The sequence below is a fragment of the Bartonella sp. CL100XZDX genome (genome assembly GCF_042195375.1).
In the GTDB taxonomy this organism is placed as follows: domain Bacteria; phylum Pseudomonadota; class Alphaproteobacteria; order Rhizobiales; family Rhizobiaceae; genus Bartonella.
Genome location: NZ_JBHIOH010000045.1, coordinates 1 through 57671, shown reverse-complemented (window position 1 = coordinate 57671; position 57671 = coordinate 1). Strand labels below are relative to the sequence as shown.

General features: G+C 36.9%; 29 protein-coding genes, 3 tRNA genes and 2 pseudogenes (1 of these 34 running past the window's edge). 17 read left to right on the top strand and 17 right to left on the bottom strand.

Translation table 11 applies throughout. The features are described 5' to 3' along the window. The 3 genes in view from fabI to fabA are tightly spaced (at most 57 nt apart) and all read right to left on the bottom strand, a layout consistent with a single transcriptional unit that may run on beyond the window. Window positions 1-349 carry the beginning of an enoyl-ACP reductase FabI gene (gene fabI / locus ACFILU_RS04295; RefSeq protein ID WP_273790282.1) on the bottom strand. 470 nt of this gene lie to the left of the window's left edge, so 349 of the gene's 819 nt are visible here — the first part of the coding sequence; the start codon lies at window positions 347-349; the stop codon falls past the left edge of the window. A gap of 48 nt (window positions 350-397) precedes the next feature. Further along, window positions 398-1618, bottom strand: a complete 1221-nt coding sequence (fabB, locus tag ACFILU_RS04290) for a beta-ketoacyl-ACP synthase I (protein ID WP_273790283.1) — start codon at window positions 1616-1618, stop codon at window positions 398-400. Window positions 1619-1675: 57 nt separating this feature from the next. Then, a complete protein-coding gene (gene fabA / locus ACFILU_RS04285; protein WP_273722474.1) occupies window positions 1676-2185 on the bottom strand; it encodes a 3-hydroxyacyl-[acyl-carrier-protein] dehydratase FabA in 510 nt (169 codons plus the stop codon). Between the two features lie 231 nt (window positions 2186-2416). Between fabA and irrA the strand changes: the two genes are divergently transcribed. Continuing rightward, a complete protein-coding gene (irrA, locus tag ACFILU_RS04280; RefSeq protein ID WP_375621953.1) occupies window positions 2417-2929 on the top strand; it encodes an iron response transcriptional regulator IrrA in 513 nt (170 codons plus the stop codon). 45 nt (window positions 2930-2974) lie between these two features. Here the strand turns inward: irrA and ACFILU_RS04275 are convergent, their stop codons facing one another. From ACFILU_RS04275 to ACFILU_RS04260, 4 genes are all read right to left on the bottom strand, one after another. Then, window positions 2975-3535, bottom strand: coding sequence for an SH3 domain-containing protein (locus tag ACFILU_RS04275; protein WP_026500127.1), 561 nt, complete (start codon window positions 3533-3535; stop codon window positions 2975-2977). A 1620-nt stretch (window positions 3536-5155) separates the two neighbouring features. After that, a complete protein-coding gene (rpsU, locus tag ACFILU_RS04270) occupies window positions 5156-5389 on the bottom strand; it encodes a 30S ribosomal protein S21 (RefSeq protein WP_012754552.1) in 234 nt (77 codons plus the stop codon). 187 nt (window positions 5390-5576) lie between these two features. Then, the gene (locus ACFILU_RS04265) at window positions 5577-7250 is read right to left on the bottom strand and encodes a formate--tetrahydrofolate ligase (protein ID WP_375674892.1); all 1674 of its coding nucleotides are present in this window, start codon (window positions 7248-7250) and stop codon (window positions 5577-5579) included. A gap of 755 nt (window positions 7251-8005) precedes the next feature. Continuing rightward, window positions 8006-8082: transfer RNA gene (locus ACFILU_RS04260), tRNA-Arg, on the bottom strand. Between the two features lie 355 nt (window positions 8083-8437). On the opposite strand from ACFILU_RS04260, the gene ACFILU_RS04255 reads away from it, so the two are divergent. The 3 genes from ACFILU_RS04255 (at window position 8438) to pgi (ending at window position 14566) form a co-directional block, all read left to right on the top strand. Continuing rightward, window positions 8438-9577: an efflux RND transporter periplasmic adaptor subunit gene (locus ACFILU_RS04255; RefSeq protein ID WP_375674890.1), complete on the top strand. Its 1140-nt coding sequence runs from the start codon at window positions 8438-8440 to the stop codon at window positions 9575-9577. Beyond that, a complete protein-coding gene (locus ACFILU_RS04250; RefSeq protein WP_375674888.1) occupies window positions 9574-12711 on the top strand; it encodes an efflux RND transporter permease subunit in 3138 nt (1045 codons plus the stop codon). Before ACFILU_RS04255 ends, ACFILU_RS04250 begins: the two co-directional genes overlap by 4 nt. 190 nt (window positions 12712-12901) lie before the next feature. Next, the gene (gene pgi / locus ACFILU_RS04245; RefSeq protein WP_273790288.1) at window positions 12902-14566 is read left to right on the top strand and encodes a glucose-6-phosphate isomerase; all 1665 of its coding nucleotides are present in this window, start codon (window positions 12902-12904) and stop codon (window positions 14564-14566) included. A gap of 318 nt (window positions 14567-14884) precedes the next feature. On the opposite strand, the gene ACFILU_RS04240 is transcribed toward pgi, so the two are convergent. Further along, a tRNA-Ser gene (locus ACFILU_RS04240) sits at window positions 14885-14974 on the bottom strand. 286 nt (window positions 14975-15260) lie between these two features. Between ACFILU_RS04240 and rplU the strand changes: the two genes are divergently transcribed. From rplU to ACFILU_RS04220, 4 genes are all read left to right on the top strand, one after another. Beyond that, window positions 15261-15740 (top strand): 50S ribosomal protein L21, encoded by a 480-nt coding sequence (gene rplU, locus ACFILU_RS04235; RefSeq protein ID WP_375659774.1) that lies wholly within the window; start codon window positions 15261-15263, stop codon window positions 15738-15740. A 12-nt stretch (window positions 15741-15752) separates the two neighbouring features. Continuing rightward, a complete protein-coding gene (gene rpmA, locus ACFILU_RS04230; protein ID WP_100130483.1) occupies window positions 15753-16022 on the top strand; it encodes a 50S ribosomal protein L27 in 270 nt (89 codons plus the stop codon). 1433 nt (window positions 16023-17455) lie between these two features. Beyond that, window positions 17456-19960 carry a phosphoenolpyruvate--protein phosphotransferase gene (gene ptsP, locus ACFILU_RS04225; RefSeq protein WP_375674886.1) on the top strand — a complete coding sequence of 835 codons (2505 nt, stop codon included), beginning with the start codon at window positions 17456-17458 and terminating at the stop codon, window positions 19958-19960. Window positions 19961-21504: 1544 nt separating this feature from the next. Next, window positions 21505-21594 (top strand) — tRNA-Ser (locus tag ACFILU_RS04220). 462 nt (window positions 21595-22056) lie between these two features. Here the strand turns inward: ACFILU_RS04220 and ACFILU_RS04215 are convergent. The 7 genes from ACFILU_RS04215 to ACFILU_RS04185 form a co-directional block, all read right to left on the bottom strand. Beyond that, a complete protein-coding gene (locus ACFILU_RS04215) occupies window positions 22057-22965 on the bottom strand; it encodes an MFS transporter (RefSeq protein ID WP_375674884.1) in 909 nt (302 codons plus the stop codon). Further along, a complete protein-coding gene (locus ACFILU_RS04210; RefSeq protein ID WP_375674882.1) occupies window positions 22955-23278 on the bottom strand; it encodes a hypothetical protein in 324 nt (107 codons plus the stop codon). The genes ACFILU_RS04215 and ACFILU_RS04210 overlap by 11 nt, the downstream gene beginning before the upstream one ends. 365 nt (window positions 23279-23643) lie before the next feature. Further along, entirely contained in the window at window positions 23644-23814 is a 171-nt protein-coding gene (locus ACFILU_RS04205; protein ID WP_375632536.1) for a hypothetical protein, read from the bottom strand. A gap of 1495 nt (window positions 23815-25309) precedes the next feature. Beyond that, a complete protein-coding gene (locus tag ACFILU_RS04200; protein ID WP_375654701.1) occupies window positions 25310-25633 on the bottom strand; it encodes a cupin domain-containing protein in 324 nt (107 codons plus the stop codon). After that, window positions 25626-26342 (bottom strand): YqcI/YcgG family protein, encoded by a 717-nt coding sequence (locus tag ACFILU_RS04195; RefSeq protein WP_375660922.1) that lies wholly within the window; start codon window positions 26340-26342, stop codon window positions 25626-25628. Before ACFILU_RS04195 ends, ACFILU_RS04200 begins: the two co-directional genes overlap by 8 nt. A gap of 23 nt (window positions 26343-26365) precedes the next feature. After that, the gene (locus ACFILU_RS04190; protein WP_375674880.1) at window positions 26366-27571 is read right to left on the bottom strand and encodes an ATP-grasp domain-containing protein; all 1206 of its coding nucleotides are present in this window, start codon (window positions 27569-27571) and stop codon (window positions 26366-26368) included. Further along, a complete protein-coding gene (locus ACFILU_RS04185) occupies window positions 27568-28788 on the bottom strand; it encodes a hypothetical protein (RefSeq protein WP_375674878.1) in 1221 nt (406 codons plus the stop codon). The genes ACFILU_RS04190 and ACFILU_RS04185 overlap by 4 nt, the downstream gene beginning before the upstream one ends. A gap of 1050 nt (window positions 28789-29838) precedes the next feature. On the opposite strand from ACFILU_RS04185, the gene tmk reads away from it, so the two are divergent. Together tmk and ACFILU_RS04175 are read left to right on the top strand one after the other, a co-directional pair. After that, entirely contained in the window at window positions 29839-30489 is a 651-nt protein-coding gene (gene tmk / locus ACFILU_RS04180) for a dTMP kinase (RefSeq protein WP_375674876.1), read from the top strand. A gap of 600 nt (window positions 30490-31089) precedes the next feature. Next, window positions 31090-32301 carry an MFS transporter gene (locus ACFILU_RS04175; protein ID WP_273790295.1) on the top strand — a complete coding sequence of 404 codons (1212 nt, stop codon included), beginning with the start codon at window positions 31090-31092 and terminating at the stop codon, window positions 32299-32301. 318 nt (window positions 32302-32619) lie between these two features. Here ACFILU_RS04175 and ACFILU_RS04170 read toward each other — a convergent pair whose 3' ends face one another. Both ACFILU_RS04170 and ACFILU_RS04165 read right to left on the bottom strand, forming a co-directional pair. Then, window positions 32620-32889: a hypothetical protein gene (locus ACFILU_RS04170; RefSeq protein ID WP_375674874.1), complete on the bottom strand. Its 270-nt coding sequence runs from the start codon at window positions 32887-32889 to the stop codon at window positions 32620-32622. Window positions 32890-33442: 553 nt separating this feature from the next. Further along, window positions 33443-33685, bottom strand: coding sequence for a hypothetical protein (locus tag ACFILU_RS04165; protein ID WP_273790297.1), 243 nt, complete (start codon window positions 33683-33685; stop codon window positions 33443-33445). A 147-nt stretch (window positions 33686-33832) separates the two neighbouring features. Here ACFILU_RS04165 and ACFILU_RS04160 point away from each other — a divergent pair, with 147 nt between their 5' ends. From ACFILU_RS04160 to ACFILU_RS04130, 7 genes and pseudogenes are all read left to right on the top strand, one after another. Further along, the gene (locus tag ACFILU_RS04160; protein ID WP_273790298.1) at window positions 33833-34339 is read left to right on the top strand and encodes a helix-turn-helix domain-containing protein; all 507 of its coding nucleotides are present in this window, start codon (window positions 33833-33835) and stop codon (window positions 34337-34339) included. Between the two features lie 965 nt (window positions 34340-35304). Continuing rightward, complete coding sequence (locus ACFILU_RS04155; RefSeq protein WP_375674872.1) at window positions 35305-41808, top strand: Vomp family autotransporter; 6504 nt, start codon at window positions 35305-35307, stop codon at window positions 41806-41808. A 637-nt stretch (window positions 41809-42445) separates the two neighbouring features. Beyond that, window positions 42446-48367 carry a YadA-like family protein gene (locus tag ACFILU_RS04150; protein ID WP_375674870.1) on the top strand — a complete coding sequence of 1974 codons (5922 nt, stop codon included), beginning with the start codon at window positions 42446-42448 and terminating at the stop codon, window positions 48365-48367. A 400-nt stretch (window positions 48368-48767) separates the two neighbouring features. Further along, a pseudogene (locus tag ACFILU_RS04145) lies at window positions 48768-49025 on the top strand (hypothetical protein); the annotation flags it as partial. Window positions 49026-49181: 156 nt separating this feature from the next. Continuing rightward, a complete protein-coding gene (locus ACFILU_RS04140; RefSeq protein ID WP_375675036.1) occupies window positions 49182-49475 on the top strand; it encodes a hypothetical protein in 294 nt (97 codons plus the stop codon). A 386-nt stretch (window positions 49476-49861) separates the two neighbouring features. After that, complete coding sequence (locus ACFILU_RS04135) at window positions 49862-54241, top strand: Vomp family autotransporter (RefSeq protein WP_375674869.1); 4380 nt, start codon at window positions 49862-49864, stop codon at window positions 54239-54241. An 819-nt stretch (window positions 54242-55060) separates the two neighbouring features. Continuing rightward, window positions 55061-57671: pseudogene (locus tag ACFILU_RS04130) on the top strand (hypothetical protein); the annotation flags it as partial.

Sequence of the window (57671 nt, the reverse complement as noted above, 5' to 3'; positions counted from 1 at the left end):
TGCGTTGAAAGTTTTCACGTGTTGTAACATCAACGTAACGCCCTTTTAGCTGAGTTTTATCTGAAAAACCAATGGCATGGACAATAAAATCAATTGTTTTCCATTCTTTTTCAAGTTGCTCAAAGACGTAATCAATATTTTCACTTTTTTCAACGTCACACTCTAGCACTAATTTGCACCCAAGTTTATCTGCTAGGGGATGAACACGTTTTCCAAAAGCATTTCCTTGATAAGTCAACGCTAATTCCGCTCCTGCTTGTGCGAGCTGACAGGCAATGCCCCAAGCAATTGAATGGTCATTCGCAATTCCCATAATAAGGCCGCGTTTGCCCTCCATCAAACCTTTCATATTATTCTCCGTAAGACCGTACTTTTTTCAATTACTAAGAGCTTTTGTTTATACATAACGTTGGAAAACAAGCGTTGCATTGGTACCGCCAAAGCCAAAAGTATTCGACAATACGGTATTCAGTTGTTGATGATCACGTCGTTCACGAACGATTGGCATATCAGCAAAAGCTGGATCAAGTTCTTCAATATGGGCACTTTCACAAATAAAATTATGATTCATCATTAACAATGTATAGATTGCTTCGTGAACACCTGCTGCTCCCAAGGAATGTCCTGTTAGAGACTTGGTAGCAGAAATGGGGGGACATTGATCACCTGCTCCAAAGACACGACGGATAGCTTCTATCTCAGGAGGATCACCAACAGGAGTTGCTGTCGCATGGGGATTGATATAATCAATTTTATTATTGACTGTTGCAAGAGCCATGCGCATGCACCGCTCCGCTCCCTCTCCTGATGGGGCAACCATATCATGTCCATCGGATGTCGCACCGTATCCAACGATTTCTCCGTAGATTTTTGCACCACGTGCTTTAGCAAGTTCTAAATCTTCAAGGACTAAAACGCCAGCCCCTCCAGCAATGACAAAACCATCACGATTAACATCATAAGCACGTGAAGCTTTGTGAGGAATGTCATTATATCTGCTGGACATAGCGCCCATGGCATCGAATAAAACAGATAGTGTCCAATCCAAATCTTCGCAGCCACCGGCAAAGATGCGCTTTTGTTTACCATATTGAATCATTTCGTAAGCATTACCAATACAATGATTGGAGGTAGCACAAGCTGAAGAGATTGAATAATTGATTCCCTTTATTTTAAAGAAAGTTGCTAATGTTGCAGATGCTGTAGAACTCATCGCTTTAGGGACAACAAAAGGTCCAACACGTTTTGGACCTTTTTGGCGTGTAATGTCAGCAGCTTCTACGATTGAATGTGTTGAAGCACCTCCAGAACCCATAATAATACCCGTGTGCTCGTTCGATACTTCATGCGGTTCTAGACCCGCATCAGCAATCGCCTGATCCATGGCGATGTGATTCCATGCTGTTCCACGCCCATGAAAACGTAGAGCACGTCGATCTACGAGTTCTTCTATATTAATATCGGGTTTGCCATAAACTCTGCTACGAAAGCCTAATTCGGCATATTGAGGTGCGTAAGAAATTCCGGATTTTGCTTCACGTAAACTGGTTAAAACAGCTCTAGGGTTATTTCCAATCGCGGAGACAATTCCCATTCCGGTTACAACAACTCGACGCATTCATACCTCCTCGTTCCATACAGAATAGTGAAAAGTTCTTTCTGACGGAAATAACGTTCAATCTTCTTTGAATAAAGCAACGCGTAAATCATTCGCCTTATAAATAGTCTCTCCATCTGCTTTTAGCCAACCATCAGCTATTCCTAAGACTAAATTTCCACGTCGAATACGCTTAAAATCTATTTCATATTCAAGAATTTTGGTTTGTGGAGTTACCATCCCTGATAACTTTACTTCACCTGTTGATATTGCTCTTCCTTTTCCTGGTTCGCCTAGCCAACCAAGAAAAAAACCTGTTAATTGCCACATACCATCCAGTCCGAGACATCCTGGCATGACGGGATCGCCTATAAAGTGACAATTAAAGAACCACATGTCTGGTGTAATGTCAAATTCGGCGCGAACCATTCCTTTATCGTATTTACCATCAGTTTCACTAATTTGAGTGATTCGATGAATCATCAACATTGGCGGTGCTGGCAATTGCGCATTACCTCTACCAAACATTTCGCCGCGAGCGCAGCTTAGAAGCTCTTCATATGTGTAGCGAGACTTTTGTTCAGCCATTGTTACTCCATTTATTTGCATATATCTTTAATTTCTGCGCTTTTCCCAACCTACTTTTAGAGCAAATTTTAAAGAGAGGGAAATGATTTTATATCATTTTTAATGACAAAAGCCTTTTTTTATGTATTCTACATAGGTAATTATTTAAAAATGGAATACAAGATTACACCATACTATTCCCATTTTTTGTATTTTGATCTTATTTAGCAGGAATGTATTTGGGTTTGTAATATGTCAGTGAGTGCAGACAATTTAGATATGAATGAAGAGCAACAGTGCACAAAAGAGTGTGGAAAAATTGTGCAATATTATTCCATTTCTATGTTAGAAAAACGTTTGCGTCAAAATGGTCTGCGTCCAACACGTCAGCGGTTGGAACTTGCACATATGATTTTTTCTCAAGGAAATCGCCATATTACTGCTGAAGAGCTCTATGAGGAAGCGGTGAGGGCAGGTGTACCTGTATCTTTAGCAACGGTTTATAATACGCTTCATCAATTTACGGAAGCGGGATTATTACGGATTATTGCCGTAGAAGGCTCAAAAACTTGGTTTGATACCAATACCTCTGATCACTACCATTTTTATATAGAAGGTGAAAATCGTATTCTTGATATTCCTTACAATTTGGAAGAATCTCCCATTATTAGAAATTTGCCTAAGCCACCAGAAGGTATGGAAATTTCACATGTTGATTTAATCGTGCGATTGAAACCAAAAAATCGATCTTGTGATAGGCAGTGAGGATATTCAATAAGGAATAAAATTAAACTTATTGAGTTTGAGTATTCACCAGCCTTTTACTTTTTCATCAGGATAGATTCCCCATAACTGTGGTTGTTGAAGCCATCCGCGCGTATTATTAATATTTAGTTCGCACCATTGTCCATCACATTGGCGGATATTACCAATGACATTAGGTTCTACTTCTGCCACAAGTTCTGCGTTGTCGGTGGGGTTTTTTCGTAGCATCAGTCTTTTAGTTTTATCTTTTTGCCATGGAATAGTTATAGCAGTTCGCTTTCCCGATAAAAGCGATTGATACACCCACCCCTCATCGCCTTCGGCATCACGAATTTTGCGCCATTGATCATATTCTTGAATGATTTCAATAGGTAAGCCCTTCTTTTTGTAAGTAAAAATGATAGAATAGTTGCTTCCTGGTCCGACGCGTACATTAACGCTGGTGGGTTTAATCGAAGCAAATCGCGGAAGTGGTAAACCACTGGGCCCTAAATTTTGATTAAATGTTTGTGCATGCAACAAATGAGGTGAACCTAATACAATGACTGTTGCTATTAAGATACATGATGCGAGTATTGAAACGCGAAACCAACGAGAATTTTGCACACCGAACTCCTTTATTTCATCATATATTGGAAATTTAAAATCTGAAAGATAAGACTGGAAACTGATAAAAAGTATGACACACTGCTCGTTAAAGAGATCTAAACGATGAGAAAATTGCTACAAAAATATCAAAATAAGGAAAACAAAAGCTTATATTTCTTAGTGCGTATCTTTTTTATGAGGGGATAGATATAAATAAACATTGGATTTTTATGTAGCTGTACGCGTGATAAAACAGTAAAGTATTACTGGAGCCTTAGCAGTTTTTGTACAGGAAATTAGGGCTAAAGTATTGCATCTCTTTTCTGAGTTTGTTTCTCGAAGTAAAAGTGCATGTATGCATACTATGAACAAAGAGCTGTTCAGAAAGGGATTTATTGTGTGGCTTGAAAAGAAGTTTTGAATGAACAAAATAATACGATAAATAAAACATTTAAGCGTAAAAATATGAGCGACATTATAGAGTAGATTGATATATGAAGGGCTAATTTAAACAGGACACTTTTTCGTGATAATTCATTTATAAAATTTGCTACACTCTAATCTTATGCCATGATAATGCTTATCCGTATGGTAGATAAGCGGGCTTCATCGTTCTATTTACCAGCTTTCAATGTTATGCAGTTCCTATTATTTATGGTGTTCATAAGAAGCATTTTTGTTTTTTCTTAAATAGCTTTTATTCTATTTGCATACGAATCCCGCTTATGATGTACAAGAAGATAATCTTGATTGGTTCAATATGAGAAGGCATTGAGAAACTTTACGTTATTCAGAATTATTAATTAATATGAAAAACAATTACTTATAATAACAAATCACTGCGTTAAAAACTTTAACTCGTTATTTAAATTGTAAAAATATTTCCATCAACAATGGTAATAAAAGGCACATTCATCCACATTAAAATACAGTGTTTTCTCTGTTTATTGTCAAATTTCTTTTTCTCTAACTCAGTATAGAAGAAAGTTGAAAGAAATAGAAGGGCTTATTCGATACAATTATGAGGGTAATTACATAAGTGATGAATAGAAGAAATTTATCAAGAAAAAAGAATCTGTAGTGCAGTGGTTGAAATTCGTCATCCTTTAGAGAGACAGAATCAAGAGATATAAAAAGTTATGGAATTATATCGTTTCGTTACATAACTGAAGGGAAAGAGGATTATGAATTTGATATTATATTTTACACACAATCGCATATTGCGATAGTTATTTTTGTTTTGTAATCAGACCTAGGATGATCGAAAGATGTAGAATATTTAATGACAAAAAAGAAGTTCATCATGAAATTTGTACATAAGAAGCAGTGATGTAAGAGATATCCAGAAGGAGAAAATTATAGTGAAAAGTGATAATAAAACACCTCACACTCAATTCACATAGGAAAAAGTCGCTTAAATATCTAAAGTGTAGTTTGTTATCTATTTTTAAAATATAAGAGTGAAATAAAAACCACCTTTATGATAGAAATCTTATTATTTTCAAATAACTAACATATTAGATAACATTGTACACAAAAACCTACACACAAGCAATTTATTGCAATCGCCTATGAAGAAAAATTTTCTAGTAGCTTATTACCTATTGGTTATGCAGCTATATAATATCATAAAGTATATTACTTTACCGCAACAGTTCGTCCGTTACTAACAAAACCTTCTCTTTGTGCACGCTTACGAGCAAGCTTACGTGTACGACGAATAGCTTCAGCTTTTTCACGAGCACGCTTCTCAGATGGCTTCTCATAATAACTACGCATTTTCATTTCACGGAAGATACCTTCACGCTGCATCTTTTTTTTCAACGCACGGAGCGCTTGGTCAACATTATTATCACGAACGAGTACTTGCACTATCTATCCTGCTTTTTTCAGTGTCATAAATGATAGGAAAAAACCTACGTCCTTTTAAAGGCATATCCAAAAGGACAAGCACTTATATCATATAAATAAGACATTTGTCTATATCGCTTTTTAAAATTCTATTTTTTTTACAATAAAACGCTTTTTATAATGAATGATAGAATTTACGGTTATAAATTTATGAAAGTCCTTGTATTTGATCATTTTCGTCAAGATGAATTTTTTCAGCCGCGGGATAATGGGGTAGTCCCGGCATGGTCATAACATCTCCACAAATGACAACAATAAAACCGGCTCCCGCACAGAGACGAACTTCTCGTATGGGAATCTCAAAATCAACAGGAGCGCCGTATTGCTTGGGATCAGAAGAAAAAGAATAAGGTGTTTTTGCCATACAAATAGGGTAGACGCCAAACCCCTCTTTTTCCCAAGATTCAAGTTGTTTGAGAATAGGGGCTGAGATGATGGCGCCACGTCCACCGTATAGCTTTGTTATAATACAATTAATTTTTTGAACGAGTGGAATATCATCTTGATAGAGAACTTTAAAATCAGAATCGTGCTTTTCAATCAAGGTAACGAGTTCTTGTGCAAGTTCTATAGCGCCTTTTCCACCTTGTTCCCAATGCTTACAGATAATAGCTTTGTGTCCAGTTGTTGCAACTATTTTTTGTAATGTTTTTATTTCAGCATCGCTATCGCTGTCAAAATGATTGATAGCCACAACACAAGGAATACCGTAGTGCTTCATATTTTTTATGTGTCGTAAAAGATTGGCAGCTCCTTTTTCTAAAGCGGTAATATTTTCTTCTGTCAGGTTATTTTTATCCAGACCACCGTTCATTTTTAATGCACGAATAGTTGCGACGATCACTGTAGCATTTGGTACAATACCTGCTTGCCTACATTTGATATTGAAGAACTTTTCTGCTCCAAGATCTGCTCCAAACCCTGCTTCTGTGACAACATAATCCGCAAGTTTTAAAGCAGTTTTTGTTGCTATAACTGAATTGCAACCATGAGCAATGTTGGCAAAAGGTCCTCCATGAATGAGAACAGGATTATTTTCAATTGTCTGTACGAGATTGGGTTGTATAGCATCTTTGAGAAGAACTGCCATTGCACCTTCCGCATTGAGGTCAGCAACGGTGATGGGCGTTTTATCATAACGATAAGCAACAATAATTTTTTTGAGTCTTTGTGTAAGGTTTTCTAAATTTTCAGAGAGACAAAGAAGCGCCATAATTTCTGATGCAACAGTAATATCAAAACCTGCTTGACGTGGAAAACCATTTGTTATGTCCCCCAATGAAATGACAATATCGCGCAATGCACGGTCATTCATATCAAGAACGCGTTTCCAAACAATGCGACGTGGATCAATGTTTAGAGTATTTCCCCAATAAAGATGATTATCTATCATTGCGGCAAGAAGATTATGAGCAGCTGTAATAGCATGAAAATCACCGGTAAAATGTAAATTAAGGTCATCCATTGGAATGACTTGCGCATAACCACCACCAGCAGCACCACCTTTTACACCAAAACAGGGACCTAAAGACGGTTCTCTCAAGGTAGCTATTGTTTTTTTACCAATAAGATTAAGAGCATCACTTAGTCCAACTGTTGTTGTTGTTTTGCCTTCTCCGGCAGGTGTGGGATTGATAGCTGTGACAAGGATAAGTTTACCGTCTGGATTTTTATTAAGCGATTTTATGTATTCAGAAGAAATTTTAGCTTTATCATGGCCATAGGGAATGAGATTTTCATGTGAGATACCAATTTTTTGTGCAATTTCAACAATATGTTGCTTTTTAGCAGTGCGAGCAATTTCAATATCAGTTTTAGGCATGGAAAAATTCTTTAAACTTATCTTTTATTAATATTCGAGATCTGTACCCCATAGGTTAATTAGAAAAATTCATAGAGAACAGAAAATATTAAGATATCATAGAAGTCGATGATATGCCATGCAAGAGATAATGCTAAAGAAGCACAAGAAGAGTTTTATTGTTTTTTAGGAAAAAGAATCACTTTGCTTTTAAGCAGTAAAAATACGTTTAATTCAATTAAAAATATTGTAAAAAGAAGCTGTGGTTTGCAACAAAATGCTGATGATATTAATAGATACCATAAGTGTTTTATAGTGGTACGTTTGAGAAGTAGTTTATTTATTCTTTCCAATAACACACTGAAAAAGTTTTACATGGTGGTAACCCGGAATTTATGGCGGCACATTTGAAGTCCCTCTTAAGATGGGACTGCTAGGAATAAAATATCCAGCAACATCCAGTTATGGAACAGTTAGAAATAAGCACGTAAAAAATTACCTAACTGATTAGAGAGTATAATCCGGAAGAGACCAAAAACAAGCGCATAGATTGAAAAAAGAAAATAACAACACACGCTACTCATGCAATCGCTACGATTATTAGCTAATAAAAACGCCTTAGGGCTGAATTGAAGGACTCATAACATCTTATTCTAGCAAAATGGCTAAAGAAAAGACTCACAACAGAATGAAATAACAAAATACAAAGATAGATAAAAACAAATCACAAAATAAAGAATTTAAAAAGTCTGCTTTATAAGTAAGATATTGATAGATGGCGCACCCGAAGAGATTCGAACTCCTGACCCCCAGATTCGTAGTCTGGTGCTCTATCCAGCTGAGCTACGGGTGCATATATTTCAATTTTTTACATTGTCTAAGACAAAGGGTTCCTAATCGTTTCATTAAAGAAATGCAAGTGAAACTTGGATAGTAATAAAAAAATCTCTCTTTTTTATGAGATATTTTAAAAATATTATGGCTTCAGTTGGTTTTGATATGAACATTTTTTTGTTGTGACCATACAAAGCAATATGAACGATAGTTAACTTGACGTTTTTATAGATGAAAGATAATCAAGCAGAGATGAGATCTGTTTTTTGCGGTGGGGGTAAGACACACACACCCGCTGTTGGGTTTTTGTGTAAAACGCCGATATTACTGTTGAAAACTATTTCAGATAAACATGACACAGCAAGGGCGGATGTATGGCGTTATTAAAAAAGAGCTTTCCATTAGTGTTTTTAATCGTTGTTTTAACGGTTACTTATTGGGCTGGAAAAAAGAGTGCAGAACAACCCATTTCTATGGTGGATAAAACAAAAGTATCAGATAAAACTTCAAATGGAAAAATGGGAAGGCCACCGGTAAATGTTGTCGTTGATCTTGTAAAAATTCAAGATTTTTATGAACAACTTAACGTTTTAGGGAGTGGAAAAGCTCTTGCAGAAGTTGAGCTTACCCCTTTATCCTCAGGTGTTATTGATAAGCTTTTTGTATCAGCAGGTACAAAAGTACAAGCCGATGATGTGATTGCAAAGCTTGATTCTAAAAAAGAAGAAATAGCGGCTGCAAAAGCAAAAGTGCAACGTGATAACAATGCGTTAACGCTTTCGCGCATTCTTAAATTACGCGCCAGCAATACAGCAACGGAAGTTCAAGAAATTATGGCACGCTTAGAGTTGGATAACGCAAATTTAGTTTTGCGTAATGCTGAATTAGATCTCGATCGGCGAACAATTCGAGCACCGATTCCTGGAGTTGTTGGTATTTTGCCCGTTGATGCGGGGAATAACGTGACCCTTAATACTGTAATAGGCCGTATTGAGAATAGAGAACGTATTTTGGTCGATATATGGGCCCCTGAACGATATGTGTCGCGCATCCATAAAGGAGATGAGGTAACGGCAACGTTAGTCGCGCAGCCAGATATGTCTTTTGTTGGTCATATTTATGCGATTGATAATATCGTTGATCCAGAAAGTCGCACACTTCATGTTCAGGTTGAAATCAATAATGAAAAAGATACGCTCATGTCTGGTATGTCCTTTTCTGTTGCCTTGCAATTTCATGGTGGTTCTTTTCCTGTCGTTAATCCTCTTGCAGTTCAATGGAATAGTAAAGGGTCATTCGTTTGGCGTGTGAGAGAAGGAAAAGTAGAGTCTATTCCCGTAACAATTATTCAGCATAAAGCGGATCAGGTTTTCGTGAAAGCTCCCCTAGAAAATGGTGATCAAGTTGTCATTCAAGGGGTGCAAATGCTTTATCCAGGAAGTAAAGTAACTATTGATGATCCAAAGTCTCATCAACAGCAATTATCAGTAGGTTATGGAACGGATATACAATGAGCCAAGAATTGAGCACAAAACAGCCTACGTCAAAGGTGGAGCAAGGTGGTCTCATTACCTTATTTATTCGCAGACCGGTTTTTACTCTTGTTTTGAATGCTATGATCATCATTGCAGGATTTGCAGCATGGTTAAATGTTGATGTAAGAGAATTACCCGATGTTGATACTCCCGTAACAACGATTGTGACGATGTTTTCTGGTGCATCGGCAGAAACAATTGATCGTGAAGTTACAAAAGTTATAGAAGATGCTGTTTCTCGTATTTCAGGTGTTAAGACGATTTCTTCAACGTCTTCTTTTGGACGCTCCCGTGTGAAGATTAACTTTAATGTCGGTGTTGATTTGAATGTTGCAGCATCTGATATTCGTGATGCTCTCTCTCGTGTTACCTATTCTTTACCGAAAGATGCGGATTCGCCTTTGATTATTAAAGCAGATTCGAATGCTGCTGCCATGATGTATTTGGTTGTGACGTCACCAACAATGAGTGTTGATGATTTAACCACGATTGTAAACGATCAGATTGTTGATGCTATTTCTGCTGTTGATGGTGTTGGTGATGTACAGGTCGATAGTGCTCGCACAAAGATTTTTCAGATTGATATAGATCAAGCAAAACTTGCAAGTTATGGATTAACTGTAGCAGATATTTCACGTGTTCTTGCTGATATGACAACAGATGTGCCAGTAGGGTCATTACGCAATTCTAAGCAAACTTTAGTTGTACGTGCTACTGCACGTTTAACAACACCAGAATCTTTTGAACAAGTTGTTTTAAAACCTCATGTGCATCTTGGTGATGTTGCGCATGTTACTTTATCGCCGGATATAGAAACAGTTATTCTTCGTATCAATGGAAAGACAGGTATTGGATTAGGTATCGTGCGTAAAGCACAATCCAACACTCTTAATATTTCTGAAGGTGTGAGAGCTGTTGTTGATAATCTCAAAAGTATTGTTCCTTCTTCTGTACATATAGACGTTATTAATGACGATGCAATTTTTATTAAAAGCGCTCTTCACGAGGTTGAAGTTGCGTTGGTCATTGCTATTTTGAGCGTTATCTTGGTCATTTTTCTTTTTCTCAGAGACATTCGTGTAACGCTGATACCTGCTGTATCTCTTCCTGTCGCTTTGATTGGTACCATTGCGGCTATTTATCTTGTAGGGTTTTCATTGAATATTCTCACATTTTTAGGACTTGTTTTAGCAACAGGGCTTGTTGTGGATGATGCCATTGTTGTTCTTGAGAATATTGTTCGGTGGCGCAACATGGGATTAGGTTCCAGAGCAGCAGCGGTGATAGGAACACGTGAAGTATTTTTTGCTGTTTTAGCAACAACATTGACATTAGTGGCTGTGTTTGTTCCTATTTCCTTTCTTCCTGGGCAAGTTGGAGGACTTTTTAGAGAATTCGGTTTTGTTTTGGCAATTTCTATTTTGCTTTCTTCAGTTGTTGCTTTAACGCTTTGTCCCATGTTGGCTTCACGTTTTCTCAAAGAACATATTGAGGATAAAGAGGAAGAGTCCCACCATTATTTTACTTTTTTATATAAATTAGGTACTTTTTTTCATAAGGCATATACTTACAGTTTGCATAAGTGTTTAGAAAAGCCTTGGGCTGTTGTTTTTGCTTCACTTATTTTTGGGGGTCTTTGTGTTGGAAGCTATACGAAGCTACAACAGGAATTAACGCCAGCAGAAGACAGAGCTGTGATCTTTTTGGTCATTAATGGACCACAAGGGATTTCGACACAATATTTGAACGAGCAGGTAGAGCAAATTGAAGCCAGTCTACAGCCATTACGTGATGCAGGGGAGATTGCTAACAGTTACTCTATCGCGGGTGCTGGTGGTTCACCCAATACTGCTTTTTTGATTTTATTGCTTTCATCTTGGGATAAACGTTTACGTAGTCAGCAAGAAATCGTGAAAGATATTAATGCAAAGGTTAAACAGTTTCCCGCAGTTTTTGTATTTGCTGCGCAGGGAAATTCTCTAGGTGTGAGCGGAACTGGGCAAGGGTTGCAATTTGCAATTCTTGGCAATGATTATGCAACATTACAACCCATTGCTGATAAGCTGGTGAGTGCTTTACAAGATGATCCGCGTTTTATTCGCCCACGCCTTACTGTTGATGCAACACAACCGCAATTTTTTATTGAAATCAATCGAAAAAAAGCCTCCGATTTAGGGATTGATATCGCCAATTTGGGCGATACATTACAAACAATGTTGGATGGTAAAAAGATTGGTTCCATTAACGTGGATGATCATTCTTACGATGTTAAATTGATATCGCGTACAAATTCTATGAAGAGTCCTAGCGATTTAGAAAATATTTTTTTAAAAACCAAAGACAATCGATATGTTCCTTTATCGGTTATTGCGCGTTTACATGAAAAAGCTATTGCTCCTCAATTAAAACGGGAAAAACGCATGAGTGCTGTTGTTTTAAGCGCAAATCTTGCTCCAGATATCGCTTTAGGGGAAGCTTACCAAACTGTACAGAAAATTGCTTCTCCTTTGTTATCAAAAGGAACCTATTTGGTTCCCTTAGGGGAAGCCGAAACGCTTAATGAAACATCTTCCAATTTTATGATTGTTTTTGGCATTGCCTTTTTGATTATTTTATTGATTTTGGCTGCTCAGTTTGAAAGCTTTATTTCAGGATTCATTATCATGGCCACTGTCCCATTAGGGATTGGTTGTGCTGTAATTGCTATGCTATTAAGTGGTGTGAGTCTTAATATTTACAGCCAAATTGGATTAATTTTGTTAATTGGTGTTATGGCAAAAAATGGTATTCTCATTGTTGAATTTGCAGATCAATTACGTGATCAGGGAAGAAGCGTGCGTGAAGCCGTAGAAGAAGCAGCAAACATTCGCCTTCGTCCAGTTTGTATGACAATGATTTGTGCCATTTTAGGAGGTATTCCTTTGGTTTTAGCCAAAGGTGCTGGCGCAGAAGCTCGTATAGCTTTAGGTTGGGTTATCGTTGGTGGCTTAGGTTTAGCAACTATTTTTACGCTTTATGTTACACCGGTTGTTTATCTTTTTTTAGGGCGTTTTATAAGACCAAAAGCAGAAGAAGATTTACGTTTAACAAAAGAACTCAATCAAGTTAAATGATGTATATGATAGAAAAGATTTGAAAGTTTATTCTTGTAAAAATATCATTTTCGGATCTTATCCTTTATATTTTGTATATTCCTTCATTTTTATGTGAGCAGTGAAAATAGCGAGCAATAAAAGAGATGCTTTCTGCTTTGTTATTGTTTGGGCATAGATTTCATTATCAATAACCGTATAGGATAAGCTTATGGGAGATAGCTTTTCGATTCGAAATGAAATGGCTTTTGAAGCCACATTAAAAGCTTTAAGAAACCATGCCGCAAAGGATGGGGTCTATGATATTCGTCGGCATTTTGTAGAAGATGAACAGCGTTTTTCCCATTTTTCCCTCAGACTTGATGATCTTCTTTTCGATTTTTCAAAATGTGGTGTGACATTTAAAACATTGCAACTTCTAGATGATTTAGCGGTCGCAGCAGATGTGTTAGGCCGGCGTGATGCAATGTTTTCTGGTAAGGCGATTAATACAACTGAAAAACGCTCAGTTCTTCATATTGCATTACGTTTACCTGCTGATGAAATTTTCATGTTGGATGGTCATAATCTTATTCGCGATATTCAAGACGTCCTTGAAGATATGGAAAGATTTTCTGAAAAGGTGCGTGATGGAAGCTATAAGGGAAGCAGTGGCGAGAGAATAAGTGATATTGTCAATATTGGTATTGGTGGTTCTGATCTTGGTCCTGCAATGGTCACATACGCTTTAAAACCTTATCATGATGGTCCACAGTGTCATTTTGTTTCGAATGCTGACAGTGCCCATATTTCTGATACTCTCTCTATTTTGAATCCAGCAACAACGCTGTTTGTCATTGCTTCTAAAACTTTTACAACGGCTGAAACAATGGTAAATGCTCAAGTTGCACGTCAGTGGATTTGTTCACATTTAGGAGAAAAAGCCGTTTGTACGCATTTTGTTGCTGTTTCAAGTGCGCTTGATAAAGTGGCAGAATTTGGCATAGATTCCACAAGCGTTTTTAAATTTTGGAATTGGGTTGGAGGACGTTATTCAATTTGGTCAGCCATTGGACTTGTTGTTATGTTTGCAATAGGTGGTGGAAATTTTCGCAAATTTCTCAACGGTGCTTTGCAAATGGACCAACATTTTAAAACTATGCCTTTGCATAAAAATATTCCTATTCGTTTTGCTCTTTTAGGATTCTGGCATCGTGTTATTTGTGGTTATTCATCACGTTCGATCATTCCTTATGCACAGCGTTTAATACATTTTCCAGCTTATTTACAACAGCTTGATATGGAATCAAATGGTAAGCAAGTCTCGCTGGATGGAAAACCATTAAGTTTTTCAAGTGGTCCAATTGTTTGGGGGGATTCAGGAACAAATAGTCAACATGCTTTTTTTCAGCTTCTGCATCAAGGAACAGATATTATTCCTGTAGAATTTATTTTATTTATAAAAGGGCATGAGAAAAATTTACATTCTATGTATGAGATGTTGCTAGCAAACGGTTTAGCACAATCAAAAGCATTGATGAAGGGGCGTAGTATTGAAGATGCTCGGCATATCTTGATAAAAAATGGAGTTGGTGAGGGTGAGGCAGATCATTTAGCACTTCATAGAAGTTTTAAAGGAAACCGTCCCAGCATTACGTTGGTTCAAGATTTATTAACACCTTTTGCACTCGGTCGTCTTATTGCACTTTATGAACATCGTACTTTTGTTGAAGGGATTTTAATGAATATTAATTCATTTGATCAATGGGGGGTTGAACTTGGTAAAGAATTAGCAAACGAGTTACTACCAATTCTTCGTGGAGAAAGTAAAGCGGATAATCGCGATAGTTCAACATTAGGGTTGCTAGCACATATTCAAGCAAGACGTGCAAAATAAATATAATTTGACAGTAGGTTTTGCACTAACTAAGCAAAAGTAGAATGAGAGAGAAATATGAGATAATTCTTTAATTTTACTATGCGTTCTCTTATTATCTGAACTAGATTTATGTAACAGAAAGTCAAAAAAGTGCAAAAATTGTAAAAAGGAGAATTTATTCGCAAAAACGATAAAGACCTTTGAGAGGTCTTTGAAGACCCTTTGAGCCCCCCTTAAAATCCTTCGAAAAAAATAAAATGGTACAAAATTTGCTGACACGCTACAACCGGCAAGCTACGATTAAAGACATTTTAATAATATCGTTTTATAAATTAATGGCGGAGAGAGAGGGATTTGAACCCCCGATAGAGTTGCCCCTATGCCGCATTTCGAGTGCGGTGCTTTCAACCACTCAGCCATCTCTCCATAATAAAAGTGAAACAAAAATCGGCACTATTTGAGTGTATAAGGGGTAGATAACCTTCAATTGTTTTTGGTACAACCTTTTTTTCTTTTTTATGGGACTTTATTGACAGAGAATAGAAATTCCTTCATATATACAAAATATAAGCGTGGGGAAATCTGCGCATATTTGTGTTGAAGAAGGTTTTATCCTTCTTTGAGATTTATTACGACTGATAAAAAGCAGCCTATTTTCCCTTATTTCAAGGCAGAAATTAAATAAGAGCTGGAGTGAACGGAAGGATAAAAAATGTTCGCAGTCATTAAAACTGGTGGTAAGCAATACCGCATTGTTGCTAATCAAGTGGTAAAAGTTGAAAAAGTTAGTGGAAATGCGGGTGATGTTGTTGAATTCAATGATATATTAATGGTTGGGCAAGAAGGTAATGCGGTTATTGGTACCCCTGTCGTTGCTGATGCATTGGTGACAGCTGAGATTTTAGAACAGGCACGTGGGCGCAAGGTTATCGCATTTAAGAAGCGCCGTCGTCAAAATTCTAAACGCACGCGTGGCCATCGTCAAGAATTTACGAGGCTTCGTGTTTTAGAAATTTTAATGGGTGGTTCAAAACCTAAAAAAGTTGCTGCGAAACCGATAAAAGAAGAAGCAACTACACCACAAGAAACAAAAGCTGCTGCTTCTGTTGAGAAGACGGCTAAAAAAACGGTTGAAAAAAAGACTGCGCCGCAGAAGAAAGCGTCTGTAGCAACAAAGAGTAAGAAAGATTAAAGGAGAGCGTCTATGGCACATAAAAAAGCTGGTGGTTCCTCGCGTAATGGTCGTGATTCAGAATCGAAACGTCTAGGCGTTAAAAAATTTGGTGGTGAAACCGTTATTGCCGGAAATATTATTATTCGCCAGCGTGGTACACGTTGGCATCCTGGTAACAATGTTGGTATTGGAAAAGATCATACGCTTTTTGCATTATCAAATGGAAAGGTTTCTTTTCAACGCAAAGCGGGTAATCGTTCCTATGTTTCAGTCATTCCTATGCTGGAGGCAGCAGAGTAATCTGTAACACTCTCTAGCAATCAACAGGATTTCATTGAATTATAGTTGTGGTTTTATAAGTATTAAAAGGGAAAGATAGAGTCTTATCTTTCCCTTTTTGCGTTGGTACTATAATAAATGTAGAAGATATACGAAAAAGGTAGAATTGAGGAAATGGCTTTTCTCAATGAGGGAAAAAGTTTGTGCGATGTTATGTTAGTATTTAGTACTGAACATATTGATATTATGATAGAATTTGTTGATAAATTTCTGTATAATAATAGTGAGAGAGACTTTCTTTTTATGCATGAAGAAGTGTCTAGTGATTTCTTATAAGAGAAGCAGTTTGTTTTCAGAAAATTATGAGAAATTTAATGAGAGCATTCTTTATGTAATCATTTTGATAAAGATGGGTCTTTTTATCGGCATTGTGGTATTGATGAATTGTCATACTGTTTTTAGGTGGTAGTGTGGATAGGTGTGGCTATTCATTTAAAAAGACATAGGGATAAAAAATCCATAAGAAGGCAGCCAAAACTACTTTGAAAGTGACGTGCATTAAGGAATTTTCGGTAAATCAAGAGTGAAATTATATTTTTAAGGAGGACGGTGTTTAAAGATATAAAAATAACCAACGTGCAATCAGCGCCCTTCAAGAATATTTTTTCTGATTTCACTATTATTGTGTATTGTTGAAAGTAAATAAGCATAAGAGCTAGGGTTAAGGCAATTATTGCGTTTCATTTTTTACTTTATTTATCTTATTTGTAGAGTTTTTCTTTATTTTAGTAATTGATGATGGTGCTTGGGGGGATGTTCGTACTTTGCAAATGTGCGACAGAGGGTATTGTGTATTTGCGATATTGATTGAAGTAAAGGTGTAGCTTAAAATATATAAATATTATATATCGAGGGTTTGATATCATAAGATGGGCAGCACGGAATTTTAAAGATGATAAGTTGCATGGAGCAATTTGTAATTATGTAATGAATTTATAAAGAGGGATAATAGGTTAAATAAACTTTGAGGAATCAATCAAAATATTAGCTGAAGTTACGGATGATTGGGAAGGATGCTTTCTTGTAGGAAAAATAATGAAAAGTTATGTTGAATAACTTAGGATAATGAGAGCGTTTCGGAAACATAGTTTTTCAGGTGATTGGTTCTGTAGAAAATGGGGTTTTGTCTTTGTAAAGTAAAAGAGTAAGAGGTAGATTTGCTTATAATGGTTTTAAGCACTTCGCTAGATAATAATATCCAATTGTTTTATCGGTTATATTGAGGTATTTAAGCACCTCACTTAGCTATGTTCCGTAAAATATAAATAAAGCTGTGGTGGTATTTATAGCTTGTATTTTGGGAAATGCAGCTTTGAAAAGGAATGTGTCAGAGATATTGGTGTTCAAATGTGAGGCAATTTGAATTCATGATGAGATATGAGAAAGCAGAAGCAATGAATGTAGATTTTGCTGATGGTGAAATCTTGTCTATAAGATCTGTACAACTTGCAGCTGCTTTTGATCATAAAAATGATGCAATTTATGCTGCTGCTGAATTGCTTGTGCAGGTTGGTGCAGTTGATAAGTGTTATCTGGCAAGCATGCTTGCACGTGAAGAAACAACCAATACTTGGCTTGGAAATGGTATAGCCATTCCTCATGGTATGGCTGAAAATCGTGATTTAATTATCAAGGATGCTGTTGCTGTTATACAGGTTCCTGCTGGTGTTGAGTGGCAGGATGGCAAGAAAGCATATTTGGTTATTGCCATTGCAGCGTGTCCAGATCGCTATAGAGAAATTTGTAAAAAATTGACGTCTCTTTTATTTGATAAAAAACAGCTTGAAGTACTTGCAACAACTATGGACAAACAACAAATTGTTACAACTTTGTTTGACCAAAATATGAAGATAGAAAAAACTTTTATTGGTGACCTTTCTGTGTGTCAGGAATGGACTTTAGATTATCCAAGTGGTCTTCATGCACGACCAGCTTCTCTTTGGGTTGATTTTGCGAAAAAGGCTCAAAGTTCCATCAGAGTTCGCCATGGTCAATATACCGTTGAAATGAAAAATTTGGTTGGTTTATTGCAATTAGGAGCAAAAAACGGTGATGTTCTGATTTTTTCTACAGATGCTTCAGAAGGAGCACAACTTCTCAATGATGCCATTGCTATTGCAAAAAAAGTGAGTATTAGTGAAAAATGCCTGATGAGAGCAATGGAATCTCAAACAAAGGCTTTTCATGGTTGGTATCCACGCTCTATGCAAAAAGGCATTTCTGGTGTTGGAGCGAGTTCAGGATTAGCATTTGGTAAGATTTTTGTTTTAAGGCAAAATGATATTTCCATAATAGACCAGCCAATTGATTTTGCAGCTGGTGCAGCATGTCTTGAAAATGCTCTTACAAAAACAAAACATAAAATGGCATCTGTAATTTCTGATATTACAGTGCGTATGGGAGCAGATTCTGCTGCAATTTTTTCTGCGCAAATGGTTTTGCTTGACGATGAAAATTTAATAGCTCAAGCTTGTCGTTTTATAGCGGAAGGTCATGGTGTCGCTTGGTCTTGGGATAGAGCGGTTCGTCAATTTTCAGATATGTTTTTTAAGGTAGATAATCCTTTGTTAGCAGCACGTGCTGTTAATTTAGTTGATGTTGGTCGACGTGTTTTAGGTGAAATCAATCCATCCTATAGATCGTTCTTTTTAAATGATATTCCACATGGTGTAATTCTGGTTACAAATGACCTTTCTCCTTCTGATGTAGCACAACTTGATTGTACAAGGGTAAAAGGATTAGCAACAGCATGGGGAGGTCCATTATCTCATACAGCTATTTTGGCGCGTACTCTTGGTATTCCAATGGTTGTTGCTACAGGTGATGATATTTTAGCGATTCAGTCTGATATTCAGGCTATTATTGATGGCGATAACGGGTTTATTTACCTTGATCCTACGCTTGAAGACGTTGAAGATGCTCAAAGGCATATTGATACTGTTGCGCAAAAACGTGTCAGTGAAATAAGTGCGTGTAGATTACCAGCGCAAACGATAGATGGTCAAAGAATTCGTATCATGGCCAATGTCAACTACGCAAATCAAGTTCCTGTTGCGCTTGATTTGGGGGCTGAAGGTGTTGGACTCATGCGCACGGAATTTTTGTTTTTAGAGAATCCACATATTCCGGATGAAGAGCTACAATTTAATATATATCGAACGATGATTACAGCTGTAGGAGATAAGCCATTAATTATTCGTGCACTTGATATTGGTGGGGATAAACAGGTTACGCATTTACATTTATCTAAAGAGGACAATCCTTTTTTAGGTGTTCGAGGAACGCGGCTTTTGTTACGTCGACGTGATCTTTTGGTGCCTCAATTACGTGCTTTATATCGAGCAGCAAAAGAGGGTGGAGATCTATGGATTGTGTTTCCGATGGTCATGTCTGTTTCAGAGATTGTCGCTATAAAAAAGATTGCAGAGGAAATCCGCAACGATATTGATGCACCAAAATTAAAACTTGGTATTATGATCGAAGTTCCAGCAGCGGCCATTATGGCAGATGTATTGAGCGCCCATGTTGATTTTTTTTCAATTGGAACCAATGACCTAACACAGTATACAATGGCTGTTGATCGGCAAAATCCGTACCTTGTGTCTGAAGCTGATAGCCTTGATCCAGCAGTTTTGCGTATGATTTATCAGACTATTCAGGGAGCTGCACAACATAAGTGTTGGGTTAGTGTATGTGGTGGTATGGCTGGAGATCCTTTTGGTGCAATGATTTTGGCTGGATTGGGAATTAATGAGCTTTCTATGATATCTTGCGATATTTCTCCAGTAAAGGCGTGTTTACAGACTCATAGTTTTGAAGATATGAAAATTTTAGCACAAAAAGCATTACAATGTGAAACTGCACGAGCTGTACGTGCTCTAAGCAAGGATATAAGGTGATAGAGAACATTAAGGGGAAAAAACGAGCTCATTTTTCAGACTAATCAGATCTTTAGTGTTGTAAAACATTATCCTTTAGGACAATTATAAGCAGCATATTAATTTGTAATGGTAATTTATCGTGTTACATAATGAGAGCCTTAAATATTGTAGGGTTTTCTCGTTTTAAATTTCTCTATATTAAATTAATAAAAATTATTCTTTTATACATTACAAAGAGGAGTAATGTATGGATAAAAACACTCTAAGAAAGAATAAATGCCTTTTATGCATTCTCTCAAATCGCAATGGATGTTGTAATATTAGGTGATAAATAGCGTGATGGTACTTGGCTTTTACTTTTTATTTAAGGAAAGATGATGCTATCCAATAGATTTTATACCATTCATAGACACCGTATGAGGTAGATGTGACAAGCTTTAAGAGATGTTTTTTAACAAACGTGTGGATGAGAAAGAAAATAGTATTTTTAGAGTATTCTGTTTTGTTATGAGACCATATCCCACTTAAAGAATGCGATAATCAAAAGTATGAAGTAATACGTAATCTCTTTTAAATAATAGAGATTACTTTAGATATTTTGAAAACTATAAAGCTGAATTTAAAAGCATCTGGTAAAAATGAAAACAGGTTTGCATTTTTATGATTTTGTATTTGATCAAAATGAGACTGTTTTTTCATTTCAGAAAATAAGATATATTCATACATATTAAATTAAAAATGCAAAGGTTTTTTTGTCTGAATTTTATTTTCTTTAGTATCAACTAAATATAGAAGTGTGAAATTGAATAGAGAATTTAGAGTAGGGCTTATTCTGTAATCCTATGAAAGAGAAAACTGACACCATCACACTATTTTACAGCCCTCAATGTTGCAAGAATTCGTGCTATTTGAAAAAATACATAAGAGGCACTTATCCTCTCTTAAAATGTTCTTCTCCCACATACCATCCCCGCTTATGACGTATAAACGATAATTTATTATTATAAATCAATATTTATATATTATCTGAAACATAAAAGTGATTAGCAGGTAGATCTCATTTCAAGAGAGAGTTGTTTGTAATCAAAGTTACAGTGATTAAGTATTTTCATCCTTGGAGGCAAGAAGAAGGTTGAAAACGATTTTTATTGAAATGAAATTTATTATCTGAATAAACAATTTTAATATTATATACATATAAGAAGTTCATATCGTTATTATTCTATTTATTATTAGGGTAATCAATGGTGTTAAGTGAGAGATATTAATTATTTGGTTATGCAAAACCATGGACTGTATGCCAATTTTAAGAGAAGTATTTTTTTGTGAAGCAGAAAGTGCGTAAATGAGTATGAAAATTTATAACTGGTGACAATCTTTTTATTCCCATTATTGTATTCTACAAACCTATCCACGAAAAAAGTTTTTTCTTAAAAAGAAGGGATGTGCTTGTTATTCAACAGATATAAGCTCTTACTTTAATAAATGAATTTATTTTTTGGGTTTTGAATGTATAGTTTAGACTTGCACGTTATTTCTTTCTGGGTATAGTGCAAACTTCTGGAGAGGTGGCCGAGTGGTTGAAGGCGCACGCCTGGAACGCGTGTATATGGGAAACCATATCGAGGGTTCGAATCCCTCTCTCTCCGCCATTAATTTAAAACGAACTTTCATATGCTTGATATGACATAGTTTAAAAAGCTCAGCATTTGCAGGATTTTTTACTGTTGCAATTGACCAGTTCGCGCCAATCTATGCCTGTCATTATGTACACCTAGAAATTGCTGTTGAATTTCCATGAATTTTACACTTTTTAAGCTCCTCTCCTCTCGATCTTGAGATAACCTGATCTAGCATAAACGATCTCTTCAAATATCATTAAAGGATTTTTGCCATTATCACTAACTTCTGGTAGAGCTTTTAGAATTAATGGTGATCATAGTGCTATTTGCAATTTCGTTGCTTAACGGGCTATCCACATGAGAGGTAACGAACACCTCAGCTTTTCTCACGCAATGTGCTTATTTAAAATTAATGTCATGAATATTTGTACAACATTTTTATCTATACGATAATCAAAAAAAGGCTGACGTAATATAATAATTGAATATCATTCATGCGGCGCTTTCTTTTATCTTTAAGCTTTGTATGTAAATAGATAGTCCGTGCAAAATAAATAAAGGGGCGCAAAAGCCTATAAATACACATAGGACGTATAATATAGAAAATGAAAAAAATTTTCCTGCATATAAAAGCACAATAGAGAATAAAGCTGTTATGATGCGTACACTGGCATCGCCTGCCAAAATCACCTCGGCTAAATTTTCACTAGGTGTGATAGCTTGTCCAATTGTTATTCCCGATATCCTAAAATAAAATTGCCCAATACCTAATAAAAACCCCATAATATAAAGGGAATATTGAGTAAAATTTAAATATAAAACAAAAGAGATTGCGATCACGGCAAAAGCCGGTGCCCCCCATACAAAAAAACGAATTAAAGATGGAAATTTCTGTAAATAATAAGATGAGATAAGACCATTGATCACAAAACCCAGTGCTGACAAAGCAAAAATAGAATTTTGAATAGCTGTAAATTTTATATTATCTGATGTTATAGAAGCAAGCACAAGTGGCAATAAAACAATAGGCCCCGTATAGAGAGAATTATTCAAAATACGATTAATCGTTAAAAAACGCAACGCAGAAATCCGCCAAAGGCACCTGAACCCAACTCCATAAGCTTTTTGAGATGGCTTTTTTAATAGCTCTTTTGCTCTGTTTAGTTGTTGTATAGACTTTATACGAAACCATAAGCAGGCATTCAAAAGATAGATAAATACAATAAAGGCTATGGCTATTTTGTGCCCCAAATGCGCAATTATAAAATATATAAGCAATGGGGATATAATAACAAAAAACTGACAGCAACTAGTGTAAAATGCAAAAATTCCAGCTTTTTGTTTGGGAGCTGGAACCAGCTGATTCAAGGCACTATTGTTATTTGGGTTATCAGCCCCCATCAAGAGAGCAAGTAAAAAAAAATACAAATAAAATAAGTACTGGATTGTTCATAAATAATAAGAAAGACAATAAACAAGCGCAAATAATTTGACTATAAAACCCAATTATAAAGCCTTGATAGTGCGCCAACACGTTTCCCAAACATAAGCCAGCAATTCCAATTGCGATTAAATTAACGACATTTAAAGTAGCAGACGCTTCTCCTGTTGTATCTTGGAATTGTAACAAAGAAAGGCCAATAGATAATACACCACTAGCACAAAAACTCGTCAAACAACCAATCACAATCATAAGAAAAACAGAATTACGCAATAGCCTCTTTCCTTTTAAACAGAGACTCAAGCCATTTTATGATTTTCTCCATTGTCGAATATGGTTCGGTACTAAATTCCAGTTTTTCATAAAAGTTTAGTTCAAATGCGTTATAGGCACTTATTTTTTGAAAGTCATCTGTCAGCATGAATTCTATACTTGGCAACGTTGTACCCATAGATTGAGATAAATAATAGGAAATTACTTTCCAATACATATAGGTATGCTCTCTTGCCAAATAATTTTCCAAGGCATATTTCAAGTGACAACCACTTAAAATATATTTCGGACAATGGTGCAACGGATAATAAATACAAATAGCACCGGCTTCGTGTCCGGGACAAGAAGAAATATTAATATTTTTATCATTTCATAATATTATAAAAACGCTCAGTGAGCAGATCTTCCAAATTTAGTCTAGTCACAACAAGATTGGTTGCTAATTTTTGAGAGACATGAGACCAAGCCAATCTTACTACTAAAGTTCCAATAACCTTTAAGTCAGATTCTGGATAAGCTTTTTTAAAATTTTCCACCCATATGTCTCTGTGACATATAATAATTGGCTCATCTCGTCTGAATGAACAAGATGTAATTCTAAACCAATATTATCACAAAGTTTTGAGCTCTTGAATTCTCCGTACCCTAATCTGGTATTCTTAAATCATCATAGGAACTAAGAATTTTTAAGTATTCCAACTTTTATTAAACTTTGTAATAATGTATTGGAATCTCCCCTTCACTGACTTCGACAATTATTGTATCATCACTATAAGAACAAAAAATTATCTTTGAATTTGCTTACTTTTAGAAAGAAAAATGAGCAATACTCTTCCTTAAATAAAAGAAACATGCTCTCTACCTTTTTCTTTATGATTATCAAAAAATTATTCTGTTACAATTCGATTATCAATTTATTAGGATAAATATTCTGTGTTTAGCCTAATAAACTGTTATAATCAACGTTTCTCTCTGTTCTAAAATCAGCGCTTTTCCTCCTAGAAATACTGGTAATTGCTGTACAATCTTTCCAAAAAAGGCACCCCTAAACATTGCTATTAACACGATCATTCTGAGAAGTTTTATACATACACACGGCATTATACGGAATGCTATGTATTTTTTTAACTTGCTCAACGAACCAACATCTTTTGATGGGCAAAATAAATCACGAAATTTGTGTGCTGTCACAATTCGAAAAACAATCATATATCTCCCTCTAATGATAGGCGATGTCATTAGAAGAAAGCCTTAATGATATCGGTAGAATAAATTAACCAAAAAAATTGCAGCGCTGATGGAGCCAATTTTATTTCATACCTTGTAACTCTATCTAAATTTTAATCATTTTTGTTAAAGTCTCTTATGCAACTTTTTCTACGTTCAGTATTCTTTTTCCACTTGTTTGCAAAAAAAGATTAATAGTTAAATTCATCTGTGTCATCATAGTTCTTCTTTTGGTAAAATAGAGCTGCTTCAATCTCGACATATAAATATTTTAATTCTTTAATATATTCTCTTCATATGTTTTAGATTAACAACACACCAAAAATAAAAATATTTATTTCACTTAAGTTATTGAATATTATTTAAAAAGTATGGAAATAGAGTGATGCAAGAGTTAAAAAATTATTTAAAAGTTCAAATCCATCTACATTAGAGCCATCACGCATGGTAATAGCAGTTGTCATTAGGTATACTAAGTATGCTTGATAACTTTTCTGCTTCATGCCTGTAGGGAGTTCCAGATAGAGATAATACCAGAATCCATCCGCGAATGCTCGACAATAAAGCTATAAACAAAATTATTTCCTTGTTGTTTAATCTGTTAAGCTTGATCCATTTTTTCTAAAGAATAACATTCTATTTTGTGCTGTAAAATGCGGTTTCTGAAAAGTTTCTATGTTGATTTGTGGCAGAGTCCGTAAGCTTCATAGCCTTATTTTCCGCAGAATATAGGAGCGTATTATGGGAAGTAAGAGTAAAAGAATAAAATCCTGTATGAGAAAGAATCTATTAAAGAGCGTGCGGTTACCCATCTCTAATATCTCCAATAGTGAGATTTTCTGTAGCAATTGCATATATGCATCCTACATCTGCCGCAATTGATTTGTGCCTTGTATTGGCAGGTAGATGTATAATATCTCCTGGTGTACAGGTTATATGTTTTTCGCTATAGAAAAAATCTAACTCTCCCTCTATAATTAAGAGAGTTTCATCGACCTGGTGAATATGCCAATCGTGTATTTTTTTTGGAAAATCTCTTTGTATCTCTATTGATCCTTGCTCTGGAAGCATCATTTTGAATATATCATAGATATTTTTATTTAATTTAATTTTAGAAAATTTAGTCATTATCGTGCTCCATTATATGATATGGGCAAGGTGGGGATTCAATATTATTATCTTGCAGGAAGTATTGCGTCCATTCTCTATTTTGGGGTTCGCCATATTTTCCTAAAAAAGGAGATTTTGTTATAATATCAAAAGGTTCAAGTCTTTTTGTTACAGCGGAGAATGCATTTTTTGCTTTTTGTTCTGTATCGAGCAGATCAGAAAAAACCCACCTAGGCTGGAAAGTTAACATAAATGTAGAACTTCTCCTACTTATTCTGTTTATATGGGATGGGGTATTGCAAACTATAAACATGGGCTCGCCATGAAAGCAGAACTCCCATAAAGGATTGTCCATATTTTTTGGTATATGCTTAGGCCATTCTTGGTCATCAAGAGTTCGCAAATCTTTAAGTATAGACCAGAATTTTTCTCTATAAACTTCGATACTTTGTACGGGGGCAGGCTTCTCGAATGCAACAAAAGATGTGTTCTTTCCAAAACTTTTATAGTTATCGCAATAAGTTATCAGGTCTTCCATCATATTTTTTGCGGTCAACTTATTGTAGAACCCAAATCTAAGCATATTTTTTGAGTATCCATTTACACCGAATAGGCAGGGAAAAGGTCTAATTGTGTTATTCATGGTTGCATCGAATTCTTTAAAAACGACCTGCTTCCATTTTTCATATTTGTCTATATTTTCAATTATTTGCGCTGCTGAATCCATGTTTTCCTCCCAATTGTTGTATTTTATAAGAAATTGCTACGAATGATCCTCTCCAAAGCTGATAATTCATCATCACTGTGTCCCCAAATTGCTATAATGGCAGGGCAGGTATTTAAATCGATGGTTAGAGGTAGGAGCTCGTTTTCTTTAAAAAAGAGCATAAAATGAACCACATTTTCACAAGAATGAAGTTTTTGCCGCCATACGTTAACATCTTTTATAATATGACCGTCGATCTTGTTGATAAGAAAGATAATACGCCCTTTTTTCTTAAAGCGACTTGGTGTTTGCGAAAACACGCCTGCAATAAGGTTAACGGAGCTCTCAAGTAAATCATCTTCATAGCAATGCGCGAATAAAGAGGGTGCAATTCCTCCGTGGAGGCGGGCTCCTACTTCGATCATTACTGGACCACGAGCTGTTTGCATGATTTCCATATGCGCGGGTCCATATTCAATCCCCAGCGCGCGAATGCATTGTTTTGCATAAGAGATAAGAGGGGCATAAGAGGGATCTTGAGCATCAAGCACATCAAGCGATTCATAAACAAAAGCACTTCCATTATGAATACCTTTTTTATATCGCGATAAAGCACATACCTTTATAGCCTCTCCATTTACAACGGCGTCGACGATGTATTCCTCTCCCTCCAATCTTTCTTGGAGCAAATAAGCCTCGTTAGGTGCGCCAAAAATATTTTTTTGCGTCCAGTCGATTCTAGAGGACCATGCCGCCACTTTCTCACGGCTGGAGAAAAACAAAACACCATCGCTTCCACCAGAATCATTCGGCTTTACCACATAGCCGCTGTGGCTTTCAAAATCATCGAGAGTACAATCGTTTTTTGTAAGAATCTTTGATCGGATGTAAGATAAACCATTTTCACAAAGGCGTTTTTGCATCGCTGCTTTTTTCCGTCGCCAATCGGTAGTCAAGGGGTTATTCCCAAGACAACCATAATAAGCCGCCAATTGATCTGCACAATAAATACCCCCTTCGGCACCCGCTATTACAGCCTCTATCGTGCCGATAGGAAAGCGTTTCTTTATCTCATCTACACTATGAAGCTTCGCTTCTGCCATGCCCTTTCCCTGATAAGAAAGCATAAAGTGTGAAAAAGGAGCTGCTTGAGAGACAACACCATAACAAGCATAGCCTAATTTTTGCAAAGCAGGGCCATAGAGGGCACCCGTGGAGAAAGGGTCGACAATAAGAATAGGTTTTCTCATACTTTGTTCCGCTGCGATAAAAGGAAAAGAACATAAATAAAGATTATCAATCCTATAAGGGGCAGAAGATAAACAGCTGCTTGAGGACCCATAAGGGCAGAGCTTGTAAGAAGACCAAGGATAACATAACCTGCCGATTGGGAGAGAGTATAAAGCATACCGCTATAGCTTCCCACCAGCTCTGCTTGAGCCTCTGTTTTGGTTGCTTCAATCGTATGTTTGCGGGCATTAATTCGCATGGTATTCATTGAAAAGCCAATAAAAAAGCAAAAGACCACAGCCAAATAGGGCGATTGTGTGGTGCTAAAAATAAGATCAGCTACGCTCAACATAAGGGCTGGGAGAATAAATTCAAAGCGAGGGATTTTGATAAAAGCAGCCAAAAAAGCGCCCACGCCCGCAACCGCACTGCAAAGCCCATAATATTCAGAGCCAAAATTTTTCACACTCTGAAAAAGAATGGTTGCCAGCGTATTATAAGCGCAAATATGAAAGCCAATAAGCCCTATGCAGACGCATAAAAGTTTAAGCTCACGGGAGAGTCCATCCGCTTGCGGTGTAGGCGCTGGCTTATTACCAGTTTCAAGTGCTGTGGTATCTGTAGCGTTATATTCATCAGAAAAGATAATATATCCGGCTATAAGGCTTATAATGATGTCAAACACACAAAGTGCCACAATCAAACCATTATAGCCAATTTCAGCCGCTGCCCCTCGTGGGCTGGTTGCTTCTAAGAGATAACCACTCAATGCTGCTCCCAAAAATGCGCCAATTTGCACCACTGTTTGCATAATGCGGGAAGCCTTTTGGGCGCTAATATAACCACTAAGTGCTAGTTTAGTATTATAAGTCTCGAGTGTGCTTAAGGTAATCAAAGAGAGATAGCCGATAGAGATAGAGACAGCGATAAAACCAAAGGGGGAATCAGCGTAATGGAAAAATGCAATCAATAAAAGAAGGCTATAGATAATGATCCGCCTTTTGTATAAATCGACCAACCGCAGTGAGGCTTTAATGCGCACAAGACCGCTTTTTTTCAAAAGATAGGGCATAAGGGTGCCCAAAGCCATGGTTACGCCTAGGAAAACCGATGAGGATGTTATGCGATAAGCATTCCACAGATTACTTAAAAATAAAACCATATCAGAAAGATACAGCAGGACAACAAGCCCATAAAACCGAAACATCAGTTGCTTGTGCACATCATCCCCCCCCATTTCGAAATCTCTTAAAAACACGCAGTATTATAAATCAGCACACATGTTTACCAATAATAAATACACACATATTACTGGGCATGTCAAGTTTTTTGATCGGGAAAAATTGAATGCTGATGTTTATGGTAGTGATAGCTTATTTTCATGAGAATGAGTAGGATGGAGGCTGGTATTTTTACTGCGTCTCTTGGCAGGTGGCTTGCCAATAAGGAACTATGTCCTAGAGATATATTTCGCGCTTTCAAGTTGATTTTGTTTATACTCAAGGTTGAGGTTTTTCTATTGACCGTTGTTAGATGTTGTTGTGACAATAAACTTCGTTATCTATCAGAAACATTTATGGCATTAGCGCTAAGGTGTTGGGTTGTATTAAAGCCTTTACATGGTAGTCTTTTTCAGAGAGAGGTATTATTGGTTCAGTTTTAGGAGGCTTTGTTACGACCGATTTGGGCGTCGTCGTTGTTTGAGGTCTTATTATAATATTCTTAGTTTCAGTTTATGAATATACCGAAAGATATAGTGAAACATTTGATTCAAACGCTTTTGCAAGGCATATTTCAATATCTCAGCGATGTTTTCTGAGAATTGCTCTGCTGCTTTTTGACGGGATCGAATATCAAATGCTTATAGTGTGGGCAGTGGTTTAAGAAAAGATAGAGTTGATTTCATTAGCTTCCTATGTAGCGCAATCTAGTATCAGCTCTTAGGGACAATAATGTACTGAGATCGAACTCATTTCTATACACTTACACGACGCTATAGGAGTAATCCTCAGAAACTCTACTAGAATTCGTTAGAAAATGGAAGGTTATGTAGTGTGAACAAAAAAATATATTTTTACAAATGTTTAGTCTCATTTTAAGTTGTCTAAAATATAACCTTATCTTAAAACTAAGTCTATATACCGCCATTTATCATAAAGTTAATAAGTTATACAAAATGCGGGAGTATTATGTTTTTTTATTTAGAGACGAGTTAAAAAACACCTTATTAAACATTAAGAGATTTCAGACATAAAACAATTTAACTTATGGAAAGTATATAGACAAAATGTATCTTGATAAAAAAGTTTATAATTCCATGTGGTCTCCAAAGAAATTTTCTGGTTCTTTTATTGTCTTATGTGGATTTGATGGGAGTGGTAAGACAACACAAACAAAAGAAATCGCTCGCCATTACTCAATAGAAAAACATATAATACAAACTTTTCAACCCAGTTATTGGTATAGAAATAATCCAGAAATTAGAAATTACTTAGATAATGGAAAAGCAATTGATCCGTTGCTTTTAGCACTCTTACCAGCGACAGATAGACGCAAACATACGCTTGAAATTATTGAACCTTCCTTAACGTCATCGCAAAATTTATTAATTAGCGATCGATATGTTTATTCTAGTCTTGCTTATTTGTATGCTCGAGAGCTTTCTGTTGAAAGTGTAGTTAAATTAAATCAATCTATTCCAAGACCTCATATTACATTTTATCTTCATTTACCGCCCACTACTATACTAGAGCGGTTGCAGAAAAGGGATGGTTTAAACTTAAAATACGAAGAAAAACTCTCTTTTATTGAAAAAGTTTATGAAGTATACCAAGTTTTATCAGAAATAGATGAGCGGTTTATAACAATTGATGGAACTGCTTCTGTTTCTTTAATTCATAATCAAATACGACATCATATAGATGAAGTTTGTTTTTGATTATGAATAAAATCATTTATTAATCAATTTATCCACGATAGACCTTTCTTTATGTATTCGTACTCTAAATCTGAAATTTTAGAGATATGATTGCAATAATTTAACTGCTCAGGAAAAATATCACGTTATATATTTTAATTGGAAAACTAACTGTAATGGGCTTGTTTTAAAAGATTTAGAGAAGGGGAGTAGAAAAGTTAGCAATATTTATTGTGAGGATAATAGTATGTTTATTCTTTTAGAGACGAAGTGTGGTGATAGAAGAACGACATGGAGGAATATACTCGAGCATATTTTAGTGCACGGAATAATAAGGACAATAATGTGAGTGAAGCTTCCATACCGTAAAATTGTTTCACATATGTATAAAGGTGTAGCTTCTGAATAAAACGCACATAAAATATTAATTTTGTTTTTGTCCATAAATGTTCCGTTTTCATAGAAGAATTAATCATAAAACAGCACAAAGATTGTAAAAGCCTCAAAAAAGAAATTTTGCTTTCTTAAATTTAATGATCTAAAATAAAAATTGTAAGAATGCCTGTTTTTAAACAGGATGTATCATGCATATCGACTGGTATTCATTTTAGAGGATAATTTATGTTCACTTCAAATTTGAAGGAACGCATTGCTTTATTTGAAAATAGAACTTTTCTCTATTTTACTTTGAGCGGCTTATTTGCTACATTTGGAAGTGGACTAAATTATATTACATTGTCATGGCTCGCTTACAATCAGACGGGCTCAATCCGTGGTGTAGCGTTGATGATGCTTTTTCTTTGGACGCCTGGCATTATTTTTGCACCTATTTTTGGCATATTGGCAGATAAATATAATCGTAAAACGCAGATTATTATTTCAAATCTTGTGAGAGGTTTGGTAATTGTAAGCTGGGTAATGCTTTGGCATTTTGGTATAGAAATTGAATTGATGGTCTTATCTGCTCTTTTGGGTATTTTTATCCCTTTTTATATGCCATCAGCTATTTCTTTAATTCAAAGTATTGTGCTGAAGGAACAGCTCATCAATGCAAATGCGACCATCGATATGGTTTATGAACTTGGCACTATCGTAGGTATGGGCTTAAGTGGATTTATACTGTCCTATGCAGGAACAAAAGGAACTCTTCTAATAGGTGGTATATTCTTTATCATTGCTGGTTTATTTAATTTTGCAATGAAGGTACCTAAAAACCGAAGATCTAAAAATCAAAACCAGCAAAATTGGTGGGAAAATTATACAGCATCCCTTCATTATTTTAAACAGAATCCGGCTCTTTTTGTACCTTATATAAGCCAGATGATTATTATGACTCTTTTGATGACCATTCCTGTTATTCTCGTTCCTTATATACAAGAGGTTTTACATGCAGATAGCAGTATCTTTGCAATATTTGAGGTGCTTTATTCTATGGGCGTATTGACAGGTGCGTTTTTTTCACCACTTCTTTGTAAAGTTTTATCTATCAGGAAAACATTAGCCATTTTATTAGCTTTTATGGCTATTGGCCTCGCTATTCTATCTGTTAATACACACAATTTTGTTGTTTTTCCTGTTTACTTTATGATTGGATTTGGACTTTCGAGTTGGGCTCTTTCGATTTCTTTATCACAACTCTCTTGTGATCCTGAATACCAAGGAAGATTGCAGGCAAGTTTTAATGGTATCTCTGGATGCTTGATCCTCGGAGTCTACCTCATTATGGCAAGCGATAACAGTAGCATATCACCTCAATCGATATATTTTTTTCAAAGCATTGTTGCGTTTGTTGGAATACTCATAGTGCTGTTTTATAGACATGAAAAACAATAAATTACGTTTAAGAGTGGTCAATATACGCTATTTTATAAACATTTACGCTGCAGCACATTTCATATTTTGCTTTTAAAGGAGAGTTGAGAAAATGTAAAAGTTGGTGCTTAATGAACAAAGCATAAATTGATGTATACTAGAGAATACTCTCTATTTTTTGATAATGATCTAAAGAATTGATGCGTTTCTTTAATTCATCTCACTGTTGTTAAGAAGACGAAAACGTAACACTTTAAATCTTCTTGAAAGTTTTTTGTTTAAGCGTAGTAGAAAGTAAAGCAATGAGGTAATATCGTATCATATGGGGAGAGTATTGTATTATTTTTGTTTTTCAAAATCCATATGAAAAATTGTATCAATTTCATCTTCATTGGAATGGGTATTTCTACGACGATGCAAGGTTTGCACAATCTCTTTTTTTAAAACAGCATCTGTTTCACTTAAACGATGAATACTGAGTTCCAATTCAAGAGATAACGCCAAACCCACGCACAATTTAAGCTCTTCTCCAATGTCGAAACCGCGTTGATAGTCGTCATAAAGACCAACCAGTGTATCAGATAATTCTTTATCGCATAAAGAGGTCATGCTTAATTCCTCAACGTTGCGGGTTTCCATGCAGCTTTTTTAAGTATCACTCCACTATCATCACTTAAAATTGCCATGTATACGAACCTCATGGTTTTGTCAATTTTCTGCAAAATACGCGCTTTTAAATCAATGCCTATTAAAGATTTTATTACTCCAAGTTTTTAAAGCGCCCAATTGTAAATATGGATGGCAATGTGTTTACTATAGAACTTATAGCATTTAAAATACATTGCCAAAAGGCTTTTAATGTGCGTAGAGGAAGAGTATTCTGACGATAAACCAAACACCCTGAAATCTCTATTGCCAATTACAGCTAACTCAGTGTCATTAATATATAAAATAAGCAAACAGGGTTTGTAAACGTCTAACTTTTTAATAACGAGTGATAATCTCATTTTTTGTAGAATACCAATTATTTTGCCTATTTTATATTGATTTTTAGACATTGATAAACTTTTTACCTTATAAAAACCTATGGGAAATGAATTTGCATATTTTTGTAATAAGATTTCAGTGGTATATTGCACAGCATGGAATGAAGAGAATCGTATTAGGCTTTTTGCTTTTGGAAGAATATGACTGCGACTTGTGAGAAAGCAGTTGGCAAGAATTGGCTTGGCATGCAAACTGATAGAGTTGGCAGTGGCGCATTTAGCTTTTTCATTGGGCTGTGTCCAAATGTTTTTGACTCTGGAAAATAGCCTCTGATAGGCTTGAGTTTTTCCAAGGTTATATTACAGGGGCGCAGTTCAGTAAAATACCACGGCGATTGCATTTTTTGTGTAATTGTCATAATTTTCGCTCCTGCTTAAACGGATGCTGCAACATCTGTGTTTGTGGGGTTATGTATGTGATAACTGCTCTTTTTAAGGAGCAGTAATAATAGATATAAATCAATATAATTATTTAGTCAACAATTATATTGATTTTGGAGTGTTTTTTGGCTCGTCCGGAAGCAAAACCTAAAACTGAGTTGGCAAAACGTTTTCGTGAAGTGCGTCACGCTCTTGGTTTTACAGAGCGTAAGCAGTTTGCTGCACATCTTGGTATCACTGCTGGCTCTGTAGGAACTTATGAAACTGGTATAAGTGAGCCTACAGCCTCTGCGCTCTCCAAATATCAAGAAATTTGTGGTATTTCCTTAGATTGGCTTGTGACGGGCAATGGCGAGATGTTTTCAGATATGGCAAAGGCGAAAGCAGCTGGTTTTAAACCGCAAGCGATACCTGCTGGGCTGATGAAAAAGCTGGGACATTTAGTTTATACGACCTATCATGATGCAAAAATAGATCTTTCTCCTGAAGATGTTGCGGAATTAGCAGCAGAGCTTTATGGAAGATTGCAAGAGCTTATTCAAAACCTCAATGATATGGAAGAAGTCGAAGCCACTTTGCCACTTTTAAAATTACATTTAAAGCGTAAAATCGAAACTGAAAAGCACATCTAGAAATTTCATAAGATACGAATGAACAGCCTTTTAAAAAAATAAAACTTTTTTGATTTTCTGCTGTATAACCAAGTTTGGAATGTGAAAATCTCACGATCTTCGAGTCTTTTATTCAACCTGAAAAACGAGAAGCTATCATTATAAATCAATATATTGTTCTGATTAAAAATAAAGCAGTTCATAAAAAGAACGACGGGTAGCAATACCAACAAAATTGATTCAAAAAGAAGCTAATATAGTGTCATTCCTGAAATATTTGTTGGTTGAGGGAAAAGATACTGACAACAGTGAAAATACAATGACGATGTTTTGTTCCTATAGAAGGGTAACAGACATATACGCGAGAAGAACGAAAGATCATTTATAGCACTTTTGTCTTTTTATGAAGAGGACAAGATGAGCACGTCGTGCATCATTATATTAAGAAAGATTTCTTTCAAAGATATGCATTATATATTGAAACAGATTATCTCGCAACAAAGAGTGAGATTATCATGATAATCGTTATCTATTACATTGTGCTATAAGTTAAAAAAATCATAAATTTGTGTTTATAAGAACAGCTATTTTATTGAGAAGTATTTTTACAAATTTATAAAAAATTATTTTTTACACTCTTGCCATTTTGCTGATGCGCTTTATTTGAAAAGTAGAATTGCTCTTTAGTGAAATTATTTTGTTAAGAGATAAATCGCAGTGTTTTTTGAATGGAGATTACGGTATATTTTCAAAGTCTTGTGTTTTATTTATTTTTTAGCTTGAATCCCTCTAGCTAAAAGGGTTGGGGATTTTTCTAGATTCGATGTTGTTGCAAAGATTTTAGAGCGATGCCGTAAAAAATAGAGGTATCGAAGGGGGAGGGTTTTGCCTTGATTTATTGGTTTTTGAAGTGCGCAAACTAAGGGTTTTGCCATGAGTGTTTCTGCGCGTTGTAATGATGTTGAACTCTGTTGGAGGAGGTTCTTATGAAAAAAAAATATTCCACACCAAATTTAATTAAAGTTGTCTCTCTTAGTGCGGTAATGGCGACACTCTTATCGAGTGTTTCTCCTGTTTTTGCTGCCGGTCTTTCCATAAGAGGAGCAACTGTTCAGAGTTCGAATCTTGGTGATGTTCCTTATCCACATGGTAGTCATGGTAGTGTTGTGTTGGCTGGTGATGATGATTTCTGTGGTGTAGACAACGTTATTGGTCGTGGCGGCAAACAACAAGCGTCAGTTACTCAACGAATAACCGCAGAGCAACAATATAATAGATTTATCACTAATCAAAGCTTTGCAAATCGTAATCCTTATGGAACGAGCACTGAAAAAGAGGCTTGGATTGGTGAGGGGCTTACAGATGGCAATGGTGGCTCTGGTGGTTATATGGGAATCGCTACTGATGGTATCGCTAATGCTCTGCCTGAGGCTTATGGCATTTATTCTTTTGCAACTGGTTGTGGTTCTGCTGCAACGGGTAATTATTCAACCGTTTTTGGTGCAGGTGCGACAGCAAAGGCAGGGGGTGCGCAAGCCTTTGGTGTTTCTGCACTTGCAAGTGGTAAAGCAGCTGTTGCTATGGGTGTTGGAACAGAGGCTTCGGGAGAATCTACAGTTGCTATTGGAGGGCTTGCAACTGCATTAGGGGAAAATAGCATTGCTGTGGGGACGAAGGCAAGAGCAGAAAAGAATTTTGCGATTGCTATAGGTACAGATGCTGAAGCTAAAGCTTCAGGTTCTATTGCAATAGGGGGCAGGCGCTCTGACAGAACTGAAGAAAATGATCCTAACAGAAAAGTAACAGCGGAGGGTGAAAATGCGATTGCTATAGGTTCGCATACATATGCTAAAACAGAAGATTCCGTTGCGATTGGAGCAAATGCACAGGTACTTGTTAATGATGGTGTTGCTATCGGTGGTGGTTCTGTCTCTGATAGAAACAAAGGTGTTAAGGGGTATGACCCTTACCTTAATGGTGATACGACAGAAACCGGTATGGCATGGGTAAGTACAACAGGGGCTTTTAGTGTTGGTGAAGTTGATGGTACTGGTAATGGTAACCTAACACGACAAATTACTGGGGTCGCTGCTGGAAGTAGAGATACCGATGCGGTAAACGTGGCGCAGCTGAGAGCTATGAGAGATGTCATATCAGGGGGGGGAGGCTGGAAACTTTCTGCTAACGATAAAGATCCGACAGATGTGCATACAGGCAATACCGTAGATTTTTCAGTGAAAAGTAAAAGCGATGAAGGAAAAGACAATTTAACGGTTGCAAAAAACACTACAGAGAATAAGCATCAAATTGAATTTATTTTGAGTGATACTCTGAAACTTACAAGCGTCACTACAGGCAAGAGCACGATGAGTGATGATGGCTTTGTGATTAAGAATGGCCCTAGCATGTCTCAAAGTGGTATTGATGCTGGCAAACAAATAATCATGAATGTAGAAGATGCGGAAGAAGACACCGATGCAGTAAACTATAAACAGCTGAAAGAGATAAAAACACTTGCAGAAAAAGGCTGGAAACTTTCTGTTGATGGTAACAATGCTACAGATGTTGGAGCAGGAAGTACAGTAGATCTTGTTGCGGATGCAAGTAGGGAGGGAAACAAAAATATCAAAATTGCAAAAGACAATAATAGAGTTACATTTTCTTTGAATGATAATCTTACGCTCACAAGTGTCGCAACAGGCAACAGCATTATGAATGGTGAGGGCTTTAAGTTTGTTAATGGGGGACCAAACATAACAGCGAAGGGTATTGATGCTGGCAATAAACAGATTACAGGAGTAGAAGAAGGGACTAAAGATACCGATGCTGTAAATTATAAACAGCTGAAAGCTGTACAAGAGGCAACCAAAACGAGTTGGCAGCTTGCTGTTAACGGTGGAAATGCTACGGCTATTGGTCCAAACGGTACAGTAAATTTTCAAGCAGCTGGAGATGAAAATAGAAAGAATATTAAGATTGAAAAAGACGACGATCACAATGTCACGTTTGATCTAGCTGATGATATTCAGGTAATGACTGTCACAGCAGGAGAAAGTATTATGAGTGCTGTTGGCTTTGGGTTTGAAGGTGGTGATGGGCCGAGCATAACTGTTAAGGGCATTCATGCTGGTGATAAAACGATTAAAGGAGTAGCGGCAGGGGAAGACGATACCGATGCTGTAAATTATAAGCAGTTAAAAGACTTTACAGCGGGAATTAAAATGGGTTGGAAACTTGCTGTTGAAGATGAAGAGCCTACAGATATTGGGGCAGAGAGTACAGTAAAGTTTGTAGGTGTTAATGCAGAGGATGGTAATGAAGAAAGTAAGAATATCAAAATTACCAAAAACGGTGACAATACTGTAAAGTTTGATTTGAATGATATTGTCAGAGTTAAACGTGTAATAGCAGGTAAGGCGAATGTAAGCGATGATGGCTTCGTGATTACTGGTGGTCCTAATATGACTACTGGGGGTATTGATGCTGGTAATAAAAAGATTACGGGAGTGCTAGCGGGAACTGATGCTGAGGATGCTGTAAATTATAAGCAGTTGCAAGAAATAAAAGATCAAGTAGCAGGCGGTGCCCTTGTTAAATGGGACGAAAGCCAAAAGCTGATCACTGTTGGTAAGGAAAAAGGTGGCACGAAAATTGATATTGCAGGCAGTGATGGAGATCGGACTATCGCAGGCGTGAAAGCGGCAGAAAAGGATAATGAAGCTGTTAATAAAAAGCAACTTGATGATACTATAGTAAACATTAATAACAATATTAAGAATGTGAGTGATTTCGCGGTTCTCTACGATAAGAATGGAGATAATTCTGTCAATTATAACAGTGTGACTTTGGGTGGTGATAAGGGCAAGGGGCCAGTTGCTCTCCTTAATGTTAAAGGTGGTAAAATTTCTTCTGATTCAACAGAAGCGATAAATGGTAGTCAGGTCAATAAGATATCTGGAGATGTTGCAAAATTCTTTGGTGGGGGTGCAGCATTTCAGAATGGTGCTTTTGTAGGCCCTAGATATAATCTATCTAAAGTGTCTGAAGATGGTAACGTAGAACAGAAAACCTTTGAAAATGTTGGTGATGCTTTGACAGGGCTTGATGCGAATGTCAGAAATGTGAATAGTCGTTTAACACATGTAGTCAATAATTTTGTTGAGGAATTTCAGGGGCTCTCTGAAGATGCTTTATTGTGGGATAATGGAGAAGGAGCATTTGTTGCACTTCATGAAAAAGATGGAGTGGAGACAGATAGTAAGATTAAATTCCTTGCGGATGGCGATATTTCAGGAGATTCAACAGATGCAATAAATGGTTCTCAACTTTATAAGATGGGTGATAAGATTGCGAATTATTTTGGCGGTGATGCTAGCTATGAGAATGGAGAGTGGCAAGCTCCTACCTTCAAGGTTTCTCAGCGTAACGCGAATGGTACTATTGTTGCGAATAAATACAATAATGTTGCTGATGCTTTTGATGGAGTCGATGATTCTATCACGGATATTTATAATCAGATTAAAAATGTGACAAGCGATATCCTTGTCAAGCAAGATGGAGGAGAGAATTCTCCTATCACCATTGGTAAGGCAACAGGTGGTGCTGTAATTAATGTTGCAAATAAATCAGGGGAGGCTCGTACAATTTCTGGTGTAAAAGCAGCGGTAGAAGATAATGAAGCTGTTAATAAAAAACAACTCGATGAAAGCATAGGAAAGATTAACAACAATATTGAGAATATAAGTGCCTCTGCGGTTCTTTACGATAAAAATGATAATAACACTGTCAATTATGAGAGTGTAACTTTAGGAGGTAATAAGGTTAACGGGCAAGTTGCTCTTCATAACGTCAAAGATGGAGAGATTTCCGATCAATCGCATGATGCGATTAATGGTAGTCAGATTAACAAGATATCTGGAGATGTTGCACAATTTTTTGGTGGTGGTACTTCATTCGAGAATGGAGTCTTTAGAGGACCGAGATATAATTTAACTACTATTGATGAAAATGGTCAGGAAAAACAGACGGAACATAATGATGTTGGATCAGCTTTGTCAGGGCTTAATATGAACATCAGGCATGTTAATCAGCATTTGCTCTATGCAATAAATGATATTGCTGATTATTTTGGTGGTGGTGCTGGGTATGATGACGCTGGTAATTGGAATGTTCCCACTTTCAAAGTTATCCAATTCAAGGCTGATGGCACTTCCTCTAAGCAGCCTTATTCGAATGTTGCTGATGCTTTTGAAGGTGTGAATAATACTTTTAGCGCAATTCACAATCAAATTTCTAATATCACAGAAAATAGTTTGGTTCAGCAAGAGGGAGAGAATGGTCTTATTACCGTTGGTGCTAAAACAGGTGGTACTAAAATCAGCATTGCAAATAAGGACGATAAAGAGCGGATACTTTCGGGTGTGAAAGAGGCGACACTCTCTATAATATCGACGGAAGCAGTAAATGGTTCACAGCTCTTTACTACTAATCAGAATGTTAACGCTGTAACAGGTGATCTGAAAAAGATTGCTGAAAATACATCGAAATATTTTGGTGGTAACACGAATGTACTTTCCGGTATAGAACCAGCCTTCCTTATTCAGGGTCAGACACATCATAATGTTACAGATGCATTTACTGGTGTAAATACTTCTATTACAAATATTGATAATAAGATTTCCGATGTGGTAAAAAATAGTCTTGTTAAGCAAGACGGAGTTTCTGCTCCTATCACTATTGGTAAGGATACAGCGGGTACTGAAGTCAATATTGCAGGATATGCTGGTGTAGCACGTTCTATTTCTGGTGTTAAAGCAGCAGAGAAGGGCGATGAAGCTGTTAACAAAGACCAACTTGATAAAAGCATAAAGGATATTACGAAAGATATTGAGACAGCAAGTGCTGCTGCGGTTCTCTACGATAAAGATGAAGATGGTAATGTTAATTATGGGAGTGTGACTTTAGGCGGCAATAAGAGTAATGGGCCAGTTGCTCTTCATAACGTAAAAGATGGTAGCATTTCTGAAAATTCCAACGATGCAATCAATGGTAGTCAGATTAATAAAATATCAGCAGATATTGCAAAGTTTTTTGGGGGTGGTGCAAAGTTCATTAACGGTGCTTTTGAAGGGCTGAAATATACTTTATCGGCTATTGTAGGTGGTGAGGTAGGGAAGGCTAACTTTTATGACGTTGGTTCAGCTTTAACAGGTCTTGATAAAAATGTTCAAGATGTGAATCAACGCTTAACGAATGTATCCAATGAGTTTAATCAGAAAATTGAAGATTTCTCTAAAGATGCTTTACTGTGGGATGATGATGAAGAAGCATTTGTGGCACGTCATGAAAAAGATGGGCAGAAAACAAAGAGCAAATTGAAGTATCTTTTGGATGGTGAGATTGCTCAAGGTTCAACAGATGCCATTACGGGCAACCAACTTTATTCCATGAATAACCAGCTTGCTAATTATTTCGGTGGCGGTGCTAAATATGAGAATGGCGAATGGACAAATCCTACTTTTAAGATTGTTCAAGTCAATGCTGATGGTACGACTGTTGAGAAAGAACACCATAATGTCGCTGATGCTTTTGGTGATATTAATAATGGGATGTCAAATATTAACAACCGTATTGATGATGTCATCAACAAGGTCGATACAGATGCTTTAAAGTGGAATGATAAAGAAAAAGCCTATGATGCTAATCGTGATGGTAAGCCGAATAAAATTATCAATGTAGCTGATGGTAAAATTGTAAAAGGTTCGAAAGATGCGGTCAATGGTGGACAACTTTGGGAAACTAATGAACGTGTCACTGGTGTTGAAAAAGATGTTAAGCATCTTACCAACAGAGTCGACAATATTTCCACTACGGTTACGGATATTGGTGAAACGGTTTTCAATATTGAAAACAAAGTTAACGATATTGCTGAGGACGCTGTTCGTTATGACAGAGATGCAAACGGCAAAAAGACCAATAAAATCACATTAGCGGGTGGTGATGCCAGTGAACCTGTTTTGATTGATAATGTAGCTGATGGTAAAATTGAGAAGGGATCAAAAGAAGCTGTAAATGGTGGTCAACTCCATGACTATACTAAAGAACAGATGAAGATTATTCTTGATGAATCCAAGCACTACACAGATCAACGGGTTAATAATATTGTGATTGATGCGATTGATGATGCTGTTGATCAGTCTAAACAATATACAGATATGAAGTTTAACGTTTTAAACTACAGTATTGAGAGTGTGAAAAAAGAGGCAAGACAAGCAGCGGCTATTGGTCTTGCGGTGTCTAACTTACGCTACAATGATACACCTGGAAAATTAAGCGTTGGATTTGGTACTGGTTTATGGCGTAGTCAATCTGCATTTGCCTTTGGTGCAGGTTACACCTCAGAAAATGGAAAATACCGCTCTAACATATCCGCAACAACTTCTGGAGGTCACTGGGGTGTAGGTGCGGGATTCAATATGACATTGAACTGATAATAAACAAAATACATAAAAATTCCTTTTCACCCCTGTCTCATGAGGCAGGGGTGAATTGTTGTTACGTATGTAAAAATTATATATAAATTGATAAGCGCTATAACGACAAATACAGGTTTAAAAAACAGAAAAAAACTATACACTTTCAACAAAATGAACTTCTTATTTCAAAATAAGATAATAAGTTTTTCCATAAATTATAAGTTCATTATTTTTTCTTTAATTTTTAAATCTGAAAAATCTGTAGCACTCTACAGATAGAAAAAAACCTTTTGCTCTCTACAAATCTATTAAAAAGCTTTCTACTAAGATAAAAGTACACATTCAAATGTATTTCAACTTTACTGGAAGAAGTTATAAAACAATCCACTAAATTAATTCTACCCCTTGCAAAAAACAACCAATAAGCTTAGAAGTTAAAAAAACCAATCACCACAAAAAAATTTTACTTTCTTAGGAAATGTAAAAGAGCAAAACACATTAACCATAAAACCTAAAAACACAACTTCTCTATCTTTTCAGTCAGGTACTAAATTTTTGAATACGTTTAGAAAAATCAATTTTAGGGAACTTCATAGCGTTTAAATGTGTCTTTTTTGTGTTTATAGTTATTTCTTTCATTGGGGAGTTCATTATGAAAAAATTATATACAAAATTAGCAGGGAGCAATTTAAAATTTTCTCGTTTTCCTTTTATTAAAGTCCTATCCTTGACTTCAATAGCTGCACTTTTAGCCAGTATTTCCCCTGTTTTTTCGAATGATCTTGATTCAGGAGAAGAGATTTCTTCAAACATAAGGAACACTGCTGAGATATATCCACAAAGTATTGTCTCTGTTTATGATAGCTATAACAGTGATTTGGATTCTTCTAGTGCATCACAGGAAAATTATTTAACAGCGCTGAATGTTTCTTTGACATCCAAGGTAAGTGCTGCTGATAGCTATGCAAATTTTTTAACCAAAACCCTTTCTGGTATAAGTAATGATGATCCTATTGTGAATGTTTTGAGGGCAGATGACAAAAACTCATTGGAAAGAACATTAGATACAGGCGGGCAATATAAAAAATTGATCATCAGTTCACAAAGCGGTGAGAATACAGCGATTATTGATGCATTGAATCCTTCGCACAATGACTCCATGTCTAAAATGCAGCGCGATACAGGCATGCAACGTGACGTAGTGGGTACTAATGTCATATTTGGTAATAATATAACACAGGACGGCAAACTCCATAAGGAAAGTGATATTACTGCTCTTGGCGCCAAAATAATAGTCAATGCTCCCGATGTGGTTGCTGTTGGTTATGGTGCGCAGGTGGATAATAGCTTTACTGTTGCTGTAGGTCATTTGGCGTATGCTGTAGGTAAAAAAAGTATCGCAATAGGTGGTGAAGGTAGACAAGGTAGTAAACCGATCCCTTCTGAGGGGCGTACAATAGCGAAGGGCGAAGAATCAATTGCTATTGGACATCGTGCTAAGGCGGACAGTGAGGAATCTATAGCTCTTGGTGCTTATGCAAAAACGACGGTAAATTTAGGTGTTGCGATTGGGAGCGAGTCTGTGGCTGATGTTGCTGCTGGCAAACTTGGTTATAATCCTTTAATTAAAAGCTCGTCAGAAGATGACAGTATGATATGGGCAGCCACACTAGGCGCGGTGAGTATTGGTGATGCTGAATCACAAAAAACGCGCCAGATTGTAGGAGTGGCAGCTGGTAGTGACGACACTGATGCCGTTAATGTTGCACAGCTAAAATCGTTACAATCATACGTAGACCAAGGTTGGACACTATCTGTTGGGGGTAAAGATGCTAAAGCCGTTGGTATAAAAGATACTGTAGATTTGTCAGCGGCAAGTGGCAACCTTACGATTATAAAAGGTGAGGAAGACAATAAAGTAAAATTTGATCTGGCTCAAGACATTGCACTGGAGAGCGTAAAGGCAGGTACAAATACCTTCGATGCCACGGGCTTAGTAGTTACTGATGGTCCGAAAATAACCACCGGTGGTATTGATGCTGGAAATAAAAAGGTAACGGGTGTTACACTTGGTGATCTTAGTGCCGATTCACAAGAGGCGGTAAATGGTAGTCAGTTGAATGTTGTAGCTACCCATATAGCTGGATATTTAGGCGGTGGTGTTAAATTTACGAATGGTCAATGGGATGATCCAGAGTTCAAAATTAAAACTTTAAATCCTGAGACGAATGAGATTGAAGAAGAAAGTTTTCCAAATGTAGCCAAAGCCTTTGAAGGTGTGGGTAAGTCTTATGTAAATCTTCACAATGAGATTAAAAAAGCTGCCGATGATAGTGTTTTTAAATGGCATGCCGAAACGGAGAGCATTACAATTGCTGCCAGTGAGGGAAAAGGTGGGCAAGAAAGTATTGCTATAGGTAAGCTTTCAAGTGCAACTGCCGACAATGGTATTGCATTAGGTGGTTCTGCAAATGTATCTGGTGAAAATAGTATCGCATTAGGTGGTTTTGCAAATGCATCTGGTGAAAATAGTATTGCATTAGGTGGACTTTCAGCTGCAACAGCTAAAAATAGTATGGCATTAGGATCAAATGTACAAGTACTTCCTGAGGGTGGTGTTGCTGTGGGTTATAAATCTGTTTCTCGTAACTCAGTGTCCACAGTTGGCTATGATCCTTCTATAGGGAGCCAGTCAACGGATGATGGTGTGATATGGAAGAGCACTCAAGGAGCTTTTAGTATTGGTGATACTCCGAATAAGATAACACGACAGCTTACAGGTGTGGCAGCGGGTTATGCAGACACTGATGCCGTCAACATTGCGCAGCTGAAAAAATTAAGGGAATTTGTAGCACAAGGGTGGACACTTTCTCTTAATGATAAGGTTGTTTCAAGCTTTCAGCCGGGTGATATATTAAATTTGGTTTCTGGAAGCAAAAACTTTGAGATTAAAAATAGTGATACAACAGACAGTAAAGACAAAAAAATAACATTTGATTTGGCACAAGATGTCACATTGAACAGTGTAAAATTAAAAGACGTCACTTTAGATAAAACGGGCTTAACGATTGAAAATGGCCCCAAAGTAATAGCGGATGGTATTGATGCTGCAGGTAAAAAAATAACAGGTCTTGCGGGTGGAGATCTTAGCACAAATTCGACAGATGCCGTTAATGGTGGTCAGCTTCATACAATTACTGGGGATTTATCAAAAATTTTAGGTGGGGATGTATCCTTTGATGGAAAAAACTTTAAAGTACCAGGGTATAAATTATCGAATATTGATAAAAAAGGTGAAGTAACAGATCGATCTCATACCGATGTTGGTTCTGCCTTTAAAGGACTTGATGATAATATCAAGAATGTGAATGCTCGTATTAAGGAATTTGAAAAGGACGTCTCTTCGAATGGTTTAAATTGGGATGGCAGTGTAGGTGATGATGGTGCTTACAATGCTGCTCATGGTGAGAAGGATGCGAGCAAGATTGTTAATGTCGCTGATGGTAAGGTAGAGAAAGATTCGCACGAAACTATAACAGGTTCCCAGCTTTATGCACTGGGCAACAAAGTTGCAGAATATTTTGGCGGCGATGCTACGTATGAGAATGGCGTATTGAACAAACCAACCTTCAAACTCAAAGTTTTCAACTTAGAGAGCAATGAAATTGAAGTTGAAGAAAAAACCTACAATAATGTAGCGGAAGCCTTTGACGGAATTGATAAGAATTTCCAGAGTGTGAATAAGAATGTGCAGAACATCGTTAATGATTTTAATGACAAAGTCACGAATATCAAAGAATCTGTCCAAGGCGATGCTCTGTTGTGGGATGGTAAAGAACAATCCTTTGTAGCCAAGCATGGGGAAAAAGATGGAGAAAAGGAAAACAGCAAGATCACATCACTTGCCGCTGGTTCTATAATATCAGCTTCGAGTGATGCGATTAATGGCGATCAGCTTCATGCAATCACTGAGGATTTATCAAAAATTTTAGGTGGAGATGTATCCTTTGATGGCAAAAACTTTAAAGTACCAGAGTATAAATTATCGAATATTGATGAAAAAGGTGTTGTAACAGATAAACCGCATACCGATGTTGGTTCTGCCTTTAAAGGACTTGATGATAATATCAAGAATGTGAATGCTCGCATTAAGGAAGTCTCAGAAGGAGTTGCACAAGATTCTTTATCTTGGAGCGATGCTGACAAAGCTTTTGTTGCCCAGCATGGGGAAGGTGATGACAGAAAGGCAAGTAAAATCACATCGCTTGCTGTAGGAGATATTACGAAAGAATCGATGGATGCCGTAAATGGTTCTCAACTTTATTCACTGGGCGATAAGGTTGCAAAATATTTTTCTGATGACGCTGAATATAAGGATGGGGAATTGAAAGTTCCTGATTTTAAGCTAAAAATTATCAATGATGATGGCACTGAAGCTGAATCAAGCTATAAGAATGTATCAGATGCATTTTCAGGTGTGGGTAAACTTTTCACAAAGGTTCAAACTGCGATCAGCGATGTAATCAGTAATTTGCTTGTTACGAAAAATGAAGATGTTATCAACATTGGTAAAGGAGTAGAAGGTAGTGAAATCAATATCGCAAACAAGGGTGGTAAGGATCGAACTCTTTCTGGTGTAAAGGCGGCAGAAAACAACAATGAAGCCGTGAACAAAGAACAATTTGATAAAGGTTTGAAGGATCTTTCTGATACCCTTCTGTCTGATAGTTCTTCTGTTGTTCTTTACGATAAAACAACAGATAATCAAACTGATTATACAAATGTAACTTTTGGGAAAGGGAAGGATGCTACACCTGTTGCGCTCCATAATGTAGCCGCCGGATCGATTGCGGAAAACTCAACGGATGTTATCAATGGAGGACAGGTTCACATTCTTTCAATGGATATAGCAAAATTGTTGGGTGGAGATGCTGAATTTAAGGGTGGTGCTTTTAAAGGGCCAACTTATAATTTATCCAGTATTGATAAAGGTGGCGAAGTAACAGATAAACCGCATACCGATGTTGGTTCTGCCTTTAAAGGACTTGATGACAATATCAAGAATGTGAACGCTCGCATTAAGGAGGTCTCAGAGGGAGTTGCACAAGATTCTTTATCTTGGAGCGATGGTGACAAAGCTTTTATCGCTCTGCATGGGAAAGGTGATGACAGAAAAGCAAGCAAGATCACATCACTTGCGGCTGGCTCTATAGTATCAGGCTCGAGTGATGCGGTTAATGGCGGACAGATTTATGATCTGAATCAGTCGCTAGCAAAGTATTTTGGTGGTGATGCTAAGTATGATGGTGATGGCTGGGCGCTTCCAGGTTTCAAGATAATGACTTTCCAAGAAGATGGAAGCTTTGAAGAGGAGAATTATGATAGCATTGCAGCCGCGTTTGCCGGTGTAAATAAGGTTTTCAAGAATCTTCATAATGAGATTTCAGACAACATTGAGCAAAATGCGTTGTTGTGGAGTGATGATGCAGGTGCGTTTGTAGCACAGCATGAGAAAGAAGGTAACAAGGAAAACAGCAAGATCACGTTCCTTGCGAAAGGAAAGATATCAGAAGATTCGACGGATGCGATTAATGGTGGTCAGATTTATACACTTCAACAGACATTTGCCTCATATTTTGGTGGAGGAGCTGGTTATGATAAGGAAGGAAACTGGCAAGGACCAAAATTCACTGTTCAGGTCTTTAATAAGGATGGTACGAAAGGTGATAAAGAGGAGCGTAATAATGTCTCTGAAGCATTTGATGTTGTTAATGACAGCATGAGCACTATCAACGATCGTATAAAAGAAGTTGAAAAGGGTACCTCTTTGAATAGTCTGAATTGGAATGAAGAAAAAGGAAGTTATGATGCATCTCATGTGGATTCTCAGGGTGTTAAGAGTCCAAGTAAGATTATCAATGTAGCGAATGGTAAGGTAGACAGAGATTCAAAAGAAGCAGTGAATGGAGGACAGCTTTGGGAAACTCAGCAGATGATTACAGATCAGGTCAAGGATATTGAAAATAGAGTTACGGAGGGATCTGTACAATACGATAAAGATGAAAAAACGGGCAAAAAGACCAATAAAGTTACATTAGTTGGTGGAGATGACAGTTCTCCAGTATTAATAGCCAATGTAGCCGATGGAAAGATTGAAAAGGATTCGAAAGAAGCGGTTAATGGCGGTCAATTAAAAGATAAGATAGATTTTGTGCTTGAAAGTGCCAATAAGTATACGGATGAGCAAATTTCTCATCTTGTAAAAGATGGAGTTAGTGGGGCTAATTCGTATACGGATATGAAGTTTTCGACATTAAGTTATGCTGTTGAGGATGTTCGAAAAGAGGCAAGACAAGCAGCAGCTGTTGGTTTAGCGGTAGCTGGTTTACGCTATAGTGATATTCCTGGAAAATTAACAATTGCATTTGGTAGTGGTTTATGGCGTAGTCAATCTGCTTTTGCTTTTGGTGCAGGTTATACTTCAGAGAACGGTGATATTGGTTCCAACTTGTCAATTACCACTTCTGGAGGTCACTGGGGTATAAGTACAGGGGTTAATGTGATACTCAACTAATAAACGACTAAATCCATAAAATTGATTTGCCTTTTTCTTATTTAAGAAAAGGGCAAATTTTTTACTTTCTTCCAGAACTCTCTAAGCTATTCTAAATGTATAAAACTCCCGTAATTATATAAAATCCGAATATAAAAAGCTTATTACAACTTTTGTTGAGAATAAAAGAGCTTAGTGGTAAAGATTCAAAAAATTGATTGCTATTATTTTGATTTATTAAAATGCTTCAAGCAATGTAAATACGAATATACCCTTTATTAAAAGAAGACAGTTTTAGCTTTTATTTTCGTATAGTTTTAAACGTATGCTTTATAATGCAACGATCTACAGGATATGCAATGTACTCCAAACACAAGTATTGCTTTAGGGTAGTGGAGCGCAAACGGAAAAAGAATGGAGCGTTGCTGTAGGCAATATGGCTCATGCTTTAGAGAAAAGCAGTGTCGCAGTAGGTGGTGAATATAATAAGAAGAGCGAACACGGGGAAAATGATTATACTCTTTCGAAGAGTGATTATTCAACAGTAGTAGGAGCTGTTTCTAAAGCTTTAGAATATGGTTCGATTGCTCTTGGTCACTCCGTGCATATGCATTTGCTCAAGAAGCTATTTCTATGGGCTTCTATTCAAAAGCAAAAGGGGGTGGAAGTATCGCTTTAGGTTCCTATTCTAAAGAAAGTGATGGTTGATGGGAGAGCTATCGGGAACAACTCTGTGTCTGGTAGAGCTGCTGGCGTTTTTGGAGATACGTCTGTTCTGCAAGGACCGGTTAAAAACATCTAATCTCAATGGAAAAGTACGAAAGTTGCAGTAAGTATTGGTGTTCCTAGTAAGAACATAACGCGACAAATTATAGGCGTAGCAGCTGATAGAAAATCTGCCGATGCAGTGAACCTTAGACAGTTGCAAGATTTAGAAGAAGTCGTAAGAAAAAAGGTTGGAAACTGTCTATTTCTGATGAGGCAGCTAAAGATATGGGTGCTAGATAGTGCAATGAATTTTTCACAACTGAAGGGAATAAAAGAACAAGTAGCAGTGAGTATTTTTGTAAAACAGGATACAGCAACGAGACACATTACCATTAGTAAGGATATAGATGGGGCATTTTAGTAAAAAGCTTTCATAAATCCTCTAATGAAATAAAAAAATCTTATTCACGAAAAATAAACTGATGCCTAGCGGATGATCAATAGGCACAACAAAAATTATACCTCTTTCAAAGAGATCAAAGCTAAAAACGACGCACAACCTTTGATAGAAAAACGAAATCTATTCTAATATTAAGTATTTTTTTACCTTCCTCAAATTGACTTTCACGAACCTGCCCCTAATTACCCTTCTAAAGACGCTGTAGAAACAACAGCTTATGTCTTAATTTTTATTTATGTCCTAAAACACGCTGTAAAAGCAAGAACACGCAAAGGAAATAAGAAAGCTTTAGAGTTCTAGAGCATACCTTTTTTGTGTTTTTAATCTATTATTATGAAGGGGGTATTATGAAAAAATTATATACTACACCAAATCTGCGTGATTTGAGTTTTTCTCGTTCACATCATCGATCATCATTGTTTAAAGTAGCCTCGTTAGGAACTGCGGTGGCATTGTTTTTATCGAATGCTTCTCCTGTTTTTTCAGCAAATCTCGATTTAACAAAAGCATCTCTTGAAAATGTGAAGAATGCTGCCGTGGTTTATCCGCAAAGTACTCTTTCTGCTTATAATAATTATACAAGTGGTATGGGGGGGGGTAATTCTGCCATAAATGTTTTAACAGTCGACGGAAGGTTTGTATGGAAAGATGCACAAAATATCTTTACAGTGGGTGGCGCTGTTATTTTAGATCCAGAGAAATATACGGAAAAGGGGAAAAGTGTAGCTATAGACTCTACAGCGCACGCTTTAGGACTAGGTAATATCGCAATAGATGCCGGATATAATAACCAAGATGATAATAGAGATGCATTCGTAAATGCTTATTCTTTACGAGTGAGGGCTGATGGTGATGAAACTGTTGCTATAGGGTCTGGGCCTGAAACGCGGGCGTATGGAAAGGTTATTCTTGGGGACGGTTCTTCGAGTAAGGCGGGTCCGGGTGCTTTCGGTTTCGATTTTCTCACTAAAAGCCCGTCAAAGCTAGAGAATGAAGTATGGAAAAGTAATGCGGGTCCAGCAACTATTGGTAATGATGTAAATAAGATGACGCGCCAGCTTGAAGGGGTGGCAGCTGGTACTTATAATACTGATGCTGTGAATGTTGCGCAGTTAGGATCATTACAAAAATACGTAGACCAAGGTTGGAGTTTGTCTGTTGGGGGTGAAAATGCTAAAGCCGTTGGTATAAAAGATACTGTAGATTTGTCAGCGGCAAGTGGCAACCTTACGATTATAAAAGGTGAGGAAGACAATAATGTAAAATTTGATCTAGCTGAGAATATTAAAGTGGAACGAGTTACCGCTGGAAGAAGCTCTATAAGTGATGATGGCATTCTGTTTGCTAATGGGGCTGGTATAACTGTGGATGGTATTGATGCTGGTAATAAAAAGATTACAGGAGTGGCAGCTGGGGAAGAACCTGAGGATGCAGTGAATTTTGCGCAGTTAGGGAAGATTGAGAATACAGTTGAAGGTGTAACTCATAATATATCACAATATTTTGGTGGTGGAGCGGATGTATTTAACGGTAAGGCGCCCAGTTACACTATTCAGGGCAAACCACATAATGGTTTTGAATCTACTTTTAATGCTGTTGATACTTCTATCACGAATATACAAAATCAGATTGCGAATGTGGCAAAAAACAGCCTCGTTAAGCAGGAGGAAAATGAAAGTGCTATCACCATTGGTGAGTCAACAGGTGGCACTGAAATCAATGTTGCAAACAAATCTGGTGAAAATAGGATAATTTCCGGTGTGAAGGCAGCTGTAAATGCTAATGACGCTGTTAATAAAGAACAACTGGATGGGCGTATAGCAGATATTAGTAACAGTATTAATAACATTGAAGAGGGAAGTGCTTTTGCAGTTCTCTACGATAAAAAAGCAGATGGAGCCGTTAATTATAATAGTGTGTCTTTAGGTGGTGATAAGACTACAGCACCGGTTGCTCTCCGTAATGTTAAAGATGGGAAAATTATTGAAAATTCGCATGATGCAATCAATGGTAGTCAGCTTTGGAAGACGAATGATCGTGTTGCAGGTGCTGAAAAGGATATTATCCATATTAACGATAAGGTTACTAACATATCAGCTACGGTTACTGATCTTGGTGAAGAGGTGTTCAATATTCAGAAAGTGGGTGCTTTTGCAGTTCTCTACGATAAAAAAGCAGATGGAGCCGTTAATTATAATAGTGTGTCTTTAGGTGGTGATAAGACTACGGCACCGGTTGCTCTCCATAATGTTAAAGATGGCATGATTGCGCAAGGATCGCATGATGCAATTAATGGTAGCCAGATTGAAAAAATATCCCGAGATGTAGCAGTCATTTTTGGTGGTGATGCGGAATTTAGCGAAGGTATTTTGTTTGGTCCGCACTATCATTTATCGCAAATTTCTGAAGATGGTGTAGCAATAACTAAGGACCATAATAATGTTGGTGATGCTTTGACAGGGCTTGATGACAATATCAACAATGTGAATAGCCGCTTAACACATGTAGCCAATGAGTTTACTCAGAAAATTGATGGTGTCTCTAAAGATTCTCTGTTGTGGAGTAATAATGAGCAGGCATTTGTAGCACAGCATGGAGCAGACAAAGAAAATAGCAAAATTAAATTTCTTGCCAATGGAGACATTTCTGCTAATTCAACCGATGCGGTAAATGGTTCACAACTTTTTGTTACTAATCAGAATGTTACCACTGTTACGAATAATCTAGCAAAAATTTCTCAAAATACATCTCAATATTTTGGTGGTGGTGCAGATGTATCTAACGGTAAGGCTCCCACTTACACTATTCAGGGTAAGCCACATAATGGTTTTGAATCTACTTTTAATGCTGTTGATGCTTCTATCACGAATATTCAAAATCAGATTACGAATGCGACAAAAAATAGCCTCGTTAAGCAGGAAGAGAATGAAGGTGCTATCACCATTGGTGAGTCAACAGGTGGTATAGAAATCAATGTTGCAAACGAATCTGGTGATGCTCGTACAATTTCCGGTGTAAAAGCTGCAGAGTGGAGTGATGAAGCTGTTAACAAAGCCCAGCTTGATAAAAGTATAGAGATGATTTCTAATGATATTAATCTCACAAGAGCTGCTGCAGTTCTCTACGATAAAGAAAATGGTGCCATTAATTATGGTAGCGTAACTTTAGGTGGGGTAGATAACCAAGACCCTGTTGCTCTCCATAATGTTAAAGATGGCATAATTGCGCAAGGATCGCATGATGCAATCAATGGGAACCAGATTAATAAAATATCTGGAGATATAGCAAATTATTTTGGTGGTGATGCCTCATTCGAAAATGGTGCCTTTAAAGGACCAAAATATAATTTATCTGTTATTGTTGAAGATGGTCAGGTGGCAAAAGCCAATTATCATGACGTTGGTTCAGCTTTGACAGGTCTTGATGCAAATGTGAAGAGTGTGAATACGCATCTGACGAATGTGGTAAACGATGTTAATGAAAAAATCACGAATATTACTCAAGAAGTTAAAGGGGACGCCTTGTTGTGGAACAGTGATGAGCAGGCATTTGTAGCACAGCATGGAGAGGGAAGAACCAATAGCAAAATTAAGTTTCTTGCCAATGGAGATATTTCTGCTAATTCAACCGATGCTATAAATGGTTCGCAACTTTATCTTATGAGCAACCAATTGGCTGCGTATTTTGGTGGTGGCGCTGGCTATAATAATGGAGAATGGACTGCTCCTACTTTTAAGATAGTACAATTCAAGGCTGACGGTAGCTCTGGTGAAAAGAAGAATTATCATAACGTTGCCAGTGCTTTTGACGGCGTGAGTGAGAGTATGTCTAAGATAAACGACCGCATTCAAAATGTTGAAAACAATGTTTCGTCTAATGGTTTAAATTGGAATGAGCAGAAAAAAGCTTATGACGCTAGCCATGATGGTCAACCAAGTAAGATTATCAATGTAGCAGATGGTAAAATTGTAGAAGGGTCAAAAGATGCAGTCAATGGCGGACAGCTTTGGGAGACCAACGAACGTATCACTGGCGTTGAAAAAGATATTAAGCATATTGAAAACAGAGTCGACAATATTTCCACTACGGTTACGAATATTGGTGAAACGGTTTTCAATATTGAAGACAGAGTTGATAATATTGAGAACACGGTTAATAATCTTTCTGATGGTGCAGTTAACTATGATAAAGATGGAGAAGGAAACAAAACCAATAGGATCACTTTAGAGGGTGGAGATTCCAGTGAACCTGTTTTAATTGATAATGTTGCGGATGGCCGTATTGAGAAGGACTCGAAAGAAGCTGTGAATGGTGGTCAACTGCATGATTACACTCAGCAACAGATGAAAATTGTTCTCGATGATGCAAAAAAATATACGGATAGTCGGGTGGATAATATTGTTATTAATGCCATTGATGATGCTGTTGATCGGTCTGACCGATATACAGATATGAAGTTTAATATTTTAAGTTATGATATTAAGAGCGTACGGAAAGAGGCAAGGCAAGCAGCCGCCGTTGGTCTAGCAGTATCCAACCTACGTTACTTTGACGAGCCAGGATCTTTGAGTGTCTCATTTGGTAGCGGCACATGGCGTGGACAATCCGCATTTGCCCTTGGTGCTGGTTATACATCTGAAAACGGAAAAATCCGCTCTAATCTCTCTGCCACGAGTGCTGGTGGTCATTGGGGCATAGGTGGTGCAATTACTCTGAAAATAAAATAATACGAACAACGAAAACAAAACATCCACCCTTATTTATTGAAATAAGGGTGGATATTTTTTTACAGACGCACAGTATTTATCTAGAGATAAGCATAATATTTGATGAGGCTATAGACTGTGAGGTTTTATAGAAGATTTTTCTATATTTTGTTGAAAAAAGATCATAGTAGAATCCATATTGCTAAAAAGTTATATTTTTATGTTGCTATTTTCATGAACAGCCTATAGCAATATAGGAGTGTATATTAGTAAGACTCATTTTGATGAAATAACTTTCAAAGGGGAAAAGTAGTGCGTAAAGATAAAAGGTACATCACGGAACCGCGCATATATCATTATATGATATATTAAAAAGAAAAAATCCAACTAAAAAGCCAGTTATCCAAGGAAAACTATATTCCAGACATATTACAATTTCTTTTTACTTTACTTATTATTAACAAAACCATGCTTTCTTATAAAAATAAAGTCTATAATTAGGAAAATACATATTAAAACCTAGTACAAAGGATTTTATAGTAACCACTACCAAGTAAAATGTAATATTAAATATAAAGACCCCTTTTTAGTTAGAAAAAACAGCACACTAAAAAACTTAGACTCTAAATGTGTCATCTTTATGTCCACAAAACATAATCAAAAAGACAAACATTTAGGTCTCAATACAGAGAGCACAAACAAAACAAGACTAAATACTCAAAATGTTCACACTCTAAGCAATGATCGTCTACTCTGAATTCCAAAGAGATCAATAATGCTAAAATGTGTCTTTTTTATGTTTTGGAGGTGTTTTTAAGTTTTTTCATTGGAGAGTTTGTTATGAAAAAATTATATGCCCCACAAGCTGCGAGTGAATTAAAACGTTCTCGTTTTTCTTTTGTTAAAGTTCTTTCGTTGGCTATAGCGGCTACATTCTTATCGAATGTTACGCCTGTTTTTTCAGCAAATCCTGATTTTAGAAACACATTTCTTGAAGGTGTAAAAAGTGCTGGTGTATCTTATCCACAAAGCCTTCTCTCTGTTGCTGGTTTGAATGCTTCTGATGATTACGCAAATTTTTTAACCAAAACCCTTTCTGGTAAGAGAGATAAGAGTCCTATCGTAAATGTTCTTGCGGAAGATAGCAAAAATTTATTGGTAAGAATCCTAGGTACAGACGAGCAATATAAAAAGTCTCTCATTAGTCCACGGTCGCTTGTTCGTGATAGCTCTACAGCCCAACAGTTTGCAGGGAATAATGAGAATGCAACCCCTGTTAATGTTTCTGATCTTTTGCGGGGCGGAACTGCAGGAATGCAACGTGCTCGAGATAACAATACTATTTTGGGTGATGGGATTAATTATACAAATAGCAAGTGGACTGTTGCTATTGGTGACCAAGCGTCTTCTAGTTTTAATGGGAAAGGTGCACACGGTTCTGTTGTTATCGGGTATGGTGCAAAAACTAGAAACGGTTGGAATGTTGTTGTCGGTTTTGAGGCAGAAACATTAGGAGGATCGTATGGTTCTGTTGTTTTGGGGCGGGGGGCGAAAACGGAAGGTGTTTATAGCATTGCAATCGGTGGTGTTGGAACTGTTCCTGGATCTGAAACACAGAATATTGATGAAAAAAATAGAGTACTTGCAACTGGTGATTATGCAATGGCTCTTGGTTATGGCGCGAAGAATTATGCAGAAAAGGGGATTGTTCTTGGTTACAATGCATCTGTAACAAAGGAGGCGCTGTATAGTATTGCTATGGGTAATCAGGCAAGTGGAATAGGTGAATCTAGTATTGCTATAGGTTCCATGTCTTACGCTTTTGCTCCAAGCAGTATCGCAATAGGTGCCAGTTCTATAGTTTCTGTACAAGGTGGTGTTGCTATAGGAAGTAATGTTATCGCTGATAGGGCTCTAGGTCTTCCAGGATATGCTTCTTCGCTGCAGGGGGCGACAAAAAGCACTGAAGCGCAATGGAAAAGTACGCAGGGTGCCGTTAGTGTTGGTAGCAAAAATACGGGCGTGACGCGGCAGATTATAGGTGTAGCAGCTGGTAGTGACCCTACTGATGCAGTAAATGTTGTACAGTTAAAAGACTTAGAAAGTGTCGTGAGAAATGGCGGTTGGAAACTATCTGTTGGGGGTAAGGATGGTAAGAGCGTTATCATGGACAGCGCAGTAGATTTTTCCGCTGGAAGTACAAATCTTACGATTACAAAAGGCAAAGATGACAATAATATAAAATTTGATTTAGCAAAGGATATCACACTGGAGAGCGTAAAGGCAGGTACAAATACCTTAGACGCAACAGGCTTAGTGATTGCCAATGGTCCGAAAATAACCACCGGAGGTATTGATGCTGGGGGTAAAAAGATTACAGGAGTGTCGGATGGCACTGGAGCGAACGATGCAGTTAATTTTTCACAGTTAAGCAAAACCAATGAGAGTCTTTCGTCCACAGCGAGAAATCTGGAAACGGCTATGGCGAATACATCAAAATATTTTGGTGGAGGTGCAGGAGTTGCTGGTTCTGACATGACGGGACCAACTTATGACTTATCCAAGATTGATACAAAGGGTAATATAACAGAGGGCTCTTTTAAAGATGTTGGGAGTGCTTTTGCAGGTCTTGATACAAATATCAAGAATGTGAATGCACGGATTAAAGAAGTTTCTGAAGGAGTAGCCCAGGATTCTTTGTTATGGAATGATGAAGCCAATGCCTTTGTAGCGCGTCATGAAAAGAGAAAAGAAGAAAAAGGTAGGTCTGTAAGAACACAAGAAAACAGTAGAATTACGTTTCTAGAAAGTGGTGAGATTACCCAAAACTCAACAGATGCAGTAAATGGTGGTCAGCTCTATACAATGGGTAACATGCTTGCATCCTATTTTGGTGGTGGTGCTGGTTATGATGAAGCGGGCATATGGAGAGAACCAGATTTCAAGATCAAGCAGTTTAGTGAGGATGGTACTTCTTTTGACAAGAAATATACGAATGTAGCTGATGCACTTGCAGGTGTTGGAAGTTCTATCACGAATGTTCAGAATAAATTGACTGAACAGGTTAATAATGTGATTACCAAAGTGGAAAGCGAGAGCTTTGTTCAGCAAGATAAGACAACGAGTCGTCTCACTATTGGTGCAAAAGTAGGTGGCGCAGAAATCAATATTGCAAATGAAAGCGGTGCGGATCGGATAATTTCTGGTGTTGGGGAAGCAAAGAACAATAATGACGCTGTTAACAAAAGCCAGCTTGATAGCAATATCAAGAATGTTAATGATAATGTGACAAATAAGTTTAGCGAACTTACTAAAAACATAACGAATATTACTCAGCAAATTAAAGGTGATGCTTTGTTATGGAACGATAAAGCTAATGCCTTTGTAGCACGTCATGAAAAGAGCAAAGAAGAAAAAGGCAGAGCTGTAAGGACACAAGAAAACAGTAGAA

Excerpts from the sequence above, each read along its gene's own strand:
- ptsP (WP_375674886.1), top strand. The coding sequence starts at position 17,456 with ATGAATGTAGATTTTGCTGATGGTGAAATCTTGTCTATAAGATCTGTA.
- fabB (WP_273790283.1), bottom strand. The coding sequence starts at position 1,618 with ATGCGTCGAGTTGTTGTAACCGGAATGGGAATTGTCTCCGCGATTGGA.
- ACFILU_RS04255 (WP_375674890.1), top strand. The coding sequence starts at position 8,438 with ATGGCGTTATTAAAAAAGAGCTTTCCATTAGTGTTTTTAATCGTTGTT.
- ACFILU_RS04250 (WP_375674888.1), top strand. The coding sequence starts at position 9,574 with ATGAGCCAAGAATTGAGCACAAAACAGCCTACGTCAAAGGTGGAGCAA.
- rplU (WP_375659774.1), top strand. The coding sequence starts at position 15,261 with ATGTTCGCAGTCATTAAAACTGGTGGTAAGCAATACCGCATTGTTGCT.
- ACFILU_RS04265 (WP_375674892.1), bottom strand. The coding sequence starts at position 7,250 with ATGCCTAAAACTGATATTGAAATTGCTCGCACTGCTAAAAAGCAACAT.
- ACFILU_RS04215 (WP_375674884.1), bottom strand. The coding sequence starts at position 22,965 with ATGGGGGCTGATAACCCAAATAACAATAGTGCCTTGAATCAGCTGGTT.
- fabA (WP_273722474.1), bottom strand. The coding sequence starts at position 2,185 with ATGGCTGAACAAAAGTCTCGCTACACATATGAAGAGCTTCTAAGCTGC.
- ACFILU_RS04190 (WP_375674880.1), bottom strand. The coding sequence starts at position 27,571 with ATGAGAAAACCTATTCTTATTGTCGACCCTTTCTCCACGGGTGCCCTC.
- ACFILU_RS04200 (WP_375654701.1), bottom strand. The coding sequence starts at position 25,633 with ATGACTAAATTTTCTAAAATTAAATTAAATAAAAATATCTATGATATA.
- rpmA (WP_100130483.1), top strand. The coding sequence starts at position 15,753 with ATGGCACATAAAAAAGCTGGTGGTTCCTCGCGTAATGGTCGTGATTCA.
- ACFILU_RS04135 (WP_375674869.1), top strand. The coding sequence starts at position 49,862 with ATGAAAAAATTATATACTACACCAAATCTGCGTGATTTGAGTTTTTCT.
- ACFILU_RS04155 (WP_375674872.1), top strand. The coding sequence starts at position 35,305 with ATGAAAAAAAAATATTCCACACCAAATTTAATTAAAGTTGTCTCTCTT.
- ACFILU_RS04165 (WP_273790297.1), bottom strand. The coding sequence starts at position 33,685 with ATGACAATTACACAAAAAATGCAATCGCCGTGGTATTTTACTGAACTG.
- ACFILU_RS04150 (WP_375674870.1), top strand. The coding sequence starts at position 42,446 with ATGAAAAAATTATATACAAAATTAGCAGGGAGCAATTTAAAATTTTCT.
- ACFILU_RS04195 (WP_375660922.1), bottom strand. The coding sequence starts at position 26,342 with ATGGATTCAGCAGCGCAAATAATTGAAAATATAGACAAATATGAAAAA.
- ACFILU_RS04175 (WP_273790295.1), top strand. The coding sequence starts at position 31,090 with ATGTTCACTTCAAATTTGAAGGAACGCATTGCTTTATTTGAAAATAGA.
- pgi (WP_273790288.1), top strand. The coding sequence starts at position 12,902 with ATGGGAGATAGCTTTTCGATTCGAAATGAAATGGCTTTTGAAGCCACA.
- ACFILU_RS04170 (WP_375674874.1), bottom strand. The coding sequence starts at position 32,889 with ATGACCTCTTTATGCGATAAAGAATTATCTGATACACTGGTTGGTCTT.
- irrA (WP_375621953.1), top strand. The coding sequence starts at position 2,417 with ATGTCAGTGAGTGCAGACAATTTAGATATGAATGAAGAGCAACAGTGC.
- ACFILU_RS04185 (WP_375674878.1), bottom strand. The coding sequence starts at position 28,788 with ATGGGGGGGGATGATGTGCACAAGCAACTGATGTTTCGGTTTTATGGG.
- tmk (WP_375674876.1), top strand. The coding sequence starts at position 29,839 with ATGTATCTTGATAAAAAAGTTTATAATTCCATGTGGTCTCCAAAGAAA.